Genomic DNA, 56,831 nt, shown 5'->3' on the forward strand with positions numbered 1-56,831 from the left:
GGGCTTGCGCGGCTTGGCCGCCGTGAGCATCGTCCATACCTTGGGCCAGTCCTGCTTTGCAGCCTGCAGCGCTGCTGCGGCCTCGGCATCGCGCCCGAGCTGGGCCAGCGCCAGCACGCGGCCGAAGGCCAGCTCGGCGGAAGCCTCATCCGCATGGGCGGTGCACAGCGCCAGCGCGGCCTCGATCTGCCCGCTCGCGAGGTAGAGCCGGCACAGCACGTAGCGAATGCCCTGGTTGTCGTCCGGGTTCAACGTATTGAGCAGCCATTCGAGCAGCTGCTGCGCCTCGTCGCCGTCTTCGGCTTCCTGCACCAGAAGCCATGCGTAGTTCTGCACGGCACGCAGCGCAGCACGGTTCTCCAGCCAGCCCCATTCGAGCCGGCAGCCCTCGGCCCGGTTCGCCGCGAGCACCGCGCGCAGCAGCGCCACGCCATGGCGATACAGCGGCATCAGCACGTCGGGCAGCCAGTCCTGGTCTTCCTCGACCAGCCAGAAGCCGAGCTGCGCCACGTCGTCGATCACCTCGAAGCTGTTCCAGGCCTCGGGATGGGCGGCGAGCCAGGGCACCCACTGGTCGGCTCGATCGAACGCCAGTTCGTAGTTGTCGGGTGACCAGCGGGCGTCGGGGTCGTCACCGTAGAATGCGCGCAGCCATTGCGCATGCAGCGAGGCCAGTGCCGCATCGGGCTGCAGGCCGCCAGCGTCGCCGTTGGCGACGGTCAGGGCATAGTGGCTCTGCGGCGCAGGCAGCTGGCCGAGCTGTTCGGCCAGCGCATCGTAGGGCGAAGGGCCGGCACCCATTGCGGCACGCACCTCGTCCGCGTGGTCGATCATGTCCTGCAGCATGTCGGCCAGGTCGTCGTAGCCGCCCATGCGGCGGTAGTGGCCGATCCAGTGCTGGCCACGGGCGGCGGCCTCGTCCTTGCGGCCCTCGACGAGCAGCAGCAGGACTTCGAGGCGACCGAGTTCGGGATGATCGGGCAACTCGCGCGTCGCTTGCTCGAATGCCTGCCAGGCGGCGGCAAAGTCGCCGGCGTCGGCGTCGATGGTCGCCTGGCGCTGCCACGCGGCGGCACGCAGCACGCGCTCGGCGGACTGTTTGGCGAGGTCGAGCAGCTGTGCGCGTTTCTTCGGCTTGCCCAGCTCTTGATAGGCGTCCATCAGCAGGTCGAAACCCATTTCGGCACGGTCGTCGAGCTTGATCGCACCGGCAAACAGGGGCTCCAGCACCAGCGTCACGCGCTCGGCCTCACCTGCGTCCAGCAGCTCGCCGGCCGCCGTGGCCAGGCGTTCGACGCCGATCTGCTCGATCGGCAGGCCCTTCAGCTGCGTCTTGGGCAGCACGGCCAATACCTGTCCGAGCAGGTCGCCCAGCGGGCCGAGCTGCTTGTCGAGATCGGCAAACGCGCTGCAGCACTGCTTGAATTTCTTGCCCGAGCCGCAATAACACGGCGCGTTACGTTCCGGCTTGGCCAGCGTGCGCGGGCGATAGCGGTTGTCGGGCAGCGGCGTGGCGTTCCAGATCGCGCGTGCCAGGGCCTGCACCGGGCGCGGGTCGGTGCTGGCATCGACGGTGTCGCCGAGCAGCGGCAGCCAGGCGCGATAGCCATCGGCCACCATCCAGTCGATCAGCGGCTGTGCATCCGCTTGTTTGAGGGCTCGTCTGACGGCCTCTTGCAGCAGGTCATCGAGTTGTTGGCGTTGGGAATCGTCGAGATTGGGCAGGTTCATATGGGCTCGGTATGAAATCAGTCGAAGCGCGAATCGTCACGCGAATCCGTTGGGGCCACGGTCCGGCGCGGGGCGGCCTGGCATGTGCCGCCGCGCCGGCTGGCATCAGTGTTGTGGCGCTGGGCGCTTGCGGTGGAAGGTCAACGGCGCCACCGGCACGCTCACGGGCGGCGGCGAATTGAGGATGTGCTTCTTCATCTTGCCGACCACGTGCATCTCGCACGGTTTGCAGTCGAAGCGCAGCGTCAGCTTTTCGTTGCCGTTGACCAGCGTCATCGGCTCGGCCCGCACCTGGCCCTGCACGCCCTTGATGCCCTTGGCCTGTTTCGGGCACAGGTTGAACGAAAAGCGCAGGCAGTGCTTGGTGATCATCAGGCTCACCTCGCCGTCTTCCTCGTGCGCCTCGTAGGCCGCGTCGATCAGCTGTACACCGTGCTTGGCGTAGAAGGCACGCGCCTTGTCGTTGTAGACGTTGGCCAGATAGCTCAGCGAGGTTTCCGGGTAAGCCACCGGCGGCTCGATGGCCGCCTTGCGCAGCGGCCGCGCCCAGGCGGCCAGGCGCGTTGCTATGAGCTGGTCGACCGCGTCGCGGCGCAGCGCGTTGATCGTCGATGCCGGCACGAACCACGGCTGGCGCAGTGCCAGCGTAATCTCGTACGCCTGGAACATCGTGTTGCCGAGCTTGGCGAGGCCATCACGCAGGCCGGCCTCGGCGCGCTCGGTGTTCTGCGCCGGCTCCAGCGCGAGATCGACGGCCGCGGTGGCGCTACAACCGTCCGCATCGGTCAGCGTCAGCGCGAGGCCCGTGGCCGACTCCGCCAACCGCATCCAGACATCGACCTTGCGCTCGGCGGACTTTTTCAGCAGCGCCTGTTCCCAGCCATGGTCGCGGTTGCGGCTGATCTGCAGCCCAGGCTTGAGGCCCGCCAGCGCGGCCAGCGGCTCGTTCGGGAATACGCGCCAGACGGCGCCCTGCTCGCCCGCGCCCATGGCCTCTACCACGTTGGCCTGCAGGCCCACCACCTCACGCTTCTTCATGAAGTTGAGGCCGTCGCCGTTGGCCATCACCTCGCCGGCGTCGGTCGTTTCGAGCTCGAACCAGTTCGGCCCGAGCCGCGTCACGTGGCCCAGCGGCACGCCGACGAAGGTCGGGGTATCGAAGGCGCCGACGTTGTCGCTGCGATCGTGCGCGAAGTATTCTGTGTGGCCGCGGTGGAAGCTCTTGTCCGGGTTCGGCGTGAACAGGATCTCGCTGTGCCCGCTCGATGCGCGCGCCAGTTCCGGCCGGCGTTCGAGAATTTCGTCGAGCAGCAGGCGGTAGTGGGCGGTGATGTTCTTCACATAGCCCATTTCCTTGTAGCGGCCCTCGATCTTGAACGAGCGCACGCCGGCGTCGATCAGGGCCTCCATGTTCGCGCTCTGGTCGTTGTCCTTCATCGACAGCAGGTGCTTCTCGAAAGCCACCACGCGGCCCTGCGCGTCGCTCAGCGTGTACGGCAGGCGGCAGGCCTGCGAGCAGTCGCCGCGATTGGCGCTGCGGCCGGTCTGCGCGTGGCTGATGTAGCACTGGCCCGAATAGGCCACGCACAGCGCACCGTGGATGAAGTGCTCGATCGTCGCCGCGTCGCCCACCGCCGCGTGGATCGCGCCGATCTGCTCGATCGTCAGCTCGCGCGCCAGCACGATCTGCGAAAAGCCGGCAGCGGCCAGGAATGTCGCCTTGTCCGCACTGCGGATGTCGCACTGCGTGCTGGCATGGAGCTCGATCGGCGGGATGTCGAGTTCGAGGATGCCCATATCCTGCACGATCATCGCGTCGACACCGGCGTCGTACAGCTCGTGGATCAGCTTTTGCGCGGGCTCGAGCTCGGCATCGTGCAGGATCGTATTGAGCGTGACGAAGATGCGCGCATGGTAGCGGTGCGCGAATTCGACCAGCCAGGCGATCTCGCTGACCTCGTTGCAGGCATTGTGCCGCGCGCCGAACGACGGCCCACCGATGTACACCGCATCCGCCCCATGCAGGATGGCCTCGCGGCCGATCTCGGCAGTCTTGGCGGGGGACAGCAGTTCGAGTTGGTGGGCGGGGAGCGACATGAAGACGACCGGGGCTGGCAAGAAAGGTGCGAAGTATAGCGCCAAGCGTGCCTGATGTAATTAAGTGCTTGATATTGCAAGGCAGATGGCGATTTTTGCCGCGTCCGGCCGTGCAGGGAGTGGGCAACTACATTTGTTGGTACATGCCGTGCTCCCTCGCCCCAATCCCCATGCGCCCGCTGGCACGGCTGCAGGGGGCGCTAGTATTGGCTCCCAGCGGGGTGGGCCGCGTTGCAGCTCGATCCCGCGGTGAAAAGCCGTCAAGCACGGGAGGTTGGGTAGGAAGCCAGATCAGGCCGGCGTTTGCCCTCTCCCCGACCCTCTCCCTGGGAAAGAGGGGGTTGCTAGCTCCTCTTAGGGAAGGGGGTCAAGAAGGATGAGAGATTTTTGGTGCATCTCAACTGCGATTTGCAGTGTCAGCCGCGGCCCAACACGTGTTGATAGAAGGCCGCGAGCCGCTGTGCCGTGGCCGGTGCGCTCCATTCCTGCGCATAGCTGCGGGCATCGGCGCCGATGCCGGCGCGCCGGGCCGGGTCGGCCAGCAGCGCCACGAGTGCGGCGGCGAACTCGTCCGGGTCGGTGCTGACCGGTACGCAGCCACGGCCGGGCGAGAGGATGTCTTTCGCGCCCATGACCGGGATTGCCAGCACCGGCACCCCCATCGCCATTGCTTCGAGCAGCACCAGCCCCTGCGTCTCGGTGGTCGAGCCGAACACGAACACGTCGGCGGCACTGTAGCAATCGAGCAAGGCCCGCTCGCGTTCGAGATAGCCGATGAACTTCACGTGCCCAGCCAAGCCCAGTTTGCCCGCCAGCGCCTGCAGGTGCGCCTCGGCTGGGCCTTCGCCGGCCACCACGAGCAGCAGGTTGGGGCGCTGCCGCCGCGCGCGGTCGGCCACCTGCAGCAGCAGGTCGATATTCTTCTCGTGCGCAACACGGCCGACGAACAGCGCAAGCTCGCGCTCCGGCCCGATCCCATGCGTGGCGCGGAACCCCGAGCCATCGCCAGGCTGGAACTGCGTCAGCGGGATGCCCGTGGGGATCACCTCGATCGGCGCCTTCACGCCGTAGGCGAGCAAGGTGTCACGCATTGCCGTCGACGGCGCGATCACGCCCTGCGTCGCATTGCACTGCGAGCGCGAGAAGCGCCGCGCCAGCGCGCGTGTCCAGCCGGCCGGCACGACCCTGGCGTAGTGATGGAGGTATTCCTCGAAAAACGTATGGTAGGTGGTGACCGCCTTGAGCCCCAGCGCCCGCGCCAGCGCGAGCCCTGAATAGTGGGCCACGAACGGCGTCTGGATATGCACCAGCGCGTAGCCGCGCTTGCTCAATGCCGGCAGCTGCGCCATCAGCGCGCCGCGCCGCATCATGCGGTCTTCCGGGTCGAACGGCAGGTAGCGCGAAGCGATGCGCGTCACACCAGGCTGCTCGACCTCGTTCGGATAGGCCGGCGCGATCAGATCGACCTCGACGCCCATGGCCGCGAGCTCATGGCGAAAGGTCGCAATCGACGTCGATACGCCGTTGACGCGTGGGAAATACACATCGGACACCATCAGCACCCGCATCGGCCGCTCACTCTCAGGCAGGAAGGACCCAAGAGCCTAGTGGATGAATATCTCGCGCGGATGACAGGGCATGCAGCGCAAGCGGCTTCGCTTCGCCTGTCCCTCTTTTATCAAGGGGCAGAGAGCGCCTATCGCCTCTTCAAAACGTCGCTCAATGAGAACGATGCCGCATTGCGCCAGCATCGAAACAGCAAATGAGGCCCATGAAGCAAAAAAGCAGCCGATATGGCTGCTTTTTCTGGTGGCATCAGGTGACGCTCACACCTTGTGATACACCTGCGCTCCCTGTTTCACGAACTCAACCGACTTCACTTCCATGCCCTTCTGCAGCGCATCTTCGTCGCTGATGCCTTGTGCGGCCGCGAAATCGCGGACGTCCTGGGTGATCTTCATCGAACAGAAGTGCGGGCCGCACATCGAGCAGAAGTGCGCGATCTTGGCGCCCTGCTGCGGCAGCGTCTCGTCATGGAAGCTGCGTGCACGGTCCGGGTCGAGGCCGAGGTTGAACTGGTCTTCCCAGCGGAACTCGAAACGTGCCTTCGACAAGGCATTGTCGCGGATCTGTGCGCCCGGGTGGCCCTTGGCCAGGTCCGCCGCATGCGCCGCCAGCTTGTAGGTGATGATGCCTTCCTTGACGTCGTCCTTGTTGGGCAGGCCCAGGTGCTCCTTCGGCGTGACGTAGCACAGCATCGCCGTGCCATACCAGCCGATCTGCGCAGCACCGATGGCCGAGGTGATGTGGTCATAGCCCGGCGCGATGTCGGTGGTCAGCGGCCCCAGCGTGTAGAACGGCGCCTCGTCGCAGTAGTCGAGCTGCAGGTCCATGTTCTCCTTGATCAGCTGCATCGGCACGTGGCCGGGGCCTTCGATCATGGTCTGCACGTCGTGCTTCCAGGCGATCTGCGTCAGCTCGCCGAGTGTCTTCAATTCACCGAGCTGCGCGTCGTCGTTGGCATCCCAGATCGAGCCGGGGCGCAGGCCGTCGCCGAGCGAGAAGGCGACATCGTAGGCCTTCATGATTTCGCAGATTTCCTCAAAATGCGTGTAGAGGAAGCTCTCCTTGTGGTGCGCCAGGCACCACTTGGCCATGATCGAGCCGCCGCGCGAGACGATGCCGGTCATGCGCTTGGCCGTCATCGGCACGTAGCGCAGCAGCACGCCCGCGTGGATGGTGAAGTAGTCGACGCCCTGCTCGGCCTGCTCGATCAGCGTGTCCTTGAAGATCTCCCAGGTCAGCTCCTCGGCCTTGCCGTCGACCTTTTCCAGCGCCTGGTAGATCGGCACCGTGCCGATCGGCACCGGCGAGTTGCGCAGAATCCATTCGCGCGTCTCGTGGATGTTCTTGCCGGTCGACAGGTCCATGATGGTGTCGGCACCCCAGCGGATGCCCCAGGTCATCTTGTCGACTTCTTCCGAGATCGAGCTGGTGACGGCCGAGTTGCCGATATTGCCGTTGATCTTCACCAGGAAGTTGCGGCCGATGATCATCGGCTCCGATTCCGGGTGGTTGATGTTGTTCGGGATGATGGCGCGGCCGCGGGCCACTTCGCTGCGCACGAATTCCGCCGTGATTTCTTCGGGAATCGCCGCGCCGAAGCTCTGGCCGCGGTGCTGGCGCAACATCAGCTCGGCCATGCGCGCGCTCTGCGGGCCGGCAGCCTTGAGCGATTCGACATATTGCTGGCGGCGCAGGCTCTCGCGGATGGCGATGTATTCCATCTCCGGCGTGATGATGCCCTGTCGCGCATAATGCATCTGCGACACATTCTTGCCCGGCAATGCGCGGCGCGGCTTGCGCTGCAGGTTGAAGCGCAGCTCGTTGAGCTTCTTGTCTGCCTCGCGGGCACGGCCATATTCGGAACTCAACTGGCCCAGCGTCTCGGTATCATTGCGTTCGTCGATCCACTTGGCGCGGATTGCCGGCAGGCCGGAACGAACGTCGATCTTCGCTGCCGGGTCGGAATAGATGCCCGAGGTATCGTAGACATAGATAGGCGGGTTCTGCTCGCCACCGAAGGCCGTCGGCGTATCGGTCTGCGTGATTTCCCGCATGGGCACCTGGATGTCGGGTCGGCTACCCTCGACATAAATCTTGCGCGAATTGGGGAAAGGCTGGATCGCCGCTTCGTCGACATGCGCCGTGTCGCGCAGGAACTGGGGTGCGTTCATTGTGTATCTCCGTGGTGGCGGGGGCGCAGGAGAATGGACAGAACGGCTTGAAAACAGGCGGTTCCGCTTCCCTACGCCGGTGTTAACCGGATCAGGTTCAAAGGGTATGTCTCACCGGCAGGCAACACCCGCCGGACCCCTAGCGGCCCAGGTCAGAAATGGCCATATCAATCGTCGCCATTGCTTGCCTGGGTCTGAGTCATGTGAAGCTAATGGAATTATGGGATAATTGCAAGTTAGGCAAAATCCGGAAAGGCGCGCGGCGCCAGCGATTAACGGGAGCAAAAACAATGAATTGGGAAGAAGCACGTTTCAATATGGTCGAACAGCAGATCCGCCCTTGGGATGTGCTCGATCAGCAAATCCTTGAACTGTTGTTCGAAGTCAGACGCGAAGAGTTCGTGCCGGAAGCCAACCGTGCACTGGCCTTCGTCGACATGGAGCTGCCGCTGCCCTGCGGCAAGAAGATGTGGCAGCCGAAACTGGAAGCCCGCGTGGTGCAGGAACTGGCCGTCAAGGTCAGCGACAAGGTGCTGCAGATCGGCGTCGGCTCGGGCTATCTCGCCGCCCTGCTGGCCAAGCGTGCGCAGCATGTGTACTGCGTCGAACTGCACCCGGACATGAAGACCTTCGCCGAAGGCAACCTGAAGCGCGCCGGCATCGGCAACGTCACGGTGGAGCAAGGCGACGGTGCACGCGGCTGGAGCAAGCAGGCGCCTTACGACGTCATCGTGGTGACCGGCTCGCTGCCGATCGCCCCCGAGGAACTGGAACAACAGCTCGCCAAGGGCGGCCGCCTGTTCTACGTGCAGGGTGAGTTGCCCGTCATGTCCGGCACGCTGGTCACGCGTGGCGACCATGGCGCGCTGAGCAGCGTGAAGTTGTTCGAAACGGCGCTGTCGCCGCTCGAGCACGCGCCCCAGCCGGAACGTTTCAAGTTCTGATCGGTAAGCCCTCGGCACCATGCAACAAATTACCGCTCATATGCTCGACCAGTGGCTGCGCGACGACTCGCGCGGCCAGCCCGTGCTGCTCGACGTGCGTGAAGGCTGGGAGTTCCAGCATTGCCACATCGCCGGCTCGGTGCACATCCCGATGCACGAAATTCCGTCGCGGCTCAACGAGATCGACGACGAGGTCGATACGGTGGTGATCTGCCACCACGGCATGCGCTCGATGCAGGTCGCGCAGTATCTCGAACGGGCCGGCTTCGGCCGCGTGCACAATCTGCAGGGCGGCGTCGACGCCTGGTCGCGCGACATCGACCCGAGCGTACCGTTTTATTGATCTGTCAGGCTCGGCTCAATAAAGAAACAGGGCGGAATCATCCGCCCTGTTTCTTTTCATGACGTCGATATCGCCAATAATCTGGTCAGGCTGCCTTGCTCAGCACATCGCCGCGTTCGACCCGGTTACGGCCCTCGCGCTTGGCGCGGTACAAGGCTTCGTCTGCGGCGCTGATCAGCTCGCGGCTGTGCATGTTCTCCTGCGGCACGACCGTACAGACGCCGATGCTGGCGGTCACCGGCAACCACTTCTCGTTGTACTCGAGCCCCATGCCCTGGATGCGGTGACGTATCCCGTCGGCGACCTTCATGGCGCCCTTGGAGTCGGTCAGCGGCAGAATCACGATGAATTCCTCGCCGCCGTAACGCGCCATGACATCGCACGGCCGCTTCAGGCAACTCTGGATGGTGACGGCAACCTCGCGCAGACAGAAATCGCCGGCCTGGTGGCCAAAGTTGTCGTTGATCGACTTGAAATGGTCGATATCGAACAGCATCACGGTCAGGTTGTAGCCGCCACGCTGGGCCCTCGCCCACTCACGCTCGATCTTCTGGTCAAAGTATTTACGGTTGCGCACGCCGGTCAGGCCATCGGTGAAGTTGAGCGCCTTGAGCTTGGTATTGGCCTCGGACAGCTTCTTCAGCGCCTCATCGAGTTCATGCGTGCGCTGCGACACCCGCGCCTCGAGCAGGGTATTGGCTTCCAGATGGACCTTCTTGTTCTCGTCCGTCGTCAACTTGATGCGATGCGCCAGCGCAAACGACAGCAGGATGACCTCCATCACCGAGCCGGCCTGCAGCGCATACTCAGTGACAAAGTTGGTCGGCAGCACGTTGAAGGTCTTCAGCACATACAACATGATGCCGAGCAGCAGAGCCGACCAGGCCAACAGGAAATAGCGTGCCTGCTTGAGATTGTTGCGCCAGGCCAGGAGCCCGGCGACAAAGGCGTAGCAGACGCAGGTGAAGGCAAGGATAGCCGCGGCCTGGATCACGATCGAGTAATCGAGCACCAGCGATGCCACGATGATGATGCAAAACAGGCCCCAAATGATCTTACCGACCTGATCGAGCATCGGCTGACGCTGCCTGAGCTGCAGGAAACGCCTGACAAAGGTGACGGCGCCCAGGAAAGCCACACCGATGAAGAATGGCGTGGCCACGTTGCCCCAGGCAGGCCAGTCGGGCCAGATGAATTCGAGTGCCAGGCCGTTGAGTGACATCTGGAACAGGATGTAGCCCAGCAGATAATGCACGTAATGCAGGTAGTTGCGGTCGCCGATCGAGAAATAGATCAGCAGGTTGTAACACAGCATCGCCAGCAGCACGCCGTAGTACAGGCCGAAGACATAGAACTCGGCTTGATCCTGCTGCAGCAGCAAGGATGGGGTAACGAGCTGGATGGGCAGTTGCAGCGAGCTTTGCGTGGCCACGCGGATATACACGTCCATCGCCTCGCCTGGCGCCAGCTCGACCGGAAAGCTGATGTTGCGGTGCTGGATTTCGCGCTGGTGGAATGGCAACAGGTCGCCGTTCGCCATATGCCTGAGCAGCTTGCCATCGCGCACATAATAGGTGTCGACATGATCGAGCATCGGATACTCGGTTTCCAGTATCCAGTGGCTCGGTGCCGTGCGATTGGCCAGTTGCAGCTTGAACCAGTAGGCCGATCGGGTGAAGCCGAAATTGGGCACCCGCTGACGGGATACCGTGAATCGGCGTGCTGCGTCCGCCTCGATCACCTGTTCGAGATTGAGCCGGCCGGATTTGTCCTCGAGCCAGCTCAGGTGGCCGCCCAGAAGATATTGCTGCTTGCCGCCGGTGAGCTCCAGCGCGGTCGCAACACCGGGCAGCAACCAGCACAGCAACAACAGCCAGCTGGCATAGCGGAGCCGGTAAAGCTGGGAAGACCTTGCATGCCTGCTTCGAACCATCACCGCGACCCGAGAATATTAAACTCCGGTAATATAGATGAGATGCTGTTGGCATTCCAGCAACAGCGGGATCGAGCTGACGAGCGGTCGGCCCCGGCTAGCCGAGAGGGGCTGCCAGATCGGGCAGCATGGCCATGATGCGTTCAGTCGCGCCGCCATGGGCGCGACTGAACGCCATGGCAGCCTGCTGCATCGCGGTACGCCGAGCGGGAGAACGCAACAGCTCGAGCACCGTGTCGATGGTCGCATCGACCCCCTCGCATTGCTGCGCAGCACCAGCCTCGCAGGCCAGCCTCGTGGCCTCTGCAAAATTGAACATATGCGGTCCGACGATCACCGGCGTACCAACCGCGCTGGCTTCGATCAGGTTGTGGCCGCCCAGCGGCAAAAAGCTGCCCCCCACCACGGCAATATCGGCCGCAGCGTAGTAGGCCGCAAGCTCACCCATGCTGTCACCCAGCCATACCTGCCGATCTGCACCAGGTAGTTCGCCACTGCTGCGCCGGCACAGGCTCAGACCATGCACCGTCACCTGGTTCGCCACCTCGTCGAAACGTTGCGGATGCCTGGGTACGATGATCAACAAGGCCTGCTCAAAACCCCGTTTACGACACCAGGCATCGAGCAGCAGCGTTTCCTCGCCGTCGCGCGTGCTGGCGAACAGTACGACGGCCCGCTCCCCGATCGACTCGTGCCAGGCCCGGCCCAGTGCCAACTGGGCAGCAGGTGGCACGATATCGAATTTCACGTTGCCACACACGACGGGCGCGGCGGCACCGAGTGCGGCCAGGCGTAGCGCATCGTCCTTGCTTTGCGCCGCCACGCCGGCCAGCCGGGCCAGGGCCGGCGACACCAGGCGCGCGATCTTGCCATAGCCCCGCGCCGACCGGGCCGACAGGCGCGCATTGACAAGAAATAACGGAATACCGGCATCGGCCGTGGCATGGATCAAGTTCGGCCAGATCTCGGTCTCCATCAGCAAACCGAATGCCGGCCGGAAGTGTCGGATGAAGCCATTGATGGCAAACGGCAGATCGTAGGGCAGATAGACGGCCTCGACATCGTCCTTGTACACCTCCCTGGCGGTATCGCGCCCCGTCGGTGTCATCTGCGTCAGGATCAGCCGGTGACCAGGATAACGCCGCCGCAACGCCTGGACGAGCGAGGCCGCGGCACGAGTCTCGCCCACCGATACCGCATGGAGCCAAATCGTCGGCCCGGTGACCGGCGTCCGGTAGCGCCCGAAACGCTCGGCCCAATGTTGCCGATAGCCCGGCTGCTGGCGGCCGCGCCACCACAGCCGGCACAGGATCAGCGGCAACAGCAGCCAGAATATCGCGCCATACAGCCGCCTCATCCTGCCAACACCCCGTTCAGCTTGCACCAGACTTCGTCTACCGTCGGCACCTTGCCGATGCCGCCCAGGTTGCAGACGAAGCCATTGCCAAGCACACCGGTCAGGATCGGATCGCTCGCGGTAAACAATGCAATGACCGGGCACATGACGGCGGCGGCCAGGTGGCTCAGGCCGGTATCGACACCAATGGTCGCGCGAGCCCCCTTGAGCAGACCGGCCGCAGCAGTCAAGCTCAGGCGCGGGGCAACGATGCCATTCGGCATCATCTGCACCAAGCGCTCGGCATCCGTCTTTTCGCTGGCGCTGCCCCATGGCAACACGCAGGCCAGCCCTTGTTCATGGCAGCGTCGCGCCAGCTCGGCCCAGCCATCGGGCTGCCATTGCTTGTCCGCCCGGCTGGTGGCGTGCAGGCAGACAATATAGGGTTGTGGCGGGAGCCAGTCCGTAACCAGCGCTGAGGTCGACGAAAGCCCATAGTCGGGCAGGCCGCTAACGGTATAACCCAGCGCCGCCGCGGCAAGCTGCCGGTTGCGCGCGACTGCATGCTGTTGCCGGGCGATAGCAAAGCGCCGATCGTAAGCCAGGCTAGCCAAGGGTTCACGAGCGCTGGCCCAATCGTAGCCTGCCCGCGTAGCAGGTACCTGCCGCACGATCCATGCACTCTTCACCAGACCCTGCAGGTCAATGACCCAATCGTAGTCGGCCTCGACGAGTGAACGACGGAACGTTCGAAGCTCGGCGCGTACTGCCGTCGTCCACCAGGCCTTGCGCCAGCGCCGGATGGCGACCGGCAGGACGTGCCTGACCCCGGGATGAAGCCGCGGCAACTCGGCAAATCCTTCCTCGACAACCCAATCGACAGCCGTCCCCGGCAATTGGGCGAGCAGATCGGTGACTGCGGGCAAGGCATGAATGACATCGCCCATGGACGAAGTCTTGACGATCAATATCGATGACATGGGCGGATTTTAGCAGCCGGCACCGTCAAAAAACGGCCAGCCGCCTGTACGACGGCAAAAATCCACAGCTTTTCCCTTGTTTGTCCGACCCATGACGAACTGCCTAGTCGATTGAAATATCGGGATAAACCGGGTTTATCCCAGCTGGCCGGAAAAATCCGGATGGCAAACCCGCCGACAGCAATAGCAAGCACACACTGTGGAAAACTTGCCAAATAAAATTTCAACAAATCAAAAACCAATATTATTCAATAGGTTGAAAGAAATTCAGCAATGTGGACAACAAGCATGGATGAAATGTGCAGAACCGGCAGTGGAGGCAGCACCGAAAAATCCCCACACATCACCGACACAGGCGCCAGCCCGCTTGTCCAGCATTCGTTACAGTTGCTAATCAGCTGAAAAAACATGGAAAACATGGCTTATCCACAACAAGCCCGTGGGATTATTAATTGTTATCGAAGTTTCTTTTTCTTATTCAACATAAAGAGAAAACCAGAACAAACGGGCCAATTTTGCAGACGTGGACAGCTATGTTATGTTTGGCGCCTTCCTGAACCGAACCCACCATGGCCACGCCAATTTCAGCAGTACTGATCACGCTCAATGCGGCCGATGTCCTCGAGCCCTGCCTACGGTCACTCGACTTCGTCGATGAGATCGTGGTGGTCGATTCAGGCAGCACCGATGGCACGCGTGAACTGGCATTGCGATATGGCGCGACGGTCATCGAGCAGACTTGGCTTGGTTTTGGCCAACAAAAGCAGTTTGCGGTAAACAAGGCCAGCCACGATTGGGTGCTATGCATCGATAGCGATGAACGGATCAGTGAAAGACTGAAGGCCGAAATTGGTTCTGCACAGGCATCCACTGCTTTCCAAGCCTATGCCATGCCACGCAGCAATCGATTCATGGGACGTTTTCTGAAGCACGGAGAGGGTTATCCGGACTGGAGTCTGCGCCTGTTTGATCGCCGTCACGCCCGCTGGTCAGACGACAGCGTGCACGAGAAGGTGTTGTGCCAGGTTCCGGTAGGCAAGCTCAAGGGTGATTTGCTTCACGAATCAGGCGAAAATATCAGCCGCTATCTGGACAAACAGAACCGCTATACCAGCCTGCAGGCAGAACAGATGCTCACAGACGGCAAGCGGGCCCGGGTATCGCAGCTACTGTTGAGCCCGCTGGTGCGCTTCTTGAGATTTTACCTGTTCAGGAGAGGGTTTCTGGACGGTGTGCCCGGGCTTGTCCATATCCTCATCGGATGCATCAACAGCTTCACCAAATACGCCAAACTGATGGAACTCGAAAGACTGCGCAAGCAACCATGAAGACTCTCGTAACCGGTGCCGCGGGTTTCATCGGCATGCATGTCTGTCAGGCCTTGCTGGCTAATGGCGAGGAAGTCGTTGGAGTCGATAATCTCAACGACTATTACTCTCCCGCCCTCAAGCAGGATAGATTGGCACAGCTTTCCGGCTTTTCGGCTTTCCGCAACGAAGTGCTCGATATCGCTGATAGCGGGGCCATGACCCGTCTGTTTGTGCAAGAAAAGTTCGACAGGGTCATTCACCTCGCGGCGCAGGCCGGTGTACGTTACTCCCTGAAAAATCCGCTGGCTTACGCACAGAGCAACCTGCTTGGCTTTACCAATATTCTCGAAGGCTGCCGCCAGACAGGGGTCAAACATCTGGTGTTTGCCAGCAGTTCGAGTGTCTACGGCGCCAACATCAAGACGCCGTTCGATGAATCAGACAACGTCGATCACCCGGTCAGCTTGTATGCGGCAACCAAGAAAGCCAACGAGCTGATGGCACACAGCTATGCCCAGCTATATGGCATTCCGACCACCGGCTTGCGGTTCTTCACCGTCTACGGCCCCTGGGGTCGTCCCGACATGGCGGCGTGGCTGTTTACCGAGGCCATCCTCGCCGGCAAGCCGATCAAGGTTTTCAACCATGGCGATCTGCAGCGCGATTTCACCTATATCGACGATATCGTCGAAGGTGTCGTCCGTGTCTGGGATAACCCGCCGCAGCCCAATCCCCAGTTCGACCGGATGAATCCGGATCCGGCATCGAGCTTTGCGCCGTTCCGGGTTTTCAATATCGGTAATCACCGGCCGGTGCGGCTGGAAGACTTCATTGCCTGTCTGGAACGGGTATTGGGAAAATCGGCGATACGCGAATCGTTGCCCATGCAGCCGGGCGACGTCCATACCACCTATGCCAATATCGACCGGCTGGAAGCCGCTGTGGGCTTCAAACCGCTTACTACGCTGGAGAGTGGGATCGAGCGGTTTGCCGCATGGTACAAGCAATACCACGCGGTGAATTGATTGCTAGCCTCGTTCAAAACAGGCAGATAGCACCCTGGCGGCCTGCTCGATGTCGGCTGCATCGAACAGTGAGCTGATCACCGCCAGTGCATCGGCACCGGCATCGACGACCGATGAACCATTTTCGGCGGTAATGCCACCGATCGCCACGATCGGTGCCGACAACTGCCGGCGGGCCTGGGCGATCAAGTCAAGCGTGGCTCGGCGTACCAATGGTTTGGTTATGGAAGGAAATACCGCACCGAACGCGACGTGGTCGGCCCCATTCGACAATGCCCGTTCCGCCAGTGCCAGGCTGGCATAGCACGAGGCACCGAGCAGCTTATGCGGCCCCAGCCGCAGACGTGCTGACTGCAGGGAACCATCCTGCTCGCCCAGATGGACGCCTGCCGCATCGATCGCCAATGCCAGTTCCACGTCATCGTTGATGATCAGCGGCACCGCATAGCGGTCGCATAGTTGCTTGATCTGGCCGGCCTGGCTAAATCTGAGATCCGCATCATCGGACTTGTTGCGGTACTGCATCACCTTGACACCGCCGGACAGCACAGCGGATACCTGCGCCAGCAGCCTGGCCGTGTCGCTGGTATCCGGCGTGATCGCGTAGATCCCTTCAATTTTCGGCATTGTCGCCACGGGCCCAGAACAGGCGATCGGGAATGTACTGGCCCATGCCGGGGCGGAATGCGTGTTTCAGCGTTTGCCAGGTGTATTCCTGTGCCTCCTTCACTGCTTCCGCCATGTCGAGGCCGGTGGCCAACATACCGGCGACGGCCGATGCCAAGGTGCAGCCGGAGCCGTGGTAACTGCCCGGCAGGCGCGACCAGCTGTCGGCCCTGACCTTGCCGCCGCGGTTGTACAAGGTGTTGACGACATTGGGCGTGTTTTCATGGGTGCCGGTAATCAGCACGTATTCGCAGCCGAGTTCGCGGATACGCCTTGCGCATTCGTCCAGGCTCAGCTCTTCATCGCCGTCCTCGTCGGACAGGCGGCGTGCCTCGAAACTATTCGGCGTGATCAGCGTCGTATGCGGGATCAGCAATTCACGCATGGCACCGATCAGCTCTTCAGTGGCAAATTCGTCGCCCCGGCCCGAACTCAATACCGGATCGAGAATCAGCGGTACGCTGGGATAGTCGGCCGCGATTTCTGCAATTGCCGCGACATTCTCGACACTGCCGATCACGCCGACCTTGAAGGCGGCGACTTCCATGTCTTCCAGGATGAAACGCGCCTGTTCGGCGACTAGGTCGGCATCCAGTGCCTGCAACTCCTCGACACCGGCACTGTCCTGCACCGTGATGCCGGTGACCACCGACAAGGGATGGCAGCCCAGGCTGGCAAGCGTCAGGAGATCGGCCTGTAAGCCGGCGCCGCTCGATGGATCGGTCGCCGCAAAAGTCAGGACGATGGGGAAGGAGTTGGACTGCATCAAGGGAGGCTTTCTTGAATTGGGTTAGAATCTTGTTTTTTGTCGGTTGCCGATACGACATACGTCGCTTCGGCGATATGAAATTATTGTAACTGAATCACGGAAACTCGCATGAAGCGCTATATGTGTCTGATTTGTGGCTTTATTTATGATGAAGCCGAAGGCCGTCCTGAAGATGGCATCGCCGCCGGCACCAAATGGGAAGACATCCCGATGAACTGGACTTGCCCGGACTGCGGCGCCCGCAAGGAAGATTTCGAAATGGTTCAGCTGTAACAGCAGCCATGCGTACCATTTCCACCATGAAACCACTTCTGCTGGCGTTGACCGTGGCGCTTGGACTCACGGCCTGCCAAAGCGTTCGAACCACCAATAGCGGTGCTGTCGGGGTCGATCGCAAGCAGTCGATGTTCATTGGTATCAGCGAACAGCAGGCCAATCAGCTGGCCGCCCAGCAATATGCCGAGGATTTGTCCAAGGCGCGCAGCAAGGGCCAGCTCAATGCCGATCAGCGCAATCTGGAGCGCCTGCGCGCCATCGCCGCACGGTTGATTCCGCAGACGGCGGTATTCCGTGCCGATGCCCCGTCGTGGAAATGGGAAGTCAATCTGCAAAGCTCGGACCAGCTCAATGCCTATTGCGCGCCGGGCGGCAAGATCATGTTCTACAGCGGCCTGATCACCAAGCTCAAACTGACCGACGACGAGATCGCGGCCGTCATGGGCCACGAGATGGCGCATGCCCTGCGTGAGCATGGACGCGAAGCCATGTCGCGTGCCTATGCGCAGAGTACCGTGCTGTCGATCGCAGCGGCCACAGGCAAGGTCGGCAACGATGCGCTGCAGCTCGCCGAGCTGGCGGGCAACTATGCCTGGCAGTTGCCGAACAGTCGCCAGAACGAAACCGAGGCCGACCGGATCGGGCTAGAACTGGCTGCTCGCGCGGGCTATGACCCGAACGCCGCGATTTCGGTCTGGCACAAGATGGATCGGGCCAGTGAATCGGGTGAGCCGCCGCAATGGATGTCGACCCACCCCTCGCATGGCTCGCGGGTACGCGACCTCGAAGACAAGATGCCGCTGGTTATGCCGCTCTATCAGGAAGCGCGCGGCAGGAAATAAATGACCTATCTCTACCTCAAGGCATTCCACATCATCTTTGTCGTGAGTTGGTTTGCCGGCCTGTTTTACCTGCCACGGCTGTTCGTCAATCACGCGATGGCCGAGGATGAGGCAAGCCAGGCGCGGCTTGCGTTGATGGAACGCAAGCTGTTCCGTTTCATGACGCCGCTCGCCGTGCTCGCTCTGGGTTTCGGCAGCTGGCTGTGGCTTGGCTACGGCGTGAGCGGCGGCTGGCTGCATGCAAAGCTGACGCTGGTCGCCGTGCTGATCGCCTACCATCTCTACTGTGGCAAGCTGCTGCGCGATTTCGCAGCAGGCCGCAATGTACGCAGCCATCGTTGGTATCGCGTTTTCAACGAAATACCGGTTCTCATCTTGTTTGCCGTCGTCATCCTGGTTGTCGTGAAACCGTTTTGATGGCCGTTTCTTAGGAATTTTCCATGTCCTCCAATAACGAACAACTGTTTGAACGCGCCCGCCAGCACATCCCAGGTGGCGTCAATTCGCCGGTACGCGCTTTCGGTTCGGTCGGCGGTACGCCGCGCTTCTTCCGCGAGGCAAAGGGCGCGTATCTGTGGGATGCGGATGGCAAGCGCTATATCGATTATGTCGGCTCGTGGGGGCCGGCCATCGTCGGTCACGCGCATCCGCAGGTGATCGAGGCCGTCAAGCAGGCGGCCGATCATGGCCTGTCCTTTGGCGCGCCGACCGAGGGCGAAATCGAGATCGCCGATCTGTTGTGCAGCCTGTTGCCGAGCATGGACAAGGTACGCCTGGTCAGCTCGGGCACCGAGGCCACGATGAGCGCGATCCGCCTTGCGCGCGGCTTTACCGGTCGCGACAAGATCATCAAGTTCGAAGGCTGCTACCACGGCCACGCTGATTCCTTGCTGGTGAAGGCGGGATCAGGCTTGCTGACCTTCGGCAACCCAAGCTCCGCGGGCGTGCCAGCGGCGGTGGCGGCCGATACCGTGGTGCTTGGCTACAACGACGTCAACCAGCTCGAAGACACCTTTGCGGCGATTGGCTCGCAGATTGCCGCGGTGATACTCGAGCCGGTTGCCGGCAATATGAATCTGGTCAAGCCGAGCCAGGCATTCCTGCAGGGCTTGCGCAGCCTGTGCGACAAGCACGGCACCGTGCTGATCTTCGATGAGGTGATGACGGGCTTCCGCGTTGGCCCGCAGTGTGCGCAGGGCCTGTTCGGCATTCGCCCCGACCTGACCACGCTAGGCAAGGTCGTCGGCGGCGGCATGCCGCTCGCGGCATTCGGTGGCCGCGCCGACATCATGGACAAGATCGCGCCGCTGGGACCGGTCTATCAGGCCGGCACGTTGTCGGGCAACCCGGTCGCGGTCGCGGCGGGCCTCGCGACGCTCAAGCTGATTTCGGCGCCTGGCTTCTACGAGGCCCTGTCGGCTTCGACGCAGGCGCTGTGTACCGGCTTGGCCAAGGCGGCGGCCAAGGCAGGCGTCGAATTCAGCGCACAAAGCGTGGGCGGCATGTTCGGCCTGTATTTTTTGCAGGCTTGCCCGGCCAGCTATGCCGACGTGATGCAGGGTAACCGTGAGCGCTTCAACCGGTTCTTCCATGCCATGCTGGAAGAAGGTGTTTACCTGGCGCCGTCCGCATTCGAGGCGGGTTTCGTGTCGGCGGCTCATACGCAGGACGATATCGATGCCACCGTCGCCGCCGCAGGCCGGGTGTTTGCGGGCCTCTAAGGCATCGCGGTAGGGAAAACGGCAACCTGAAGCTGCCGTTTTTATATGCAATTACGAATCGATTCAAGTTTGAGCGCAGGTCGCCGATAATTATTGCAATGCAGCAATTATTATCGTGACATGAAGACCGATCGCATTACCCAATTCAATCGTCGCCTGGTGTCCGTACCGACTCGAGAAACCAGTGCAGTGGCCGATCTTGAGGGCGTTTCCGAACGTCAGGCGAATCAGGAAATATCCTGGGTGCCACGGGCCGGGCGACGTCTGCTGTTCATCGAGCGTCGTGGCGGAAATGATCGCCGGCAACACGAGGACAGGCGCAGCCAGCATATGGCTGGACCATTCGACACCCGTGCCAGCAGCGGCAGGCGCAAGCACAACCGGCGCGCGAGCGACTGCCAGGAGTCGATTTCGGTCAAAGTCTGAGCCCTTTTCGAGTCGCACCGATGTTTGAACGCAGCCCGGCCATGGCCGGGCTGCGTCGTTCGTTTATGGAGAAAGCAATCATGAATCCACAGCTGACAGAGATTCGCGTCCGCGGCTACCACCTCGACGTCTACGGCCACGTCAACAATGCCCGCTACCTGGAATTCCTCGAAGAGGCACGCTGGCATTTCTTCGAGACCAGTGGTGCATTGCAGCGCTTCATGGATAGCGGGCTGGCTTTCGTCGTGGTCAATATCAACATCAGCTACCGCCGGCCGGCCCTGCTCAACGAGAGCCTGGTGCTGCACACCTCGGTGAAGACGATCAACCGGCGCAGCGGCGTGTTGCACCAGGTAATCCATCTGAAGGATACCGAAATCGTCGTGGCCGACGCCGATGTCACCTTCTGCCTGTACGACCCCAAGCAGGACAGGTCGATCGCCATCGAGGGCGAGGTATTGCAGCTGCTGGAACAGATGGCCGCGTTGTAATGCAACCCGTATATATGGCGGACTGTTTGCTATTGCTGGACCAGACTCAATTAAAAGATTTTTTTACCGAGAGGGGTGCAGTCGACTATAGTTCGCTTGAATATTAGCAAAGGTTAATTTTCAGATGAACACACCAGCCTCACAAAGCTTCCAGCGGTCGATGCTCGGCCAGGTCCTGATCAAGAAGGGCCTGGTAACCGAAGATCAACTGAACCGAGCGATCGCGCAACAGCAACGCAGTGGCCAGAAGCTCGGTGAAATTCTGACCGAATGGAACCTCGTCACCAAGCGCCAGATCCAGGGTGCCTTGCGGCGCCAACGCAATCTGCGTGTTGCCGCCACGCTGGCGACGGCCCTGCTGGGCCCGTTGCAGGCGTTTGCAGTGTCGCCGGTGCCGGCAAGCCAGATTTCGGCACAAACCTCGTCGCGTGAATCCGGGCTGAAGGCATTGAGCGAAGAGGAAATGGGCGATATCTCGGCGCAGGGCTTCGCCGAAGACCGTTTGCGCCAGCTCACCGGTAAAGCCGGCAGCGGCGATGGTGTCGAGACCATGAAGGAGCTCGCGCAGCTGATGAACCCGCTGCTGCAGTTCATCGATGCGGAAACTTCGATGAAGGACGTGACCTATGACGTCGATGGTGCCCGTGCCGCCATCAACGCCGATGGTTCCGTCACCTTGAAACTGCCGAGTTCCATCGGCGAGCTGAGTTTCAACAATATCCGCGTCAAGGGCTCCGAGGGGGCGAGTATGGGCAGCCTGACGATGAAGGGCATCGATCTGCGCGGCAGCTCGATGACTATCCTGCCGAACAAGCGCTGAGCGCGTCAGTAACAACAAAAAAGCGAACCATCTGGTTCGCTTTTTTCATGGGCGCTTGCTACTCAACGCAGGCGATAAACGAGGCAGGTGTCGACGAGTAGCTCGTTGCCATCGAGGCGTTCGAACTGGTTGCCGGCAAATACGCGCTCGAAGTCGTAATACTGGTTGCCGGTCTTGAGCCAGGCGTAGATCGGGCGGCCCTGGTAGCTGCCGAGCGCGATCTCGGCCTTGTCGTCGAAAGTATCGAGCGACAGGCTGTGGGGTGTGGCGGCAACGGGGGCCGCGGGCTCCACCGGCGGCACGAAAGGCGGCGAGATCAGTTGCAGGTAGGAGCGGAAAGCCCAGAGCGGCAGGCGTACCCGCAGTACTTTCTTGTCGGACGTAATGACGCAGGACACCGGGAAGCTGCGGCGGCAGGCCGGGCATTCCGCCTCGGCTGCCAGTGCGATCTGGCCTTTCATTGCACTGGCGACGCCCATCATGTGATCGGCGCTGACCACGTGGCCGCAGTGCGGGCATTTCTTGGAGAACTTCGAGATGCGGTCACCGTTGCCTACGGGCATCGGGAGAAAGTGGCTGATCCGGTCGGTTTTACGCATGAATGACGGCGGGAAAAAATTCGCTGGGGATGATAACCCAAAGCGACAGTCTGCGGAACGATTCGCTGATTTGAAAGCGTTTTTTCGCGCCGCAGCCCGCCGATGCGCACTTATTCGACAACTTCCAGCACACCGTGCATGCCCTGCTCCTTGTGGCTCTTCAACACCCAGAACTGGTTGGCGCAGAAGAACTCATAACTGCCGACCTTGGTCGGTGTGAAGCGTACCAGCGTCACGTCGTTTTCGAGCTGCTGCTTGACGTGCAGATCGCCCTCGGGGGCATCGATGGTGAAATCGTGTTTGGCGATGCCTGGCGCGAGCTGGATCATCAGCTCGACCGGCTTGCCGACCTGCACCTTGATATGGTTCGGCTTGAAATAATAGTTGCCGGCCTCGACCAGCTGGCGCTGCACATTGTCGATGCCGGGTGTGGCGGTGACGGCAACACCGTCGTCTGCGTGGGCGGATGCTGCGGCAAGCAGCGCCAATGCGGCCAGGCTGTGTTTCATTTGATTTCTCCCGTTGTGATTGTGCGCTGACTATAGCAGCCGACATGACGTCGGGGTAGGAAAGCGCCGCCAAAAAAACGGCCCGGACGAACCGGGCCAAGTCGGAAGGTAAACGGAAATTGTCGGTCAGCCGCTGTTGCGCAGGCCGGCAGCGATGCCGTTGATGGTGAGATGGACTGCATGCTGCACGTCTTCGCCGCCTTCACCGGCGCGATAGCGGCGCAGCAGCTCGACTTGCAGGTGATTGAGCGGATCGAGGTAGGGCAGCCGGTTCTTCAGGCTGCGGGCGAGCGGCCGGTTGGATTCGAGCAACTCATCGCTGCCGGTGATCAGCTTGACCATCTCGATCGTGCGCTCCCACTCGGCACGCAGCTGGCCGAAGACACGGCCGGCCAGCGCCTGATCCTCGACCAGCCCGGCGTAGCGCGAGGCGATGCCGATGTCGGTCTTGGCCAGCACCATTTCCAGGTTGGACAGTACGGTCTGCAGGAAGGGCCAGCGTTGCACCATCGCCTGCAGCGTCGCGAGGCCTGTGTCGCCTTCACGGTCGAGATAGTGTTTGACCGCACTGCCGAAGCCATACCAGCCAGGCAGCATCAGCCGGCATTGCGACCAGCTGAACACCCACGGGATTGCACGCAGGTCGGCGATACCGCCGTTGGCACGGCGTTTGGCTGGGCGGCTGCCGATGTTGAGGCTGGCGATCTCGTTGATGACCGTGGCCTGCTGAAAATAGGTGATGAATTCCGGGTTGCCGTAGACCAGCTCACGGTAGTACTCAAAAGCCGATTGCGACAGCGTCTCCATCAGCGCGTAGTACTCGGTCGAGGCCTGGCCCAGGTCGTCGTGGTCGATGAAGCTGCCTTCGAGTGTGGCGGCGAGCAGGGTTTCGAGGTTGCGGCGGCCGATCTCCGGGTTGGTGTATTTCGAGGCGATGACCTCGCCCTGCTCGGTGATGCGCAGCTGACCGGCCACCGAGCCATAGGGCTGGGCGATGATGGCCTCGTAGCTGGGGCCGCCGCCGCGGCCGACAGAGCCGCCGCGGCCATGGAACAGGCGCAGGCGCACGTTGGCGTCGCGGAACACTTTAACCAGCGTGACTTCGGCCTTGTACAGCTCCCAGTTCGAGGTCAGGTAGCCGCCATCCTTGTTGCTGTCGGAATAGCCGAGCATGACCTCCTGCACCTGCTTGCGGCTGGCCAGCCACTGCTGCCACTGCGGCAGCTTGAACAGGTCGCGCATGACGTCGCCGCATACGCGCAGGTCGGCGATGGTTTCGAACAACGGAATGATGTTCAGCGCGAGCTGGCCGTCGCTGCCGAGCAGGCCGACTTCCTTCAGCAGCAGTGCCACTTCCAGCATGTCGCTGATGCTCTCGCAGTTGGAGATGATGTAGTTCTGGATCGCCTGGGCGCCGTAGTCGCGATGGATCTGCGCAGCCATGTCGACGATGGCGAGCTCCTTCGCGGTGTCGGCGCTGTATTCGATGAACGGCGAACGTAGCGGGCGCGGTGAGGCAATCTCGCGTAGTAGCGCGGCCTGGCGCCCCGCCTCGTCGAGTTGCGCGTAGTCTTCGAGGCCGGCACGGGCGAACAGCTCGATCACCGTGCGCTCGTGGATGGCCGAGTTCTGGCGCATGTCGAGCGGCGCCAGGTGGAAGCCGAACACGTCGACGGCGCGGCGCAGGCGGCGTAGACGACCATCGGCGATCAGCCTGGCGCCGTGGCTCGCGAGCGAGTCGTAGACGAGCTGCAGATCCGCCGCCAGCTCGGCCACGCTGGCATAGGGCTTGGCGTCGCTCTGCACCGGCGGCGTGGTGAGGAAGTAGCACAGCCGCGCCGAGGTTGCATGGAGGCGGCTTTCGATGCCGATCAGCGCCAGCCGGTAGGGCTCTTCGGCACGGCTGACGGCGTGTTCGGGCGAATGCTCGGCAAGTTCCCGCAGCTCGTCGGTGAGGCTGACCAGCCGCGACGATTGCGACAGTTCGTTGGTCAGCTTGCGTACCTGTTCGAGGTAGAAGCCGATCGCGATGGCGGAATGGCGGCGCATCGCGTGGTGCATCATGGCCGCATCGACGAAAGGGTTGCCGTCGCGGTCGCCGCCAATCCAGCTGCCGATGCGGAAGAACGACGGCAACTCGAACGGTTTGCCATCGTTGAAGTCGCGCGCCAGCCAATCTTCGAGATCGTTGTACAGGCGCGGCAGCTGGCGCAGGAAGGTGTAGCGGTAGTAGGTCAGGCCGTTCTCGATCTCGTCCTTGACGGTGAGCTTGAACGAGCGGATTTCCGACGATTGCCACAGGCTCAGGATGATGCGCTTGAGCGCCTTCTCGCTGTCGATCATCTCATCGGGCGTGAAATCGGCCCGGTCGCGGCGCGTGAGCAGCGTGGCGATGGCACGGTGGCAATCGAGAATGGTCTTGCGCTGGACTTCTGTCGGATGGGCCGTCAGCACCGGCGACAACAGCGCGTAGCTGAACAGCTGCTGGAGCTGCTCGGGTGTGACCGCGTGCTCTTTCAGCCGGCGCAGCGCGGCGGCCACCGAGCCCGGCTGCGGTGCGGCCCCGGCGCGCTGGTAGGCACGGCGGCGGCGGCTGTGGTGCAGGTCTTCGGCGATGTTGAACAGGTGAGAGAAATAGCTGAACGCGCGCACCAGGGCCACGGTGTTCTCGTGGCTCAGGTTGTTGAGTGTGGCTTCGAGTGCCTCGCGTGCGCTGCTGTCGGCCTCGTGCACGAAACGCACGGCGGTCTGGCGGATCGTCTCGACGCGGTCGAAGGTATCGTCGCCTTCCTGCTCCTTGAGCACCTCGCCGAGCAGGCGCCCGAGCAGGCGCAAGTCCTCGCGTAGCGGTTCTTCCTTTTCCAGTTGTGTATCCTGCACTACCTGTTGCACCGGGTGCTCCCTCGCTGATTGGTTGGCCCGCCAGCAGGCTGGCTGCCAGGCTTGCATGTCATGGTTGTTGCGGAAATCTGCAATGTCGTTGTTTTACTACAGAGTGTAGGCGTGTCGAGCAAGTGCTTGTATTCGTAAAACCCCTAGCCCTAGCAGGTTTTACGCGCGGCGATCGGCTCGGGGCTGATATGGATCATAGTGCGCAATGCGCGTGCCAAGTAGGCTTGGCGGCCCATGTTAGAATTCCGCCATAGACAAGAATCGAGCCCGCCATGATCCAGACTGCCCTCCCCTCCCGCCTCGTCATCGCCTCGCGCGAAAGCCTGCTTGCCATGTGGCAGGCCGAGCACATCCAGGCGCGGCTCAGGGCGCTGTACCCGGGACTCGAGGTCGACATCCTCGGCATGACCACGCAGGGTGACCGCATCCTCGACGTCACACTCAACAAGATCGGTGGCAAGGGTCTGTTCGTGAAGGAACTCGAAGTGGCGCTCGAAGAAGGCCGCGCCGACATCGCCGTGCATTCGATGAAGGATGTGCCGATGAACCTGCCCGAGGGCTTCACGCTGGCCGTGATCGGCGAGCGCGAAGACCCGCGCGACGCATTCGTCTCCAACCGGTATGCGAACCTGGCCGAACTCCCAGCCGGCAGCGTGGTGGGTACGTCGAGCCTGCGCCGTGAATGCCAGATCCGCGTGCGTTATCCCCATCTGACCATTCAGCCGCTGCGCGGCAATGTGCAGACGCGGCTGCGCAAGCTCGACGAAGGCCAGTACGACGCGATCATTCTCGCCGCGGCCGGCCTGCGCCGGCTCGGCCTGACCGATCGCATCACGGCGCTGATCGACAGCGTCGACAGCCTGCCCGCCGTGGGCCAGGGGGCGCTCGGCATCGAGTGCCGTGCCGACCGTGCCGACCTGATCGCGCTGCTCGCGCCGCTCAACCATGCCGGGACAGCCGCCTGCGTGCGTGCCGAGCGCGCGATGAGCCGCCTGCTCGGCGGTAGCTGCCAGGTGCCGCTCGGCGGCTTTGCCGAAGTGCAGCAGGGCCAATTGTCGTTGCGCGGCTTCGTGGCGATGCCCGACGGCAGCCGTATGCTGCGTGCCGAATCGACGGGCCCGCTCGATCGGCCCGAAGCGCTCGGCGAGCAGATCGGCCACGACCTGCTGGCGCAGGGTGCGGGCGAGATCATGCAGGCGCTTGCCGGTTGACCGCACCCTTGCTCCGCGCCTCCCCTGCCATCGTCGTCACCCGGCCGGCGGGGCAGGCACCACGCCTGATCGAGGCGATCCAGGCCGCAGGCGGCACGGCGCTGGCCTTGCCCCTGCTCGACATTGCCGAACCTGTCGATGCGGCGCCGTTTCGGGCCGCGCTGGCACGGCTGGCTGAGTTCGACTACGCGGTGCTGGTCAGCCCGTCGGCAATCGAGCGGGTATTGCCTCGCGTGATCGAAGCCGGCGGCTGGCCCGACGGCGTGACGCCTGTCGTCGTCGGCGAAGGCAGTGCCAACACCCTGGCAGCCTACGCCACGCCCGCGCCGCTGAAGCCGGCCGAGCGCTTCGACAGCGAGGGCGTGCTGGCGCTGGACCCGCTGCAGCAGCTGGACGGCAAACGCATCGTGATCTTCCGCGGCGACGGTGGACGCGAGCTGATGGCGGATACGTTTCGAGCGCGCGGCGCCGAGGTCGAGGTGGTCGAGGCCTACCGGCGGCTGAAGCCCAGCCATGACCTGGCCCCGCTGCTGGCGACCGAGCCCTTGCCGGTATTCACGACCACCAGCTCCGACGCACTCAGGCACCTTATGGGGCTGGCTGGAGAAAGCCTGCGCGAGCGGCTACAATCCGCAGTGCTATTCGTTTCCCATCAACGTATTGCGGCGCTCGCCAGTGACTTGGGATTTTCCCGCATCGTCGTCACAACAAACGGCGATGAAGGTATGCTGCAAAGCCTTTGCGATTGGTTCAAGCACTCAATGGATGACAAGATGGATGCCCCGCTAGCCAGCGACAACGCGCCCCAGCCCGCGGCGGAGCCGACGAGCCCCGCTCCCCAGGCGAATGTGGCGGCGCCCCGGCGTGGCGGCATGAATCTCGGCGTCGTGGTCGGTGGCGTGGCTATCGTCCTGGTGGCGGCACACTGGCTCTCCACCACCCAGCAGATCACCAGGCTGCAGCTCGAGGCCGGCAGCTTCAATAAGGAAAGCCGCCAGCTGGCCGAGAAGAATGTCGAGCTGACACGCCAGCTGCAGTCGCGCTTCTCCGTATTCGAAAGCAAATTGTCCGAGTCGCAGAACCAGCAGGTCGCGCTCGAAGCGATGTACCAGGAGTTGTCGCGCAGCCGTGACGAAGCCTCGCTCGCCGACATCGAGCAGGCACTGATGCTCGCCAGCCAGCATTTGCAGCTTGCCGGCAATGTGCGCCTGTCGTTGATCTCGCTGCAGAACATCGACCAGCGCCTGCAAGGCCTGAACCAGCCGCAGTGGCTGGCGGTGCGCCGCGCGATCGCACTCGATATCGAGAAGCTGAAGAAATTCCCGTTTGTCGACACGGTCGGCATCGCCGTCAAGCTCGATGGGCTGGTCAGCGCCGTCGATGCCCTGCCGCTCGTGGTCGAACAGCCGCAGCCCAGGCCCAGGCTGGTCGCCAGCCCCGATGGGGGCGACAGCAATGTCGTGTCGCGGTTATGGGGCGAGCTGTGGGGTGAGATCAAGGGCCTGGTGCGGGTGCGCCGCCTCGACAAGCAGGAGCCGTTGCTGCTGTCGCCCGAGCAGGCCTTCTTTCTGCGCGAGAACCTGAAACTGCGGCTGCTCGACGCGCGCATGGCTAATCTGCAGCGCGACGGCACGACCTTCCGCGCCGACCTGCAGCTTGCGCAACGTTATGTCGAGCGCTATTTCGACGCCGCCTCGCCGCTGGTCAAGGGCTTCAAGGACAGCATGACGCAGCTAGGCGCAGTCGAGATCGGCAACGAGCCGCCCAGCCTGGAGGCGAGCCTCGCCGCTGTGCGCGATGCCAAGCTGCGGCCCGAGAGGAGCGGCAAGTGAAACTGCTCCTGTGGCTGATCGCCGTGTTCACGGCGGCCGTTGCCGTCACCATGCTGGCCGGGGTCAACGACGGCTATGCGCTGTTCGTGGTGCCGCCGTACCGGCTAGATACCTCGCTCAATGCGCTGATCATCCTCATCGTGGTGGTCTTCGTCATCGTCTACGGCCTGTTCCGCCTGACCTTCAACGCGCTCGATCTGCCCAGGCAGGTCAAGGCCTATCACCGTCGCCGTGCCCAGGAGCAGGCGCGCATGGCCTTGTTCGATGCGCTTGAGGCGTATTTCGAGGGGCGCTACAACCGCGCCGAGCGCGAAGCCGGGCGCGTGCTGGAGCTCGAGGAAGATGGCCGCGGCAAGGCGCTGGCGGCATTGCTGGCAGCGCGCTCGGCCCATGTCGTGCGCGATTTCGACAAGCGCGACAACTACCTGTCGCAGGCCGGCGTCGCCGATGAGCATGCACGGCTTGCCCGCTACATGACCCAGGCTGAGCTGCTGTCCGACCAGCGCGACCATGTCGCCGCGCTCGAAGCGCTCGAAGAGGCCAAGCTGCTGGCACCCAAGCTGACCAGCGCGCTGCGCCTCGAACTCAAGATCCGCCAGCAGCGTGGCGAGCCGGAGGCCGTGCTGCGCCTGCTCGACACCTTGCAGAAGAGCGAGGCCATCGATGCACCGGCTGCCCAGCGCATCCGCCTCGCCGCCAATGTCGAGCGGCTCAAGAGCGAGCCGATGTCGGCCAAGGCCCTGCGCGAGTGGTGGCACAAGCTCGGCAAGGAAGAACGCCTGCAGCCGCGCCTTGCGGCACTGGCAGCCCGGCGCATGCTGCTGCTCGACAACTGCGAGATGGCCGCCGAGGTCATCGTCAACGCGCTCGACGAGAACTGGGATGGCGAGCTGGTCGAGCTGTTCGGCACCATGGCATGCAGCGGCGGCGCCTGTGGCGACAAGCTGCTCAAGCACACGCAGCTGGCCGAATCGTGGCTGCCCAAGCATGCGAAGGATGCGGCGCTGCTGCTGACGCTGGGCCGCCTGTGCCAGGCGCAGTCGCTGTGGGGCAAGGCCCGCAGCTATTTCGAGGCCAGCCTCGCGGTGGCGCCGAGCCTGGTTGCCCATATCGAGCTCGCCCAACTGCTCGAACAGCTCGACCAGCACGACGAGGCAGCGCGGCATTTCAAGCAGAGCGTCGATCTGGCGCTGGCGGAGCGCGACTAGCCGATTACCGCCGCGTAGCACCAATACAAAGGCCGCCTGGAGCGGCCTTTTTCACGCCCGGCCGCGCCAGCGGCTGTTTCACGTGAAACCAGAATTTCATGACGCGTTGCAGCATAGTTGATTATCATCAAGCCATACCGAGCGAGCGTTAGAGAGAATGATCCCTACACCCGTAGCTTCGAGGATATCGATGCGTGCCACGTGTCTTACCCTGCTTGCCTTGATCGCCCTGCCATCCGTCCAGGCCGAAACGCTGGACCAGGCATGGGCCGAGGCGCTGGCCAGCAGTCAGGTGCTCAAATCGTCGGCGCAGCAGCAGCGTGCCGCTGCGGCAACCCTATCGGCGGCCCAGGGCGCGCGCTGGCCGAGCCTTTCGGTCGAGAGCGCCTACACGCGGCTGAATGAGGCGCCGGCCGTGTCGGCCAGCCTGCCTTTGCCGGCACCGCTGCCGCATGAGCTGACACTGCCGATCAGCGACGAACGCTTTCACACGCGGGCGGCGACGGTGACCTTGCCCTTGTTCACCAGCGGCCGCATCCACTATGGCATCGAAGCCGCCCGCGCCGGTGTGGCGATGTCGGATGCCGAGTCGCAGCGTACAGCCCAGGACGTCAAGCTGGCAGTGACCGAGGCCTATTTCAATGTGCTGCGCGCGCGCCAGCTGCGTGAGGTGGCGCGGCACCTGGTCGACGGCATGCAGCGCCATCGCCACGATGTCGAGCAGTTCTACCGGCAGGGCCTGGTCGCCAAGGCCGACCTGCTGACCATCGACGTCGCGCTGGCCGACGCCAGGCAGAAACAGATCCAGGCCGACAACGCGGTCGACCTCAGCGCAGCGGCCTACAACCGCTCGCTGCAACGCCCGCTGGGTCAGACGGTGGCGCTCGACGACACGCAGCTCGCCGCCGACGCGCGTTCGCTGGACGAGCTGACCGCGCTCGCGCAACGCACTCGGCCCGAGCTGGCGCAACTGGAGCAGGCGCGCTCGGCGCTCAGCGCCCAGGCCAGGATGACGCGCGGCGAGGATGGCCCGCAGGTGGCGCTGATCGGCGGCTACCAGCATCTCGAAAACCCCTATCTGAAGCAGGACAGCTTCCGCTCGCTGAGCATCGGCGTGAAGTGGAATGTGTTCGATGGCGGCGTGGTACGCCACCGTGCCGCCGCGCTCGACGCCAAGGCCGAGGCACTGCAGGCGCAGCAGGACGACGCGCGCTCGTGGATCGCGCTCGACGTGCGCCAGGCTTACAACAACCAGCGCGAGGCGCAGGCGCGGCTCGAACTGGCCACCAGCACGGTGGCGCAGGCTGAGGAAGCGCTCCGCGTCGCCCGCGACCGTTACGCCAACAGCCTCGCGCCGCAGAGCGAGGTGCTCGACGCCGAAACGCGCGAGGCCAACGCGCAGAGCAATTACCACAATGCACGCTACGACCTGCAGCTCGCGGTCGTGCGCATCCGCCGCGCCGTCGGCGAATTGTGATGCCTCCTACCCCATGCCAAGCGCGCCCATCTGACCGGACCGATCGATGAAGCCAAACCTCAAACTCGCCCTTCCCGCTGCTGCCGTGCTCGCCGCTGCCGGCTACCTCGTGTGGCAGCAGCTCGACAACCGCCATACCCTGCCCGACGGGCTGATCCAGGCCAATGGCCGACTGGAGGGTGACCATCTGTCCGTCGCGGGCAAGACGCCCGGCCGCATCGCGGCACTGCTGGTCAAGGAGGGCGACGCGGTCAAGGCCGGCCAGCCGCTGGCGCAGCTCGAAGACGTGCAGCTCAAGGCCAAGGCCGACCAGGTGGCGCAGACGGTGGCCGCGCTCGAAGCCCAGCTGACAGCGGCGCGCACCGCGCTCGGCGTGCTCGAGAAGGAGGTGCCGCTCGGTGTCACGTCGAACGAGGCGCAGCTTGCCCGCGCCCGCGCCAGTGTGACCAAGGCGCAGGCCGCCGAGGTGCAGGCCAGACGCGATGCAGCGCGCATGAAGGAATTGCTGGCGCGCGGCTCGGTCGAGCGCCACAAGAGCGAGCTTGCCGAGCTCGGTGCGACGGCCGCCGCGGCCGACACCGAAGCGGCGCGCAGCGCTCAGCTGCAGGCCGAGCAGGCGCTGGCGCAGGCCCGGCTCGGCCACGACAAGGTGAAGGCGAAGGCCGCCGAAATCGGCGCGCTCGAAGCTCAGCTGGCGCAGGCGAAAGCGGGCCTGCGCGAGATCCAGAGCGTGGTGGACGACCTCACGCTGAAAGCACCGGCTGCCGGCGTGGTATCGAGCAAGGTGCGCGATGTCGGCGAGGTGGTGGCGGCCGGCTCGCCGGTGTTCGACGTGGTTGACCTCGATCACCTCTACCTCAAGGTCTACGTGCCCGAAAACCAGATCGGCAAGCTCAGGCTCGGCCTGCCGGCCCGCATCTATACCGATGCCTTCCCCAACACCGCCTTCAACGCCACGCTGCGCACCATCGCGAGCCGTGCCGAATTCACGCCGAAGGAAGTGCAGACGCCCGACGAGCGTGTCAAGCTGGTCTACGCAGTCAAGCTGTATCTCGACCAGAACCCCGAGCGCAAGCTGACGCCGGGCATCCCCGCCGATGCGGTGATCCGCTGGCAGGACGGTGTCGCCTGGCAGGCGCCGCGCTGGTAGCCGTCGATGAGCGGGAGCGTGATTCGTGCCGCGGGCTTTGCCAAGCGCTATCGCCAGCATGTGGCGGTGGCGGGGCTCGACATCGAGGTCGGGCGCGGTGAGATCTACGGCCTGATCGGCCCCGACGGCGCGGGCAAATCGAGCTTCATGAAGGCCGTGGCCGGGGTGCTCGCCTTCGAGTCGGGCGAGCTCGACGTGTTCGGTGAGCGCATCGATTCGGAGCGCGCCGCCGAGCGCATCAAGGGCCGCATCGGGCTGATGCCGCAGGGCTTGGGCCAGAACCTCTATGCCGACCTGTCGGTGGAAGAGAACATCGATTTCTTCGCGCGCCTGCGCCTGGTGCCCGAGGCTGAACTCGGCCCGCGCAAGGACAAGCTGCTGAAGATGACGCGGCTCGACAAGTTTCGCGACCGCGCGATGAAGAACCTGTCGGGCGGCATGAAACAGAAGCTGGGCCTGGTCTGCACGCTGATCCACGAGCCTGGGCTGATCATTCTCGACGAGCCGACCACCGGCGTGGACCCGGTGTCGCGGCGCGACTTCTGGGCCATTCTCGGCGAGCTGTTGCAGGAACGCGGCATCACCGCGCTGGTGTCGACCGCCTATATGGACGAGGCCGCGCGCTTTCACCGCATGTCGCTGCTGTTCGAGGGCAAGGTGCTGGCGCAGGGCACGCCCGAGGCGATCCTCGCGCTGGCGCCGGGCAGCGTCGTCACCGTGCAGGCGAGCCCGCAGGTCGAGGCCTTGCAGCGGCTGAAGCAGGCGCACCCGCAGATCGAGGCGCAGGGCGCCTATCTGCGGCTGTTCGTCGATGCGCTGTCGACCACGGCCGCCGCGCAGCAGGTGGCGGCGGCGCTGGCACCGCTGCAGGTGGTGGGGCTGACCGCTGCCGAGCCCGAGCTCGAGGATGTCTTCGTCGCGCTGTTGCGCCAGCGTGGGCTGGCGGCCGGTGACAGCAGCCTGGAAAGCGACATGGCCGGCGCGGGCAAGCGTCAGGCGGCGGCTGCCGCGGCGATCGAAGCACGGCAGCTGACGCGCCAGTTCGGCGAGTTCAAGGCTTGCGATCAGGTCAGCTTCAGCGTGCCGCCGGGCGAGATCTTCGGCCTGCTCGGCGCCAATGGCGCGGGCAAGACTACCGCGATCAAGATGCTGACCGGCATCCTGCCGCCATCGTCCGGCGTGGGCCAGGTGGCCGGCGCCGACATGCGCACCGCCGGGCGGCAGATCAAGGAACGCATCGGCTATATGTCGCAGGCGTTCTCGCTCTACATGGATCTGACGGTGCTCGAAAACATCCGCCTCTATGCCGGCATCTACGGCCTCGACCGGCGCCAGATGACCGAGCGCACCGGCTGGATCGTCGCCATGGCCGGGCTCAAGGGGCACGAGCACGACCTCGCGGCGACGCTGCCGATGGGCCTGCGCCAGCGCCTGGCGCTCGGCTGCGCGCTGGTGCACAAGCCGCAGGTGCTGTTCCTCGACGAACCAACCTCGGGCGTCGACCCGATCGGCCGCCGCCAGTTCTGGGACATCCTGTTCCACCTGTCGCGCGTCGAGGGCGTGGCAATCCTGATCACCACGCACTACATGAGCGAGGCCGAGCATTGCGACCACATCGCGCTGATGTTCGCCGGCCGCGTCGTCGCCGACGCCTCGCCGACCGCACTCAAGGATGAGCTGCGCGGCAAGGTCGGCACCTTGCTCGAAGTGGCCACCGATGCGCCGCAGCCGGCGCTGCGGGCATTGCAGTCGGCCGGTTTTGGCGATGCCTCGCTGTTCGGCAAGAAGATCCACCTGTTCACGCACCAGGCGGACACCGCACCGGCCGCCATCCGCGAGGCCCTGGCCGGCGCCGGCGTGGCCTGCCAGGCGGTCGAGCCGCGGCCGATCTCGATGGAGGATGTCTTCGTGCAGCGTGTGACCGAACTGGAGCGGCAGACATGAATGTGCAACGGGTGGTGGCCGTCGCCTACAAGGAATGGCGCGAGATCGTGCGCGACCGGCTGTTCTTCTCGCTTGCCTTCGTGGTGCCGGCGGTGCTGATGCTGCTGTTCGGCTATGGCCTGTCGCTCGATGTCGAGAACATCCCGTTCGCGGTAGTCGATTACGACCACTCGGCGCAGAGTCGCGACTATGCCTACCGCTTCATCGATTCGCGCTATTTCGACTTCAAGGGCTATGTGCGCGACGAGCGCGAGCTCGGCGGCCTGCTCGCGCAGAGCCGGGTGCGCGCCGCCATCGTCATCCCCGAGCATTTCGGGCAGCGCCTGCAGGCCGGGCGTGGCGCCCAGGTGCAGACGCTGGTCGACGGCACCTTCCCGTTCCGCGCACTGACCACCAAGGGCTATGTCACCGCGATCAACGCCAGCGCCAACCAGGAGACCATCGCGCAGCTATTGGCCCGCGCCAAGGGCGTGCCGGTGCAGACGGCGCGTGAGGCGGTGCAGCCGGTCAGGCTCGAGGTGCGCTATCTGTACAACCAGAGCGTAAAGAGCATCTGGTCGCTGGCGCCCAAGCTGCTGATGGTGATCCTGATGATCTCTCCACCGTTTTTGACGGCGCTCGGTGTGGTGCGTGAGAAGGAGTCGGGCTCGATCTTCAACATCTACAGCTCGACTGTCACGCGCGGCGAGTTCCTGTGCGGCAAGCTCGCGCCCTATGTCGCCATCTCGGCGCTCAACATCCTGGCGCTGTGGCTGCTCGCCACGCTGCTGTTCGCGGTGCCGTTCAAGGGCGGTTTCCTGTTCTTCATGGCGGCGAGCCTGATCTATGTCATCTGCACCACCGGCATCGGCCTCATGGTGTCGGTGCTGGTGCGCACGCAGGTAGCGGCGATGATCGTCACCGCCATCGTCACGGTGATCCCGGCCGTGCTGTACTCGGGCGTGCTGATCCCGATCCCCTCGCTCGGGCCATCGGCGCAGGCCATCGCCCACCTGCTGCCGGCGATGTACTACACCAACATCGTGGTCGGCTGCTTCCTCAAGGGAGTCGGCCTCGCCGCGCTGTGGCCCGATGTGCTGATCCTGGCCGCATACGCGGCGGTGCTGTTCACGGTCGGCTTCACCATGTTCCACAAGCGGCCCGTATCATGACCCGGCTCGATCTACAGGTGTGGGGCCGGCGCCTCGCGGTGATGACCAAGAAGGAATTCCTGCAGCTGATGCGCGACGCGGTGCTGCTGGTGTTCATCGTCTACGCCTTCACCGCCGACATCTATCTCGCCGCCTCGGGCGTCACGCTGCAGCTCAACCATGCCGCCACCATGGTGCGCGATCTCGACCGCAGCGCCGCCTCGCGCGAGCTGCTCGGGCGCTTCCAGCCGCCCTACTTCCGCCTCGACGGCGAGCTCGCGAGCGACGCCGAGGGGCTGCACCGGCTCGACGATGGCAGCGCGATGCTGACGCTCGACATCCCGCCGCAGTTCGAGCGCGACCTCGCCACCGGGCGGCAGACAGCGCTGCAGATGCAGGTTGATGCCACCAACAGCGTGCTCGGCTTCCTCGCCAGCAGCTACGCGGCGCAGATCGTCGGTGGCTACGGCCTGGAAGTCGGCCTGAAGCAGCTCGGCGTCGGTGGCGGCAATGCCGATGCGCTGCCGGTGGTCGATAACCGCATCCGCGTCTGGTACAACCCGAACCAGAACGACGCCTGGTTCATGGGCATCTCCGAGCTGCTCAACATCATCACCGTGTTCGCCATCCTGCTGCCGGCAGCGGCGATGGTGCGCGAAAAGGAACGCGGCACGGTGGAGCAGTTGCTGGTGTCGCCGCTGACGCCGTTCCAGATCATGTTCCCGAAGGTGATCTCGATGACCGCGGTGATCCTGCTCGGCACGGCGCTGAGCCTGTTCGCGGTGCTGCTGCCCGGCTTCGGCCTGCCGGTGAAGGGCAGCCTGCCGCTGTTCTTCGCGCTGACCGGGCTCTACATCTTCACCACCGCCGGGCTCGGCCTGTTCGCCGCCACCATTGCGCGCAATCTGGCCCAGGTCGGCATGCTGACGATCCTGATCCTGGCGCCGATGCTGTTCCTCTCCGGCGCCTGGACGCCGCCCGAAGCGATGCCGGTGTGGCTCAGGCAGCTGACCTTCGTCTCGCCGCTGCACTACTACATCGACATCGCCTTCGGTATCCTGCTCAAGGGCCAGACGGCGGGTGAACTGCTGCCGCTGATCGGCGGCATGCTGCTGCTCGGTGGCGCGGTGTTCGGCTTCGGCCTCTATCGTTTCCGCCGCCAGTTCGGCTGAGCGCTGTCGGCAGGCTTTACACTGGCGCGCGGGTCCGGCGCGCGGCACGGTCATAAGCGTTTGTTCGGTTGATGTAAATGTCATAGCTGCGGCCATAGGCATGCTTGTTGCTGCAAACGAAGATCGGCCCGCGCCAACACGCTGCGGGTAGCCAGACAGCCCGTCATGACCGCTTTTCCCTCTTCTTTGCCCCGCCGCCTGTGGCCGGCCTTGTGTACCGCACCGCTGCTGATCGCGCCGGCGGCTTCCGCGCTGACCGCGCAGCAGCTCTACCAGCAGGCGCAGCTGCAGGTGCTCGCGCTCGAACGGCTCGACAAGCAAGGCCAGGTGCAGTCGTACACCTCGGCGCTGTGGGTGGCGCCCGGCAAGGCCGTGACCCAGTGCGACCAGCTCGACAACGCCGAGGGGCTGCGCCTGAAGCTGGGCGAACGGCTGCTGCAGGCCAGGCTGGATAAGCGCGATGCCAGCCGTAACCTGTGCCTGCTCGACGTGCCAGGCGCCGGCCCGGTGGCCGTGGCGACATGGCGCGAGGCCGACCCGCCACCGGGTGCCGTCGTATTCGCCGTCGGCAACGCACTGGGCATGGGGGTGAGCATTGCGGAAGGTGTGGTGGCGGGTGTCAGGCAGTTCAGCGGCGAGAATTACGTGCAGTTCACCGCCGCGATCGCGCCGGGCTCGGAGGGCGGCGGCCTGTTCGACGCCGAGGGGCGGCTCGTGGGCATGATCAGCTACCGGCCGCGTGACGGCCAGAACATCAACTTCGCGCTGCCCGCGCGCTGGCTCGGCGAGGTCGAGCAGCGTTCGGCCAGCGCCGATGGCATCGCCGAATGGCAGGGCAAGGCCCAGGCGCTGTCGCGCGACGCAAACTGGAAAGCCCTGGCCGAGCTGGCGCAACGCTGGACCATGGCGCTCGGGGACAGCAGCGAAGGCTGGCTCTGGCTCACGCTCGCGCACAGCATGCTGAAAGACTGGCCCGCCGCCGAAGCCGCCGCGCATCAGGCCCTGCGGATCGATCCCGGCCTGATCGAGGCGGGACTGAGCCTGTCCGAAGCGCAGGTGCAGCAGGGCAAGGCCGCCGAGGGGCTGGCCACGGCCCAGGCCCTGCTCGCCCAGCGCCAGGAGGATGCGCGTATCTGGCTCGCCATCGGCCATGCCGAGCTGGCCCGGCAACACCTGGCCGAAGCGCGCCAGGCGCTCGAGCGGGCTGCCGGCTTCGCGCCATGGAACTACGCCGTGCAGCTCGGCCTGAGCCGGCTCGCCTATCAGCGCGGCGACTGGAACGCGATGGTGGCGGCCCAGCAGCAGCTCACCCGGCTCAACCCCGGCAACGTCGATTCGTGGATCATCCTGTCCGACGCCTATCGCAACGCCGGCCGGCCCGAGCGTGCGCTGGCGAGCGTGGACAAGGCGCTGGAACTGGCGCCCGACAATGGCGACGCGTGGGTCGGCAAGGGCAATGCCCTGCACCAGCTCAAGCGTGACCAGGAAGCGATCGCCGCGCTGCAAAAAGGGCTGGGGCTCAAGCCGCTGCGCGCCGCCGATGGCTGGGTCGGCCTCGGCGACGTCTATTACACGCTCGGCCTCTTTCCCGAGGCGATCAACGCCTATCGCCAGGCGCGCCGCATCGCGCCCGACGGCTTCACCCCGGTCGCCCGGCTGCAGGTGGCGCTCAAGGACAACTATCAGTTCGACGAGGCGATGCGGCTCGCGCAGCAGATCAAGGCGGAACACCCGGACGACCCGTTCCCGCATCGCCAGATCGGCTTCATCGATGGTTATCAGGGCCAGTACGAACAGGGTATCCCGGCGCTGGAGCGGTCGCTGGCGCTGAACCCGAACCAGGCCAAGGTGTGGATGGCCCTGCTCGAGCAATACATGGGTACCGGCCGCCGCGACGAGGCCGTGCGCGGTTACCGCAAGCTTGCGGCAATCGATGCGGGCGCGGCCGAGAATGCCTATCGGCGGCTGTTCCTGCCCTACGGGATCACGCCATGAAGCGGACGCTGATTGCGGCCTCGCTGCTGCTGGCCCTGCCCTGCCAGGCCGACGACGCGGCGCGCGTGTTCGATAGCGTACGCGCGTCGGTGGTGACCATCGCCACGCGCGACGAACACCGGCAGATCGACAGCGAAGGCAGCGGCGTGGTGATCGGCCCGGCGACGGTGATCACCAACTGCCACGTCATCCAGCTCGCGACCGAGATCGAGGTCACCGTCGCTGGCAAGCCCATGGCGGCCGAGCCGGCATTGCAGGACGGCGAGCGCGACCTGTGCCAGCTGCGCGTCGCCGGGCTCGCGGCCCCGGCCGCCGTGGTACGCGGCTACCAGGCGCTGAAGCCTGGCGAGCCGGTGTTCGCCGTCGGCAATCCGCTCGGGCTGGGCGTGTCGGTCAGCGCTGGCATCGTGTCGTTGCTCGATGCGCGCAACGGCCAGATCTTTACCAGCGCGCCGATCTCGCCGGGATCGAGTGGCGGCGGCCTGTTCGACGCCGAGGGCCGGCTTGTCGGCATCACCACGCGCCAGTACGGCGGCGCGCAGAACCTCAATGTGGCGATCCCGGCTGACTGGATCGCCGAACTCGCGCGCCGCGGCCGCAAGCCTGTTGCGGCGCCGAGCCCGCGCGGCGCGGACCCGGACTGGCCGGCGGAGGCCGAGGCACTGCGCGCCAGCTCCGATTGGCCGCAGCTGCTCGAACTGGCGCGGCGCTGGCGCCAGGCCTATCCGACCTCGGCCGAGGCCTGTGCGCTGCAGGGCCTGGCGCTGTACGAACTCAAGCGTTACGGGGAAGCCCGGCAAGCGCTGCAGGCCGGGCTGGCGGCAAATTCCCTGCACGAGAAGTCCTACAGCTATCTCGGCCTGGTGCAGCGGGCCGAGGGTGACAGGCGCGCGGCCTATGCGAGCGTCGACAAGTCGCTCGCGATCTGGCCGTTGTCCCCGTATTCGCTATGGCTCAAGGCCGACTGGCTGCGCCAGGACGGCTCGCTCGACGAGGCGCAGAAGCTGGCGGAACACGCGCTGCGCCTGATGCCGTGGCTTGACGGCGTATGGGAAACGCTCGGCGACGTCCGCATGCTCAAGAAGCAGTATGGCGACGCGGCCGAGGCCTATCGCGTGGCCCAGCGGCAGCGCCAGGGTGATGCGCGCATCGCCGGCAAACTGGCCGAAGCATTGGCCGCGACCGGCGACACGCGCGGTGCGCGGCAGTTGCTGGCGGCCCAGCCCGAGCAGGCGACGGACGCCAACAGGAGCTGGGTCGATGTCGGCCTGGCCGACGCGCAGCTCGGCCGCCACGGCGAAGCCGAGCGCGCCTATCGCAAGGCGCTGGCGCTCGATCCCGCCAATGCGCAGGCCTGGTATTACCTGGCGCTCACGCTGGTGGCCACCGGGCGCGTGCCCGAGGCCGAGCAGGCCTTGCAGGAGTCGGTCCGGCTCAAGGCCGATCTGGCCGGGGCCTGGGTCAAGCTCGCGCAGATCCGCGCCGAGCGCAACGATCTGCCGGGGGCAAGGCAGGCTTTCGAACGGGCGACCGCTGCCGAGCCGGCCGACGCCAACCACTGGGTCATCCAGGGGCTGGTGCTCAAGCACGCCGGCGACCCGCGCGGCGCGCTGGCGGCGCTGGAGCGGGCGGCCCAGCTCGGCAGCAGTGATGCCAATGCCTGGGCTACGCTCGGCGAGCTGCGCATCCGCAACGGTTCGCTACAGACCGGCCTGGCCGCGCTGCAGAAGGCGCTGCAGCTCGATCCCAGGCACGTCAACGCGCTGCTTGGCATGGTGATCTACCACGGGGGACTCGGTGAACAGGACAAGGCGCTCGCCTTCTCCGAACAGGCGCTCGCAATCGACGGCACCCAGGCCGCGGCCTGGAGCAGCAAGGGCTACGCCCTGCTCAAGCTCAAGCGCCTGCCGGAAGCGACGCAGGCATTCGAGACCGCCACCCGCCTCGATCCCGATTTTGCCAACGCCTGGATCAATCTGGGCGAGGGTTATCTGTATCAGCGCCAGCTCGGCAAGGCCATCACCGCACTCGAACGCGGCATCAAGCTCGCGCCGGGAGCCACCGATGCGCGCTATTACGCGGCACAGGCCTATGCCGCCACGGCTCAGCTCGGCAAAGCCCGCGAACATCTCGAAGTGGTGCTGCAGCACTCGCCGAACATGGCGCCGGCACTCTATCTGCTGAGCGGCGTCAACCTCGGCCTGCACGACCAGACGGCACTCGATGCATCGCTGCGCCGGCTCGGCGAGGCCAACCCGACCATGGCGCGCAAGTTCCGCGACGAGGCGATGGCGCGCGGCCTGCCACAGGGCATCACGTTGTCCAACTGAAAGATGTTGCCGGTTTTGTCACAAATTGCCTGTCTCCAACGTCTAGCCTGTGTGATCAACGATGGAGACCGAGATGAACAGATTTTCACGCTATGGCAAGACGGCCGCGACCCTGCTGGGTGCGGCGGCGCTCGGCAACGGTGCCTGGATGTACCTGGCGCCGCATGCCTGGTTCGTCACCATTCCGGGTGTGCTCGACACCGGGCCGTTCAACGCGCACCTGGTGCGCGACGTGGGGGCGGCCTATGCCGCGCAGGGGCTGGCGCTGGCCTTGCCCGTCCGCGCCTGGTCGCTCTATCTCGTGGCGGCGATGTTCGGCGGCCTGCATGCACTGCTGCATGTGTGGGAAGTGGCATGTGGACGGGTTGGCGTCGCGCATCTGTGGATCGACCTGCCCGGCGTGCTGTTGCCTGGCATGTTGACCGTGATGCTGGCACTGACCGCCATGCGCATCGTGCGGAAGGAGGCCTGATATGCTGCGACACTGGATCAAGCGCCGGCTCAAGGCCTTCGAACGCCGCACCGGTGAAAGCACAGCCTATGTCGAGGAGATGATGCGCCACACCCCGGCCGGTTTCCGGCGCTTTGCCCTGTTTTTGCCCCTCACCGCCTTCCATCGCGCCTTGCCGAAGGATGCCTACCACCTGGCACGGGTGGCCACCATCCGCCACGAGGATTGCGGCCCCTGTCTGCAGACCGTGGTGCGCATGGCGTTCGAGGATGGCGTGCCGCGCGACTGGCTGCAGGCCGTGCTGTCAGGGCATGGCGAGCGTCTGCCGCAGTGGGCGCAGGTGCTGCTGCCCTTCACCGAGGCGGTGCTCGATAACTCCGCGCAGCTGCCGGCACTGCAATTGAGCATGGCGGGCCATTTCGACGAGGCCCAGCTGGCCGAGCTTGCCCTGGTGATCGCCAGCGTGCGCGTGTTTCCGACCGTAAAACGGGCCATGGGCCATGCCCTTAGCTGCAGCCTCGTGAAACTGGAGCTCGACCATGCGGCTTGATGCGGCGACCGAACGTTTCATGCGGCACCGGCCCATGCTCAGGCGGCTCGCCTACCGCATGCTCGGCGAGCCGGGCCAGGCCGACGACATGGTGCAGGAGGCATGGCTGCGCTGGCATGGCGCAGATCTCGCGGCGATCGCCAATGACCAGGCGTGGCTGGTCACGACGCTGTCGCGGCTGTGCCTCGACCGCCTGCGTGAACTCAAGCGCGAGCGCGAACGCTATGTCGGCCCCTGGCTGCCCGAGCCGAGCGATGAAGCGGATAGCGCGGCGGACCCGGCGCAGGTGCTGGCGCGCGGCTCCGATATCGGCATGGCGCTGCTGCTGCTGTTGGAACAGCTCAGCCCGGAGGAGCGCGTCGCCTTCCTGATGCAACAGGTGTTCGAGCACGATTACCGCCATATCGCCGCCGTGCTGGGCAAGCGCGAAGCGGCCTGCCGCCAGCTGGTGAGCCGTGCGCGCAAACAGCTGGCAGCGGGGCAAGGCGTGCGCGAGACCGACGGCGCGGTGCGGGCGTACCTGCTGGCCGCCTTCGTCGGCGCCCTGGCGAGCGGTGATATCAGCGCCCTGCTGGCGACACTGGCACCCGATGTGGTGTTGATTTCCGACGGAGGCGGACATGTGTCCGCCGCCAGCAAGCCGGTTTACGGCCAGCGTGCCGTGTCGCGCCTGCTGCATGGTCTGGCGAGGCTGCAGGCCGCGACGGCGCAGGTCGAGATGCGCATCGTCAACGGTGAGCCGGCGCTGGTCGGCCTGCGCGATGGCCTGGTCTATTTCGTCATGGCCTTCGACATCGGCACGAGCGGGCTCAGGCGGATTTTGACGCTGAACAACCCGTTTCGGCTGCAGCGCCTGCAGGCCGCGGCCTGAGCAGAAACGACGAGGCCCCGCCGTACAGGCAGGGCCTCGTGTTGCCGGAGCGGGCCGTGCTCGGTGCCGCCGCACGATCTGTCGCGGGCGATCCGGCACAGCCCTGGGCGGGTGTTAGCCGCAGGAGCCGCAGCAGCTGCTCGGGGTGGCTGCCTTGAGCTGGCCGTAGAGATCGTCCTTGAGCGCCAGACGCTGCTTCTTCAGGGCTTCCAGCGCTTCGTCGGTCACGGGCGTATCGGCATCCTCGAGGCGGCAGATTTCCTTGTCCACGTCCTGGTATTCGGTGAAACGGCGCGCAAAATGCGCATCCTTCGCCTTCAGCGCGTGGATTTCAGCCTTGAATTCGGGAAATTCGCGGGCCAGGTCGTGGTGTTCGATGTGCATGGGTCGTTCCTTCTCGTCTTGTGGATCAGGTTCCATCATAGAGAGTCGCGACAGGAATGTTGTTGATGCACATCAATCCTGCCTCACCGGTCTTGGGTGCTATATTGAAGGCTCTACAAGGAGGACCTCATGACTGAATTCATTCATCCCGAACGCCAGGCCGAACTCGAACTGCTGGCGCGCTTTCCGCTGGCCTCGCGCCAGCAGGGCATCAAGCTGCACCGCGATGCCGCTCCGGATCTGCTCGCTGCCGCGCAGCGACTGCATGCATCAGGGATGACCAGCTCGCCCGATGGCGGCTATTTGACCGATGCCGGCTTTCACCTGGCCCAGGCGCTGCAGGGCGTGCTGGCGGTATTGTCGCGGCCTGCCGGCGTGCGCCCGCCCAGCCATGAGCTGATCGAGTGAAGCCATGCTGCGGCCCGGTCTGCTTGCCTGCCTGTTACTGGGCCAGCCAAGCTGGGCTGATGAAGGCATGCTCAAGGCCTGCCACGAGGAGTGGGAGCCCTACGCCTATCACACGGCGGACGGCCGGACCCGTGGCATCACCGCCGAGCTGTTGACCCAGGCCCTGCGCCAGCTCAGTTACCGGCTCAGCTTCACCGAGACCTCCTATGCGCGATGCAAGCGCGAGGTCGAGGTCGGCGCCATGGATATCGCCTTGTTCGCCAATCGCGATGAGGCGCCGGCGCTGCTTCATACCACGGTGTCGACCGAATACTGGATCGTCTCTGCCTGGGTGGCGGATTCCTCGCCGCTGCGCAGTTACACCGGCCTGCAGGCATTCAGCGGCGCCACCGTCGGCATGCCGCTCGGCTACAGCTGGCCCGAGCCGCTGGCAAGTTTCAAGGATTGGACGCGGATCGACAGCAGCGATCCGCGCAAGAACCTGCGCTCGCTGGCCTCCGGCCGCGTCGACGCGGTGTTCGACGATGCGGTGTGGGGCGACCGCGTGCGTGAGCAGGAGCACCTGCCGATCCGCCTGCTACGCCCGCCGATCGTCGTCGAGCCGCAGTTTGCGCTGTTTAATCCACGCCACCGCGAGCTGGTGGCGAAACTCGACGCGATATTGCGCAAGATGCAGCAACATGGCGATTTCGATCAGGCATATCGCCGCCACACCGGCGCCAATATGCACGACTGGATTCATAGCGCGGACTGAATCGCAACACCCAAAAAGCGACATCGGCGCCACGTGGGCGCCGATATTGTTTCGGGCCAGCCTGGCGGTCAACCGTCAGGCCACACCCGCGCCGTGCGCCTGCTGGTCGGCATGGTAGCTCGAGCGTACCATGGCGCCGACCGCTGCATGCTTGAAGCCCATCTCGACGGCTTGCTGCTCGAACCACTTGAAGCGGTCCGGCGTCATGTAGCGCAGCACCGGCAGGTGGCCGTCGGACGGCTGCAGGTACTGGCCGATGGTGATCATGTCGATATCGTGCTCGCGCATGTCGCGCATCAGCTGCAGCATTTCGTCGTCCTCTTCGCCGAGGCCCACCATGATGCCGGACTTGGTCGGAATGCCCGGATAGCGCGCCTTGAACTGCTTGAGCAGCTGCAGCGAGTGGGCATAGTCGGAGCCAGGGCGTGCCGCCTTGTACAGGCGTGGCACTGTTTCGAGGTTGTGGTTCATCACGTCGGGCAGGCCCTGTGCGAACACCTCGAGCGCGATGTCGAGGCGGCCACGGAAATCGGGCACCAGTACCTCGATCGTGGTGTGCGGCGACAGCTCGCGGATTTTCTGGATGCACTCGACGAAATGCTGGGCGCCGCCGTCGCGCAGGTCGTCGCGGTCGACCGAGGTGATCACGACGTATTTGAGCTTGAGCGCGGCGACCGTTTCGGCGAGGTGGATCGGCTCCTGCGGGTCGAGCGGCTGCGGGCGGCCGTGGCCCACGTCGCAGAACGGGCAGCGCCGGGTACAGATGTCGCCCATGATCATGAAGGTGGCCGTGCCCTTACCGAAGCATTCGCCGATATTGGGGCAGCTCGCCTCCTCGCAGACGGTGTGCAGCTTCTGCTCGCGCAGGATCTGCTTGATCTCGTAGAAGCGCGAGTTGTCGGCCGGCATGCGCACACGTATCCAGTCGGGCTTGGGCAGCTTCTGCTCGAGCGGAACGACTTTGATCGGGATGCGCGCAGTCTTGTCGGCGCCCTTGAGCTTCAGTTTGTCTGCTTGGTCGGTCATGGTGTGTCCTGTGCCGCTGGCACGATGTGGTGTTGCAGATGGCGCTGCAACTGGCGCGCCACCTCGTCGACAGGGAGCGCGACCCCCTGGTCCTTCATCTGCGTCATCGCCATGTTGGCGTAGCCGCAGGGGTTGATCGAGCGAAACGGTGCGAGGTCCATGTCCACGTTGAGCGCGAGGCCGTGGTAGCAGCAGCCGTTCTTGATGCGCAGGCCGAGCGAGGCGATCTTGGCCTCGCCGACGTAGACACCCGGTGCATCGACGCGGCCACGGGCTTCGATGCCATGTTCGGCCAGCAGGTCGATGATGCTGTTCTCGATGCGCCGCACCAGCTCGCGCACGCCGAGGCCGAGCCGCTTCACGTCGAGCAGCAGGTAGACCACGAGCTGGCCCGGGCCGTGATAGGTGATCTGGCCGCCGCGTTCGGTCTTGACCACGGGGATGGTCGTGGCTTGCAGCAGGTGCTCGGGCTTGCCGGCCAGGCCCTGGGTGTAGACGGGAGGATGCTCGAGAAACCAGATTTCGTCGGGCGTGCCATCGCCGCGCTGGGCGGTGAACGCTTCCATCGCGGCGACGGTGGGCTCGTATGCGACGAGCCCGAGATGTTTGGCTGTCCAGCTCATAGTCGGCAGCGGGCAGGTAGCCGTCGATGTGTCAAAAGACGATCTTCACCATCGGGTGCCCGGTCAGCTCCATATACAGCGCATCGAGTTGCGCTTTCGATACGGCCGTGATGGTAACCGTCACGGCCAGGTAGTTGCCATTCTTGCTTACCCTCATATCGAGGTCGGCCGAGACGAAATCGGGCGCATGCTTGAGCGTGATGTTGTGGATGGTCTGTGCGAATTCGTCATGGCGCGCGCCCATCACCTTGACCGGGAAGCGGCACGGAAATTCGAGGAGTGTTTCTTTGGCCTGGTCGCTCATGTGTCACCACCTTTTCGTAAAACATCGTTCTTGTAAGCCTGGTACAGCGTATCCATGCGCGCGTTGACAGGCCCTGGCCGGCCATTGCCGATCGCCTGGCCGTCGAGCGTGGTGATTGCCAGCACCTCGCGTGTCGATGACGTCATCCACAACTCGTCCGCCGTGCGCACCTCGGCCTCGCTCACGGCGCGCACCTCGTGCGGCAGGCCATGGCGGGCAGCCAGTTCCAGCACCAGGTCGTAGGTGATGCCGGACAGCATCAGGTGCGACTTGGGCGGCGACAGCATGATGCCGTCCCTGACCACGAAGATATTGCTCGCCGCGCCCTCGCTCAGCCAGCCGTCGCGGAACAGCACGGTCTCCGCGCAGCCCGCGGCGATCGCCTCGTTGCGCAGCAGTACGTTGGCGAGCAGCGCGATCGACTTGATGTCGCAGCGCAGCCAGCGGAAATCCTCGTGCGTGATGGCGCTGACGCCCGCCGCCTTCACCTCGGCCGATGGCGTGACCAGCGGCATCGGGTAAATCATGGCCGTCTGGCGTGCCGTGGGCGGGAACGGGAAATCACGATTGGGCCCCGCGCCGCGCGTCACCTGGATGTACACCGACTGGTCGTCGAAACCTTGCTTGGCCACGGCCTGCCGGATCAGGCTGCGCCATTCGTCGCGGCTGTGCGGGTTGGCGATCTTCACGCTGGCGAGGCTCGCCTCGAGGCGGCTCAAATGCTCGTCGAGCCGCAACAGGTGCCGCGAGTAGACGGGCACGACTTCGTACACGCCGTCGCCGAACAAGAAGCCGCGATCGAGCGGCGAGATGCTCGCATCCTGTATCGGCATGAACTTGCCGTTGAGGTAAATCATGTGGGCTCCTCCAGTGCTTGCGTCAGCGCAAACACGAGCTGTTGCTTGGTGATCTCGAAACCGTAATCGAGATAGAACTGGTGCGCCTCCGCGCGCTGGCTGCTCGATCTCAGCACGACGCGCGCCACGCCCTGCCGCCGGCCCCAGCCACAGGCCGTGTCGAGCAGGCGGCTGGCGATGCGCTGGCGGCGCAACGCTGCATCTACCACCAGGCCGGTGATCTCGATGCGTGGCGGTGATTCGAGCATCACGCGCCGTTCCACGCCGATGAAGCCGACGACGGCGCCATTCTCCACCTGCGCGACAAACACCGCCGCGTGCGGGTTTTCGCCGATCATTGCCAGATTGTGGCAAAGCGCCGATTTTTCAATCGTGTAACCGAGCTGGCCGCACAGCGTGACCAGCTCGTCTGCATCGCTCAGCCCGGCCGGGCGGATCGTGATACCCATGGCTTGCTTACTTGTTGAACATCAGGCGCACGCTATCCCAGGCGCGGCCGAAAATGCCGGCCTGCGCCACGTTGTTGAGCGCCACCACCGGGTATTCGCCGAGCGGCTGGCCGTCGAGTGTCAGCGTCAGCTTGCCGACGCGCTGGCCGGCCGCGACCGGTGCGAGCAGTGGCTGTTGCGTGGTCAGGCTGGCCTTGATGCGGCTTGCGGTGCCCTTGGGCAGCGACAGGTAGAGATCGTTGCGGAAGCCGACCTTGATCTCGCGTTCGGCACCCTTCCATACCGGCACCTGCTGCAGCGACTGGTTGGCGCTGTACAGCTTGGGCGTATCGTAGAACTGCAGACCCCAGTTCAGCAGCTTGGATGACTCGGTGGCGCGCACATTGTCGCCGGTGGTGCCGAGCACGACCGAGATCACGCGGCGGCCATCACGCTTACTCGATGCGATCAGGCAGAAGCCGGCGCTCTCGGTGTGGCCGGTCTTCATGCCGTCGACGTTGGGGTCGCGGTACAGCAGCAGGTTGCGGTTGGGCTGCTTGATCTTGTTGTAGGTGAATTCTTTCTGCGAGTAGATCGGGTAGAACTCGGGGAAGTCGCGCACCAGTGCCGCGGCGATCAGCGCCAGATCGTGTGCGGTGGTGTAGTGCTGTGGGTCGGGCAGGCCCGTCGAATTCACGAAGTGGGTGTTCTTCATGCCCAGGCGCGCCGCTTCCTGATTCATCATCTGCGCGAACACCGCTTCGCTGCCGGCGATCGCTTCGGCCAGCGCGATGCAGGCATCGTTGCCGGACTGGATGATCATGCCGTGGATCAGCTCATCTACGGTGACCGGGATCTTCGGGTCGATGAACATCACCGAGCCCTCTTTCTTGTAGGCATTGCTCGATACCGGCACCACCTGGTCGAGCTTGATACGGCCTTGCTTGACGGCCTTGAAGGTGACGTAGGCGGTCATCAGCTTGGTCAGCGAGGCCGGCTCGACGCGCATGTTCTCGTCACGCTGGGCGAGCGTCTGGCCGCTGTAGTAATCGGTGAGCAGGTAGGCGCGAGCGGCTATCTCGGGTACCGGTGGTGTCAGCAGGGTATTGGCAGTGGCAGTGGCGGTGGCGCTGGCTGCGAGGCAGGCCAGGGCCGCGAAAATTCGTTTCAGGGAGGTCATCGGCGCGGTTTCGGCAAAAGGTGAAATTATATCGGAATCCCTCACTGGCGCGGGGCGGAAGCCGTGTTGCGGCAACGTTTTATCGGGCCAGTGGGCCCTGCTTTGAGCGGCGTTGGCCGGATGAGTTCAGCACGATGCGCAACGGCTGTCTGGCGGGGTTGCCAGTGACAGGTTGGGTGGGTGTTTCGATCGCGTTTCACGTGAAACGCGGCGCCCGGCGGCCGTGTGGATACAGCTGCCGGCCAGCCGTTCCGCGGGCCTCTGCAGCCACGGATTGGCGGCTCGTCGGTGCAGGGCTGGCGCGGCCCCGGGTGGGCACCGCGCCGGTATCCCTTATGTCGCGGCTCAGCTTGCCACGATCACGCGCACGGCTTCGAGGCGCAGTTGCGAGTTGTCGATCGCGTTCTGCAGCTGCTCCTTCTGCTGCTCGAGGAAATCGATCTCGATCTGCGGCACGCTTGGGTTCAACGCACGCAACGCTCTCATGCGGCCGATCTCGCCGTCGAGCGTGTGGTTCATCAATGCCGAGGCCTGACGCGTCAGCTTGGCCTGCTCGCTGCCGGCCAGGCGCTCGGCGATGTCGAGCATCTGGCGGATTGGCGCCTGCTGCATGCGGATGATCTCGTTGGCGACATTGGCCTCGATGCCGATGCGCTCGCAGCCGCGCAGGCGGATGTCGAGATCGACCTGCTGGCCGCGCGCGTCGGTGACGAAGCGCATCAGCAACGGCGGCAGGAAGCGCCCTGCGCGCAGGCTGCGCGGCGCCGAGCATTGCACGGTGTAAAGCGTTTCGACCAGTACCGAGCCGGGCTTGAAGCGGCTGCTCTGGATCACGCTGACCACGGCGTTGCCGTGCTGGCTCTCGCGCATCCAGTCGAGCGCGGCGCGCACCATCGGGTGTTCCCAGGTGAGGAACTGCAGATCCTCGCGCGACAAGGCCCGGTTGCGGTCGAAGGTAACGAGCGTGGTGCCGTCGTCTTCGAGCTTGGGCAGGTGCGGGATCAGCATGTTCTCGCCCGGCTCGAGGCGCAGCACGTCTTCGCAGTGCTCCTCGACGTCGACACCGATGGCGCCGAACACCTTTTCCATGAAGGCTTCGAGGTGGCTGTTTTCTTCCTCTTCGACGATCTGCTGGCACAGGCGATCAGCCTGCGGCTGGCGGCAGGAGTTCAGTTCGAGCAGGCGGTCGCGGCCCTGCTCGAGCTCCTGCGTCAGGTGCTGGTTGAGCTTCTTGCTCTGCGCGATCAGCTTGTCGATCTCGGCCGTGTTGTCGGGCTCGAACAGCGCGGCCAGCAGCTTGTCCTCAACTACTTCGTACAGTGTGTGGCCGGCCGGACAGGTGGTCTGCAGTGCGTCGATGCCCTCGTGCATCCAGCGCAGCAGCGCATGCTGGGCGGTGTTCTCGAAATAAGGCACATGCAGGTTGATGGTCTCGGTCTGGCCGATGCGGTCTAGGCGGCCGATGCGCTGTTCGAGCAGGTCGGGAGACAGCGGGATGTCGAACAGCACGAGATGGTGCGCGAACTGGAAGTTGCGGCCTTCCGAGCCGATTTCCGAGCACACCAGCGCCTGCGCGCCTTCGATCGGATCGGCGAAATAGGCCGAGGCACGATCGCGGTGGGTCAGGCTCATGCCCTCATGGAACACGCCGGTATGCAGGCCTTCAAGGCGCAGCTTCTCTTCGAGGTCGATCGCCGTCAGCGCGCGGTGGCAGATGATCAGTGTCTTCTGGCCCTTGAGCTCGCCCTTGAGCAGCTTCACCAGCCATTGCACGCGTGGGTCGAAGGTCAGCCAGTCCTCGTCCGCGAGCATCTCGGGATAGAGCAGCGGGTTGATCTCGTTATCGAGCTTGGCAAAGGCCTGGCGATAGCGTTCCGGCATCGCCTGCGGATAGCTGTGCACCTGGCGGCCAGGGAAGCCGGTGACGGTGGCGCGCGTGTTGCGGAACAGCAGGCGGCCAGTGCCGTGGCGGTCGATCAGGTTGTTGAGCAGGGTCTCGCGTGCCTGAGCCCTCTCCTCGTCTGCGGTCTGGGCGGAGGCGAGTTTGTCGATCAGCGGCAGCTGGTCGCTATTGACGAAGGCGGCCAGTTCGTCGCGCCAGTCGGCCGGCAGCACCGAGTTGCCGAGCACCGCCTGTGCGGCGTCGGCGAGCGGCACGAAGTTGGCCTCCTCTTCGAGGAAGGCGGAGAAATCGTAGAAGCGGTCCGGGTCGAGCAGCCGCAGGCGTGCAAAATGGCTGGCCTGGCCTAGCTGCTCGGGGGTGGCGGTGAGCAGCAGCACCGACGGCGTCAGCGCAGCGAGCTTCTCGATGGCCGTGTATTCCTTGCTGGCGTGGCCCTCTTCCCAGATCAGGTGGTGTGCCTCGTCGACGATGAGCATGTCCCAGCCGGCTTCGAGCGCCTGTTCAAGACGCTTGGGCTTGCGTGCCAGCAGGTCGATCGACACCAACACGATGTTTTCGCTGTCGAAGGGGTTTTCGCCGGCCTCGTCGAAATCGACGCAGCGTTCCTCGTCGAACAGCGACACATGCAGGTTGAAGCGGCGCAGCATCTCCACCAGCCACTGGTGCTGCAGCGCCTCGGGCACGGCGATCAGCACGCGGCTGGCGCGTTCGGTCAGCAACTGCTGCTGCAGGATCAGGCCGGCCTCGATGGTCTTGCCGAGCCCCACCTCGTCGGCCAGCAGCACGCGCGGCGCGGCGCGGTTGGCGACTTCGCGCGCGATGTAGAGCTGGTGCGGGATCAGGCTGGTGCGGCCGCCTCTGAGGCCGGTCAGCGGCGACTGTTCGAGCTGGGCCAGGTGATTGAGCGTCTCGTAGCGCAGCTCGAACCAGTCTTCGCCGTCGAGTTGGCCGTTGAACAGGCGCTGCTGCGGCTGGCTGAACTGCAGGTGGTGGTCGAGATCGCCCTCGGGCAGCTCGACCGGCCGACCCGAGCGGGTGCCGATATAGGTGATCAGCCCGGCGCTCTCCTGCACATCGCTGATGCTGATCTTCCAGCCGAAGCGCGTGCCCACGGTGTCACCCGGGTTGAAGCGCACGCGTGTCAATGGCGCGTTGTTGCGGGCGTAGACACGGGTTTCGTCGGCGGCGGGGAAGTTGATCTTGACCAGGCGGAAGTCGCATTCGGCAACCACGCCCAGACCTAGTTCGGTTTCGGTATCGCTGATCCAGCGTTGACCGGGAATGAAGGTGTGCATGATGTGCTGGAAAATCTTAATTGGGCGATGGTACTAAATCTGGGGCGTCACGGCATCAAATGGGGGCAAACCGGCCAAATGAAAGCGCCATCCATTGCTGTTTTGGTTATAAGAAAATCGATATTTATAAGTTATGTTTATTTTCGATGCTTGCTACAGTGGCGCCGATGCCCCCGGCCAAGCCCGCGGGCTGTGATGTACCTTAGCAAATCTGACCACACTGTGCCGGCGACCGCGCGTGCCGTGAGCCCGATCGTCTCAATCTGAAGGAGCCTTCATGCCTGCCGAACCGACTTTCCTGATCCTGCCCGGCCTGTTCAATTCGGGGCCCGAGCATTGGCAGACGCGCTGGCAATCGCTGCTGCCGAAGGTCGAGCGGGTCGAACAGCAGAGCTGGGATGCCCCGCTGCGCGCGGACTGGGTGGCGGTGCTCGATGCACATCTGGCCGCCATCGACGGCCCGGTGGTGCTGGTTGGCCACAGCCTTGGCTCGATTACCGCGGTGCACTGGGCACAGCACGGTGCCGGCAAGGTGGTCGGTGCGCTGCTGGTGGCGCCGGCCGATGTCGAGCGTGATGGCGCGCCGGCGCCGATCGTCAACTTCGCGCCTATCCCGCTCGCGCCGCTGCCCTTCCCCACCATTGTGGTGGCAAGCGATGACGACCCCTACGCCGCGATCGAACGCAGCGAGCAGCTGGCAGCCGCCTGGGGAGCCGAGCTGGTACGCTTGCCGGGCGCGGGCCACATCAATGGCGAATCGGGTCTGGCCGACTGGCCGCAAGGCCGTGCCTTGCTCGCGCAACTGGCCGAGATGCATGCCGGTGCCAACTAATAATTCCATGGAAGAATAACAATCGACGCAAATATTATTTAAGAGTTATATAGGCACACTGCTACACTCGTTGCCATCGCGTCTGCAGCCTATACCGATAGCACTGTCAGGCATAACCAGGTGAATGGAGACCCCCATGTTGAAACCGGCATCCAGATTATTGATCTCGCTCGCGCTGGCGGCGGGGCTGGCAGGCGGCGCGCAGGCCGGCGAGCCGCTGCTGAATGTGTCCTACGACGTGATGCGTGATTTCTACAAGGACCTGAACCCGGCCTTCATCAAGGCCTACAAGGCCAAGGCCGGTGACGAGCTGCAGATCCAGATGTCGCACGGCGGCTCGACCAAGCAGGCACGCGCGGTGATCGACGGGCTCGCCGCCGACGTGATCACGATGAACATGGCGGCCGATATCGACATCCTGCACGACAAGGCAAACCTGGTGCCAGAAAACTGGGCCAGCCGCCTGCCGAACAACAGCGTGCCGTTTACCTCGGCCTCGGTGTTCATCGTGCGCAAGGGCAACCCGAAACAGATCCACGACTGGGCCGATCTGGTCAAACCCGGCACGCAGGTCGTGATCCCCAATCCCAAGCTCACCGGCAACGGCCGCTACACCTATCTCTCGGCCTGGGGCTACGCGCTCAGGCAGCCGGGTGGCAATGAAGCGAAGGCGCGCGAATTCGTCGGCAAGCTGTTCGGCAATGTGCCGGTGCTCGATTCCGGCGGCCGCGCCGCGACGACGACCTTCATGCAGCGCCAGATCGGTGACGTGCTGATCACCTTCGAGAACGAGGCCGAGATGATCGCGCGCGAATTCGGCCGCGGCAGCTTCGAGGTGGTGTACCCGAGCGTGTCGATCCAGGCCGAGCCGCCGGTATCGGTCGTCGACAAGGTGGTCGACCGCAAGGGCACGCGCAAGCAGGCCGAGGCCTACCTGGCCTGGCTGTGGACGCCCGAGGCACAGGAAATCGCCGCGCAGAACTACCTGCGGCCGCGCAATGGCGAGGTGTTCAAGAAATACGCGGCGCAGTTCCCGAAGATCAGCCTGTTCACCGTCGACGAGGTATTTGGCGGCTGGAAGAAGGCACAGAAGACCCACTTCGACGATGGCGGCGTGTTCGACCAGATCTACCTGAAGAAGTGAACCGGGCCGGGCTGACCCGGCACGACCTTGGGCGCCTTGCACGGGTGTTGCAGCTTCGTGCGTGTGCCGTGCATGTCCGAGGTGCCCCCCGATTTGCCCTGGCGGCCGCTACGGCCGCGGGCTCCGCTCATTCCGATGTTGACGAACGATGGCTTCTCCTTTCAAACAACATAGCGTGTTGCCCGGCTTTGGTCTGGGCCTGGGCTATGCGATCTTCTGGCTGTGCCTGATCGTGCTGCTGCCCTTGTCGGCGCTGGTGCTGAAGACCACCGACCTAGGTTGGGCGGCGTTCTGGGACACCGTCACCGCACCACGTGTGCTGGCCTCTTACCGGCTCACCTTCGGCGCCTCGCTGATCGGCGCGCTGATCAATCTGGTATTCGGTTTTCTCGTCGCCTGGGTGCTGACGCGCTATGCCTTTCCCGGCAAGCGCCTGGTCGATGCGCTGGTGGACCTGCCGTTTGCGTTGCCGACAGCGGTGGCCGGCATCGCGCTGACCACGATCTACGCGCCGAACGGCTGGCTCGGGCAATATCTGGTGCCGCTCGGCCTCAAGGTGGCGTTCACGCCGCTCGGCGTGGTCGTCGCGCTCACCTTCATCGGCCTGCCTTTCGTGGTGCGCACGGTGCAGCCGGTGCTGCAGGAACTCGAGGTCGAACTCGAAGAGGCGGCGAGCAGCCTCGGTGCAACGCGCTGGCAGGTGTTCGCGCGGGTCATTGCACCGACGGTGTGGCCGGCGTTGCTGACCGGCTTCACACTTGCCTTCGCGCGCGCGATCGGCGAATACGGCTCGGTGATCTTCATCGCTGGCAATATCCCGATGGTGTCCGAGATCACACCGCTGATCATCATCTCCAAGCTCGAACAGTACGACTACACGGGCGCGACCTCGGTGGCCGTGGTCATGCTCGTGTTGAGCTTCGTGCTGTTGCTGCTGATCAACCTGCTGCAATGGTGGGGCGCGCGCCGCACCGGGGGTAAGCGCTGATGCATGCTACGCAGAATCAACATCGCTCGATCGTGACGACCGAGCGCCGCGCTGTTCAGTGGCTGCTGATCGGCACAGCGCTGGCTTTCCTCGCCGTGTTCCTGCTGCTGCCGCTGGCGGCGGTGTTCGCCGAGGCGCTGCGCAAGGGCGTCGGGGCCTATCTCGAATCATTGCATGACCCCGATGCGCTGGCGGCGGTCAGGCTCACGCTGATCACCGCAGCCATCGCCGTGCCGCTGAACCTGGTGTTCGGCGTGGCGGCGGCCTGGGCCATCGCCAAGTTCGAGTTCAAGGGCAAGAGCCTGCTGACCACGCTGATCGACCTGCCGTTCTCGGTTTCGCCCGTGGTCGCCGGCCTCATCTATGTGCTGCTGTTCGGCGCGCAGGGTTGGCTCGGGCCGTGGCTGCAGGCGCACGACATCAAGCTGATCTTCGCAGTGCCCGGCATCGTGCTCGCCACCGTCTTCGTCACCTTCCCCTTCGTCGCACGCGAGCTGATCCCGCTGATGCAGGCGCAGGGCTCGGAGGAAGAACAGGCGGCGATGGTGCTCGGCGCCAGTGGTTTCCAGGCCTTCTGGCGTGTCACGCTGCCGAACATCAAGTGGGGCCTGCTGTATGGCGTGATCCTGTGCAATGCGCGGGCGATGGGCGAGTTCGGTGCGGTCAGCGTGGTGTCGGGCCATATCCGTGGCATGACCAACACCATCCCGCTGCATGTCGAGATTCTCTACAACGAGTACAACTTCGTCGCAGCCTTTGCCTGCGCCTCCATCCTCGCCTTGCTGGCGTTGGTGACGCTGGCGCTGAAGACCTGGGTGGAGTGGAAGGCCGAGCGCGATACCGATGCGGCGCAGCGCACCGCTTACGACGAATAGCACATGATTTTCCGCCCCCTTGGCGCGGGGCCTGTCCGCATCGGGAGCTCGGCGGCAAGGGGGGCGGTAACCAGACAGTACGGCACGGCTGACGCCGGGGCCGATTTGAAGAGGCATAGCGATGAGCATCGAGATCAAGGGTATCAACAAGCAGTTCGGCGCGTTCACCGCGCTGAACGACATCAAGCTCGACATCGAGACCGGCGAGCTGCTGGCGCTGCTCGGCCCCTCCGGCTGCGGCAAGACCACGCTGCTGCGCATCATCGCCGGGCTCGAAACGCCCGACAGCGGCCAGATCCTGTTCCACGGCGAGGATGCGACCGATACCCATGTACGCGAGCGCCAGGTCGGCTTCGTGTTCCAGCACTATGCGCTGTTCCGCCACATGACCGTGTTCGAGAACGTCGCCTTCGGCCTGCGCGTGCGGCCGCGCAAGACGCGTCCATCCGAGGCCGAGATCAAGCGCAAGGTACACGAGCTTTTGAACCTGGTGCAGCTCGATTGGCTTGCCGACCGCTACCCGGCCCAGCTATCCGGCGGCCAGCGCCAGCGGATCGCGCTGGCCCGCGCGCTGGCCGTCGAACCCAAGGTGCTGCTGCTCGACGAGCCCTTCGGCGCGCTCGATACCAAGGTGCGCAAGGAGCTGCGGCGCTGGCTGCGCCGTCTGCACGACGAGATGCACATCACCTCGGTATTCGTCACCCACGACCAGGAAGAGGCGCTCGAAGTCGCCGACCGCGTGGTGGTGATGAACAAGGGCAGGATCGAGCAGGTGGGCAGCCCCGATGCCGTCTACGACAAGCCGGCGACGCAGTTCGTCTACCAGTTCCTCGGCAATGTGAACCTGTTCCACAGCCGCGTCCACGGCGGCTTTGCCGAGATCGGCGAGGCGCGCTGGCCGGCCCCTGATACCGGCGATGGCCAGGCGGTGGCCTATGTGCGCCCGCATGACATCGAGATCGAGCGCACGCGCATCGGCGATGCCCTGCCGGTGACCGTCGATCATGTGCGCGCGATCGGCCCGATCGTGCGGCTCGAAATGACGCTGGCCGATACCAGCGA

Annotated in this window: 52 protein-coding genes and 1 riboswitch (2 of these 53 running past the window's edge); of the genes, 32 read left to right on the forward strand and 20 right to left on the reverse strand. The window is 64.3% G+C overall.

All coding sequences use genetic code 11. The features are described 5' to 3' along the window. The 3 genes from ABWL39_RS10630 to ABWL39_RS10640 form a co-directional block, all read right to left on the reverse strand. Positions 1–1,731: the 5' portion of a YecA family protein gene (locus ABWL39_RS10630; RefSeq protein WP_367790284.1), read on the reverse strand. The gene continues 114 nt to the left of window position 1, outside the view; only the first 1,731 of its 1,845 coding nucleotides appear in the window; its start codon is at positions 1,729–1,731; its stop codon lies beyond the left edge, outside the window. Between the two features lie 105 nt (positions 1,732–1,836). Then, entirely contained in the window at positions 1,837–3,828 is a 1,992-nt protein-coding gene (locus tag ABWL39_RS10635) for a U32 family peptidase (protein WP_367790287.1), read from the reverse strand. Positions 3,829–4,244: 416 nt separating this feature from the next. Then, a complete protein-coding gene (locus ABWL39_RS10640) occupies positions 4,245–5,396 on the reverse strand; it encodes a glycosyltransferase (RefSeq protein WP_367790290.1) in 1,152 nt (383 codons plus the stop codon). A gap of 39 nt (positions 5,397–5,435) precedes the next feature. On the opposite strand from ABWL39_RS10640, the gene ABWL39_RS10645 reads away from it, so the two are divergent. Then, complete coding sequence (locus ABWL39_RS10645) at positions 5,436–5,594, forward strand: hypothetical protein (protein WP_367790295.1); 159 nt, start codon at positions 5,436–5,438, stop codon at positions 5,592–5,594. Between the two features lie 60 nt (positions 5,595–5,654). Here the strand turns inward: ABWL39_RS10645 and thiC are convergent, their stop codons facing one another. Further along, positions 5,655–7,565 (reverse strand): phosphomethylpyrimidine synthase ThiC, encoded by a 1,911-nt coding sequence (gene thiC / locus ABWL39_RS10650; protein ID WP_367790298.1) that lies wholly within the window; start codon positions 7,563–7,565, stop codon positions 5,655–5,657. Positions 7,566–7,616: 51 nt separating this feature from the next. Continuing rightward, positions 7,617–7,716: riboswitch (TPP riboswitch) on the reverse strand. 139 nt (positions 7,717–7,855) lie between these two features. Here thiC and ABWL39_RS10655 point away from each other — a divergent pair. Together ABWL39_RS10655 and ABWL39_RS10660 are read left to right on the forward strand one after the other, a co-directional pair. Next, a complete protein-coding gene (locus tag ABWL39_RS10655; RefSeq protein ID WP_367790301.1) occupies positions 7,856–8,509 on the forward strand; it encodes a protein-L-isoaspartate O-methyltransferase in 654 nt (217 codons plus the stop codon). A gap of 19 nt (positions 8,510–8,528) precedes the next feature. Continuing rightward, on the forward strand, positions 8,529–8,852 hold the full coding sequence (locus tag ABWL39_RS10660) for a rhodanese-like domain-containing protein (RefSeq protein WP_367790304.1): 324 nt from the start codon (positions 8,529–8,531) through the stop codon (positions 8,850–8,852). An 85-nt stretch (positions 8,853–8,937) separates the two neighbouring features. Here ABWL39_RS10660 and ABWL39_RS10665 read toward each other — a convergent pair whose 3' ends face one another. The 3 genes from ABWL39_RS10665 to waaC form a co-directional block, all read right to left on the reverse strand. Continuing rightward, positions 8,938–10,785 carry a 7TM diverse intracellular signaling domain-containing protein gene (locus tag ABWL39_RS10665; RefSeq protein WP_367790307.1) on the reverse strand — a complete coding sequence of 616 codons (1,848 nt, stop codon included), beginning with the start codon at positions 10,783–10,785 and terminating at the stop codon, positions 8,938–8,940. Between the two features lie 97 nt (positions 10,786–10,882). Continuing rightward, positions 10,883–12,142, reverse strand: coding sequence for a lipid IV(A) 3-deoxy-D-manno-octulosonic acid transferase (gene waaA / locus ABWL39_RS10670; protein WP_367790310.1), 1,260 nt, complete (start codon positions 12,140–12,142; stop codon positions 10,883–10,885). Continuing rightward, positions 12,139–13,101 (reverse strand): lipopolysaccharide heptosyltransferase I, encoded by a 963-nt coding sequence (waaC, locus tag ABWL39_RS10675; protein WP_367790312.1) that lies wholly within the window; start codon positions 13,099–13,101, stop codon positions 12,139–12,141. The genes waaA and waaC overlap by 4 nt, the downstream gene beginning before the upstream one ends. A 569-nt stretch (positions 13,102–13,670) precedes the next feature. Between waaC and ABWL39_RS10680 the strand changes: the two genes are divergently transcribed. Both ABWL39_RS10680 and ABWL39_RS10685 read left to right on the forward strand, forming a co-directional pair. Then, positions 13,671–14,429, forward strand: coding sequence for a glycosyltransferase family 2 protein (locus ABWL39_RS10680; protein WP_367790316.1), 759 nt, complete (start codon positions 13,671–13,673; stop codon positions 14,427–14,429). Further along, the gene (locus ABWL39_RS10685; protein ID WP_367790537.1) at positions 14,426–15,436 is read left to right on the forward strand and encodes an NAD-dependent epimerase; all 1,011 of its coding nucleotides are present in this window, start codon (positions 14,426–14,428) and stop codon (positions 15,434–15,436) included. Before ABWL39_RS10680 ends, ABWL39_RS10685 begins: the two co-directional genes overlap by 4 nt. 3 nt (positions 15,437–15,439) lie before the next feature. On the opposite strand, the gene thiE is transcribed toward ABWL39_RS10685, so the two are convergent. After that, positions 15,440–16,063 carry a thiamine phosphate synthase gene (gene thiE, locus ABWL39_RS10690; protein ID WP_367790319.1) on the reverse strand — a complete coding sequence of 208 codons (624 nt, stop codon included), beginning with the start codon at positions 16,061–16,063 and terminating at the stop codon, positions 15,440–15,442. After that, on the reverse strand, positions 16,050–16,868 hold the full coding sequence (locus tag ABWL39_RS10695; protein WP_367790540.1) for a hydroxymethylpyrimidine/phosphomethylpyrimidine kinase: 819 nt from the start codon (positions 16,866–16,868) through the stop codon (positions 16,050–16,052). Before ABWL39_RS10695 ends, thiE begins: the two co-directional genes overlap by 14 nt. Before the next feature lie 111 nt (positions 16,869–16,979). On the opposite strand from ABWL39_RS10695, the gene ABWL39_RS10700 reads away from it, so the two are divergent. The 7 genes from ABWL39_RS10700 (at position 16,980) to ABWL39_RS10730 (ending at position 21,447) form a co-directional block, all read left to right on the forward strand. Then, positions 16,980–17,144 (forward strand): rubredoxin, encoded by a 165-nt coding sequence (locus ABWL39_RS10700; protein ID WP_367790322.1) that lies wholly within the window; start codon positions 16,980–16,982, stop codon positions 17,142–17,144. Between the two features lie 26 nt (positions 17,145–17,170). Then, positions 17,171–17,989, forward strand: coding sequence for a M48 family metallopeptidase (locus tag ABWL39_RS10705; protein ID WP_367790325.1), 819 nt, complete (start codon positions 17,171–17,173; stop codon positions 17,987–17,989). Beyond that, a complete protein-coding gene (hemJ, locus tag ABWL39_RS10710; RefSeq protein WP_367790328.1) occupies positions 17,990–18,406 on the forward strand; it encodes a protoporphyrinogen oxidase HemJ in 417 nt (138 codons plus the stop codon). It abuts the gene before it with no gap. A 23-nt stretch (positions 18,407–18,429) separates the two neighbouring features. After that, on the forward strand, positions 18,430–19,710 hold the full coding sequence (gene hemL / locus ABWL39_RS10715; RefSeq protein ID WP_367790330.1) for a glutamate-1-semialdehyde 2,1-aminomutase: 1,281 nt from the start codon (positions 18,430–18,432) through the stop codon (positions 19,708–19,710). Between the two features lie 120 nt (positions 19,711–19,830). Further along, positions 19,831–20,136, forward strand: coding sequence for a hypothetical protein (locus ABWL39_RS10720; RefSeq protein WP_367790333.1), 306 nt, complete (start codon positions 19,831–19,833; stop codon positions 20,134–20,136). A gap of 80 nt (positions 20,137–20,216) precedes the next feature. After that, a complete protein-coding gene (locus ABWL39_RS10725; RefSeq protein ID WP_367790336.1) occupies positions 20,217–20,627 on the forward strand; it encodes an acyl-CoA thioesterase in 411 nt (136 codons plus the stop codon). Between the two features lie 124 nt (positions 20,628–20,751). Beyond that, on the forward strand, positions 20,752–21,447 hold the full coding sequence (locus ABWL39_RS10730) for a hypothetical protein (protein WP_367790339.1): 696 nt from the start codon (positions 20,752–20,754) through the stop codon (positions 21,445–21,447). A 62-nt stretch (positions 21,448–21,509) separates the two neighbouring features. Here the strand turns inward: ABWL39_RS10730 and ABWL39_RS10735 are convergent, their stop codons facing one another. The 3 genes from ABWL39_RS10735 to ppc all read right to left on the reverse strand — a co-directional run bounded on the left by ABWL39_RS10735 (position 21,510) and on the right by ppc (position 25,447). Then, positions 21,510–22,046, reverse strand: a complete 537-nt coding sequence (locus ABWL39_RS10735) for a hypothetical protein (RefSeq protein ID WP_367790341.1) — start codon at positions 22,044–22,046, stop codon at positions 21,510–21,512. A 110-nt stretch (positions 22,047–22,156) separates the two neighbouring features. Beyond that, positions 22,157–22,555: a cupredoxin domain-containing protein gene (locus tag ABWL39_RS10740; protein ID WP_367790344.1), complete on the reverse strand. Its 399-nt coding sequence runs from the start codon at positions 22,553–22,555 to the stop codon at positions 22,157–22,159. Positions 22,556–22,681: 126 nt separating this feature from the next. Next, positions 22,682–25,447 (reverse strand): phosphoenolpyruvate carboxylase, encoded by a 2,766-nt coding sequence (gene ppc / locus ABWL39_RS10745; RefSeq protein WP_367790347.1) that lies wholly within the window; start codon positions 25,445–25,447, stop codon positions 22,682–22,684. A gap of 272 nt (positions 25,448–25,719) precedes the next feature. On the opposite strand from ppc, the gene hemC reads away from it, so the two are divergent. From hemC to sigJ, 13 genes are all read left to right on the forward strand, one after another. Then, positions 25,720–26,658, forward strand: a complete 939-nt coding sequence (gene hemC / locus ABWL39_RS10750) for a hydroxymethylbilane synthase (protein ID WP_367790350.1) — start codon at positions 25,720–25,722, stop codon at positions 26,656–26,658. A gap of 8 nt (positions 26,659–26,666) precedes the next feature. Next, positions 26,667–28,490 (forward strand): fused uroporphyrinogen-III synthase HemD/membrane protein HemX, encoded by a 1,824-nt coding sequence (hemDX, locus tag ABWL39_RS10755; RefSeq protein ID WP_367790353.1) that lies wholly within the window; start codon positions 26,667–26,669, stop codon positions 28,488–28,490. Next, a complete protein-coding gene (locus ABWL39_RS10760) occupies positions 28,487–29,698 on the forward strand; it encodes a heme biosynthesis HemY N-terminal domain-containing protein (RefSeq protein WP_367790356.1) in 1,212 nt (403 codons plus the stop codon). The genes hemDX and ABWL39_RS10760 overlap by 4 nt, the downstream gene beginning before the upstream one ends. Positions 29,699–29,888: 190 nt before the next feature. After that, positions 29,889–31,175: a TolC family protein gene (locus tag ABWL39_RS10765; protein ID WP_367790359.1), complete on the forward strand. Its 1,287-nt coding sequence runs from the start codon at positions 29,889–29,891 to the stop codon at positions 31,173–31,175. A 46-nt stretch (positions 31,176–31,221) separates the two neighbouring features. Continuing rightward, on the forward strand, positions 31,222–32,325 hold the full coding sequence (locus ABWL39_RS10770; RefSeq protein WP_367790362.1) for an HlyD family secretion protein: 1,104 nt from the start codon (positions 31,222–31,224) through the stop codon (positions 32,323–32,325). An 18-nt stretch (positions 32,326–32,343) separates the two neighbouring features. Next, the gene (locus ABWL39_RS10775) at positions 32,344–34,269 is read left to right on the forward strand and encodes an ATP-binding cassette domain-containing protein (protein ID WP_367790364.1); all 1,926 of its coding nucleotides are present in this window, start codon (positions 32,344–32,346) and stop codon (positions 34,267–34,269) included. After that, entirely contained in the window at positions 34,266–35,420 is a 1,155-nt protein-coding gene (locus tag ABWL39_RS10780; RefSeq protein WP_367790367.1) for an ABC transporter permease, read from the forward strand. The genes ABWL39_RS10775 and ABWL39_RS10780 overlap by 4 nt, the downstream gene beginning before the upstream one ends. Then, a complete protein-coding gene (locus ABWL39_RS10785; protein ID WP_367790370.1) occupies positions 35,417–36,571 on the forward strand; it encodes an ABC transporter permease in 1,155 nt (384 codons plus the stop codon). The genes ABWL39_RS10780 and ABWL39_RS10785 overlap by 4 nt, the downstream gene beginning before the upstream one ends. Positions 36,572–36,736: 165 nt before the next feature. Continuing rightward, positions 36,737–38,566: a tetratricopeptide repeat protein gene (locus ABWL39_RS10790; RefSeq protein ID WP_367790372.1), complete on the forward strand. Its 1,830-nt coding sequence runs from the start codon at positions 36,737–36,739 to the stop codon at positions 38,564–38,566. Further along, positions 38,563–40,896 (forward strand): tetratricopeptide repeat protein, encoded by a 2,334-nt coding sequence (locus ABWL39_RS10795; protein WP_367790375.1) that lies wholly within the window; start codon positions 38,563–38,565, stop codon positions 40,894–40,896. Before ABWL39_RS10790 ends, ABWL39_RS10795 begins: the two co-directional genes overlap by 4 nt. A gap of 73 nt (positions 40,897–40,969) precedes the next feature. Next, entirely contained in the window at positions 40,970–41,368 is a 399-nt protein-coding gene (locus ABWL39_RS10800; RefSeq protein WP_367790378.1) for a hypothetical protein, read from the forward strand. 1 nt (position 41,369) lies between these two features. Continuing rightward, positions 41,370–41,897 (forward strand): hypothetical protein, encoded by a 528-nt coding sequence (locus ABWL39_RS10805; RefSeq protein WP_367790381.1) that lies wholly within the window; start codon positions 41,370–41,372, stop codon positions 41,895–41,897. Beyond that, the gene (sigJ, locus tag ABWL39_RS10810) at positions 41,887–42,768 is read left to right on the forward strand and encodes an RNA polymerase sigma factor SigJ (RefSeq protein WP_367790384.1); all 882 of its coding nucleotides are present in this window, start codon (positions 41,887–41,889) and stop codon (positions 42,766–42,768) included. The genes ABWL39_RS10805 and sigJ overlap by 11 nt, the downstream gene beginning before the upstream one ends. 114 nt (positions 42,769–42,882) lie before the next feature. On the opposite strand, the gene ABWL39_RS10815 is transcribed toward sigJ, so the two are convergent. Next, complete coding sequence (locus ABWL39_RS10815; protein ID WP_367790387.1) at positions 42,883–43,152, reverse strand: YdcH family protein; 270 nt, start codon at positions 43,150–43,152, stop codon at positions 42,883–42,885. Positions 43,153–43,281: 129 nt separating this feature from the next. On the opposite strand from ABWL39_RS10815, the gene ABWL39_RS10820 reads away from it, so the two are divergent. Beyond that, positions 43,282–43,560 carry a TIGR02647 family protein gene (locus ABWL39_RS10820; RefSeq protein ID WP_367790390.1) on the forward strand — a complete coding sequence of 93 codons (279 nt, stop codon included), beginning with the start codon at positions 43,282–43,284 and terminating at the stop codon, positions 43,558–43,560. A gap of 4 nt (positions 43,561–43,564) precedes the next feature. Further along, positions 43,565–44,314 (forward strand): substrate-binding periplasmic protein, encoded by a 750-nt coding sequence (locus tag ABWL39_RS10825; protein ID WP_367790393.1) that lies wholly within the window; start codon positions 43,565–43,567, stop codon positions 44,312–44,314. A 75-nt stretch (positions 44,315–44,389) separates the two neighbouring features. On the opposite strand, the gene lipA is transcribed toward ABWL39_RS10825, so the two are convergent. From lipA to rapA, 7 genes are all read right to left on the reverse strand, one after another. After that, the gene (lipA, locus tag ABWL39_RS10830) at positions 44,390–45,340 is read right to left on the reverse strand and encodes a lipoyl synthase (protein WP_367790396.1); all 951 of its coding nucleotides are present in this window, start codon (positions 45,338–45,340) and stop codon (positions 44,390–44,392) included. Beyond that, entirely contained in the window at positions 45,337–45,963 is a 627-nt protein-coding gene (lipB, locus tag ABWL39_RS10835) for a lipoyl(octanoyl) transferase LipB (protein WP_367790400.1), read from the reverse strand. The genes lipA and lipB overlap by 4 nt, the downstream gene beginning before the upstream one ends. Positions 45,964–45,994: 31 nt before the next feature. Beyond that, entirely contained in the window at positions 45,995–46,267 is a 273-nt protein-coding gene (locus ABWL39_RS10840; RefSeq protein ID WP_367790403.1) for a YbeD family protein, read from the reverse strand. Continuing rightward, positions 46,264–47,124 (reverse strand): D-amino acid aminotransferase, encoded by an 861-nt coding sequence (locus tag ABWL39_RS10845; protein ID WP_367790406.1) that lies wholly within the window; start codon positions 47,122–47,124, stop codon positions 46,264–46,266. The genes ABWL39_RS10840 and ABWL39_RS10845 overlap by 4 nt, the downstream gene beginning before the upstream one ends. Next, positions 47,121–47,573 carry a GNAT family N-acetyltransferase gene (locus ABWL39_RS10850; RefSeq protein WP_367790409.1) on the reverse strand — a complete coding sequence of 151 codons (453 nt, stop codon included), beginning with the start codon at positions 47,571–47,573 and terminating at the stop codon, positions 47,121–47,123. Before ABWL39_RS10850 ends, ABWL39_RS10845 begins: the two co-directional genes overlap by 4 nt. Positions 47,574–47,580: 7 nt before the next feature. Beyond that, the gene (locus tag ABWL39_RS10855; protein ID WP_367790412.1) at positions 47,581–48,732 is read right to left on the reverse strand and encodes a D-alanyl-D-alanine carboxypeptidase family protein; all 1,152 of its coding nucleotides are present in this window, start codon (positions 48,730–48,732) and stop codon (positions 47,581–47,583) included. A gap of 345 nt (positions 48,733–49,077) precedes the next feature. Next, entirely contained in the window at positions 49,078–51,930 is a 2,853-nt protein-coding gene (rapA, locus tag ABWL39_RS10860) for an RNA polymerase-associated protein RapA (protein ID WP_367790415.1), read from the reverse strand. Between the two features lie 277 nt (positions 51,931–52,207). Here rapA and ABWL39_RS10865 point away from each other — a divergent pair, with 277 nt between their 5' ends. The 5 genes from ABWL39_RS10865 to ABWL39_RS10885 all read left to right on the forward strand — a co-directional run. Further along, positions 52,208–52,762 carry an RBBP9/YdeN family alpha/beta hydrolase gene (locus ABWL39_RS10865; protein ID WP_367790418.1) on the forward strand — a complete coding sequence of 185 codons (555 nt, stop codon included), beginning with the start codon at positions 52,208–52,210 and terminating at the stop codon, positions 52,760–52,762. Positions 52,763–52,898: 136 nt separating this feature from the next. Beyond that, a complete protein-coding gene (locus ABWL39_RS10870) occupies positions 52,899–53,906 on the forward strand; it encodes a sulfate ABC transporter substrate-binding protein (protein ID WP_367790421.1) in 1,008 nt (335 codons plus the stop codon). A gap of 148 nt (positions 53,907–54,054) precedes the next feature. Then, positions 54,055–54,894: a sulfate ABC transporter permease subunit CysT gene (gene cysT, locus ABWL39_RS10875; RefSeq protein WP_367790424.1), complete on the forward strand. Its 840-nt coding sequence runs from the start codon at positions 54,055–54,057 to the stop codon at positions 54,892–54,894. Further along, complete coding sequence (cysW, locus tag ABWL39_RS10880) at positions 54,894–55,769, forward strand: sulfate ABC transporter permease subunit CysW (RefSeq protein WP_367790427.1); 876 nt, start codon at positions 54,894–54,896, stop codon at positions 55,767–55,769. The genes cysT and cysW overlap by 1 nt, the downstream gene beginning before the upstream one ends. A 121-nt stretch (positions 55,770–55,890) precedes the next feature. Then, positions 55,891–56,831 carry the 5' portion of a sulfate/molybdate ABC transporter ATP-binding protein gene (locus ABWL39_RS10885; protein WP_367790430.1) on the forward strand. The gene runs 121 nt beyond the window's last position, so only the first 941 of its 1,062 coding nucleotides appear in the window; the start codon lies at positions 55,891–55,893; the stop codon falls past the right edge of the window.

Source organism: Chitinivorax sp. PXF-14 (assembly GCF_040812015.1).
Classification (GTDB): domain Bacteria; phylum Pseudomonadota; class Gammaproteobacteria; order Burkholderiales; family SCOH01; genus JBFNXJ01.

Coding starts and splice junctions, on each gene's coding strand:
- ABWL39_RS10805 (WP_367790381.1), top strand. CDS start 41,370: ATGCTGCGACACTGGATCAAGCGCCGGCTCAAGGCCTTCGAACGCCGC.
- sigJ (WP_367790384.1), top strand. CDS start 41,887: ATGCGGCTTGATGCGGCGACCGAACGTTTCATGCGGCACCGGCCCATG.
- ABWL39_RS10740 (WP_367790344.1), bottom strand. CDS start 22,555: ATGAAACACAGCCTGGCCGCATTGGCGCTGCTTGCCGCAGCATCCGCC.
- ABWL39_RS10845 (WP_367790406.1), bottom strand. CDS start 47,124: ATGATTTACCTCAACGGCAAGTTCATGCCGATACAGGATGCGAGCATC.
- ABWL39_RS10790 (WP_367790372.1), top strand. CDS start 36,737: ATGACCGCTTTTCCCTCTTCTTTGCCCCGCCGCCTGTGGCCGGCCTTG.
- ABWL39_RS10840 (WP_367790403.1), bottom strand. CDS start 46,267: ATGAGCGACCAGGCCAAAGAAACACTCCTCGAATTTCCGTGCCGCTTC.
- ABWL39_RS10720 (WP_367790333.1), top strand. CDS start 19,831: ATGAAGACCGATCGCATTACCCAATTCAATCGTCGCCTGGTGTCCGTA.
- ABWL39_RS10815 (WP_367790387.1), bottom strand. CDS start 43,152: ATGCACATCGAACACCACGACCTGGCCCGCGAATTTCCCGAATTCAAG.
- rapA (WP_367790415.1), bottom strand. CDS start 51,930: ATGCACACCTTCATTCCCGGTCAACGCTGGATCAGCGATACCGAAACC.
- ABWL39_RS10730 (WP_367790339.1), top strand. CDS start 20,752: ATGAACACACCAGCCTCACAAAGCTTCCAGCGGTCGATGCTCGGCCAG.
- ABWL39_RS10785 (WP_367790370.1), top strand. CDS start 35,417: ATGACCCGGCTCGATCTACAGGTGTGGGGCCGGCGCCTCGCGGTGATG.
- ABWL39_RS10640 (WP_367790290.1), bottom strand. CDS start 5,396: ATGCGGGTGCTGATGGTGTCCGATGTGTATTTCCCACGCGTCAACGGC.
- ABWL39_RS10700 (WP_367790322.1), top strand. CDS start 16,980: ATGAAGCGCTATATGTGTCTGATTTGTGGCTTTATTTATGATGAAGCC.
- ABWL39_RS10655 (WP_367790301.1), top strand. CDS start 7,856: ATGAATTGGGAAGAAGCACGTTTCAATATGGTCGAACAGCAGATCCGC.
- thiE (WP_367790319.1), bottom strand. CDS start 16,063: ATGCCGAAAATTGAAGGGATCTACGCGATCACGCCGGATACCAGCGAC.
- ABWL39_RS10795 (WP_367790375.1), top strand. CDS start 38,563: ATGAAGCGGACGCTGATTGCGGCCTCGCTGCTGCTGGCCCTGCCCTGC.
- ABWL39_RS10870 (WP_367790421.1), top strand. CDS start 52,899: ATGTTGAAACCGGCATCCAGATTATTGATCTCGCTCGCGCTGGCGGCG.
- cysW (WP_367790427.1), top strand. CDS start 54,894: ATGCATGCTACGCAGAATCAACATCGCTCGATCGTGACGACCGAGCGC.
- waaC (WP_367790312.1), bottom strand. CDS start 13,101: ATGTCATCGATATTGATCGTCAAGACTTCGTCCATGGGCGATGTCATT.
- cysT (WP_367790424.1), top strand. CDS start 54,055: ATGGCTTCTCCTTTCAAACAACATAGCGTGTTGCCCGGCTTTGGTCTG.
- ABWL39_RS10770 (WP_367790362.1), top strand. CDS start 31,222: ATGAAGCCAAACCTCAAACTCGCCCTTCCCGCTGCTGCCGTGCTCGCC.
- ABWL39_RS10705 (WP_367790325.1), top strand. CDS start 17,171: ATGAAACCACTTCTGCTGGCGTTGACCGTGGCGCTTGGACTCACGGCC.
- waaA (WP_367790310.1), bottom strand. CDS start 12,142: ATGAGGCGGCTGTATGGCGCGATATTCTGGCTGCTGTTGCCGCTGATC.
- hemL (WP_367790330.1), top strand. CDS start 18,430: ATGTCCTCCAATAACGAACAACTGTTTGAACGCGCCCGCCAGCACATC.
- ABWL39_RS10820 (WP_367790390.1), top strand. CDS start 43,282: ATGACTGAATTCATTCATCCCGAACGCCAGGCCGAACTCGAACTGCTG.
- hemC (WP_367790350.1), top strand. CDS start 25,720: ATGATCCAGACTGCCCTCCCCTCCCGCCTCGTCATCGCCTCGCGCGAA.
- ABWL39_RS10780 (WP_367790367.1), top strand. CDS start 34,266: ATGAATGTGCAACGGGTGGTGGCCGTCGCCTACAAGGAATGGCGCGAG.
- ABWL39_RS10680 (WP_367790316.1), top strand. CDS start 13,671: ATGGCCACGCCAATTTCAGCAGTACTGATCACGCTCAATGCGGCCGAT.
- ABWL39_RS10665 (WP_367790307.1), bottom strand. CDS start 10,785: ATGGTTCGAAGCAGGCATGCAAGGTCTTCCCAGCTTTACCGGCTCCGC.
- thiC (WP_367790298.1), bottom strand. CDS start 7,565: ATGAACGCACCCCAGTTCCTGCGCGACACGGCGCATGTCGACGAAGCG.
- ABWL39_RS10725 (WP_367790336.1), top strand. CDS start 20,217: ATGAATCCACAGCTGACAGAGATTCGCGTCCGCGGCTACCACCTCGAC.
- lipB (WP_367790400.1), bottom strand. CDS start 45,963: ATGAGCTGGACAGCCAAACATCTCGGGCTCGTCGCATACGAGCCCACC.
- hemJ (WP_367790328.1), top strand. CDS start 17,990: ATGACCTATCTCTACCTCAAGGCATTCCACATCATCTTTGTCGTGAGT.
- ABWL39_RS10635 (WP_367790287.1), bottom strand. CDS start 3,828: ATGTCGCTCCCCGCCCACCAACTCGAACTGCTGTCCCCCGCCAAGACT.
- ABWL39_RS10865 (WP_367790418.1), top strand. CDS start 52,208: ATGCCTGCCGAACCGACTTTCCTGATCCTGCCCGGCCTGTTCAATTCG.
- ABWL39_RS10800 (WP_367790378.1), top strand. CDS start 40,970: ATGAACAGATTTTCACGCTATGGCAAGACGGCCGCGACCCTGCTGGGT.
- ABWL39_RS10735 (WP_367790341.1), bottom strand. CDS start 22,046: ATGCGTAAAACCGACCGGATCAGCCACTTTCTCCCGATGCCCGTAGGC.
- ABWL39_RS10850 (WP_367790409.1), bottom strand. CDS start 47,573: ATGGGTATCACGATCCGCCCGGCCGGGCTGAGCGATGCAGACGAGCTG.
- ABWL39_RS10825 (WP_367790393.1), top strand. CDS start 43,565: ATGCTGCGGCCCGGTCTGCTTGCCTGCCTGTTACTGGGCCAGCCAAGC.
- ABWL39_RS10765 (WP_367790359.1), top strand. CDS start 29,889: ATGCGTGCCACGTGTCTTACCCTGCTTGCCTTGATCGCCCTGCCATCC.
- ABWL39_RS10855 (WP_367790412.1), bottom strand. CDS start 48,732: ATGACCTCCCTGAAACGAATTTTCGCGGCCCTGGCCTGCCTCGCAGCC.
- lipA (WP_367790396.1), bottom strand. CDS start 45,340: ATGACCGACCAAGCAGACAAACTGAAGCTCAAGGGCGCCGACAAGACT.
- ABWL39_RS10660 (WP_367790304.1), top strand. CDS start 8,529: ATGCAACAAATTACCGCTCATATGCTCGACCAGTGGCTGCGCGACGAC.
- ABWL39_RS10695 (WP_367790540.1), bottom strand. CDS start 16,868: ATGCAGTCCAACTCCTTCCCCATCGTCCTGACTTTTGCGGCGACCGAT.
- ABWL39_RS10685 (WP_367790537.1), top strand. CDS start 14,426: ATGAAGACTCTCGTAACCGGTGCCGCGGGTTTCATCGGCATGCATGTC.